This window comes from Streptomyces sp. NPDC057445, from assembly GCF_042802855.1.
Classification (GTDB): domain Bacteria; phylum Actinomycetota; class Actinomycetes; order Streptomycetales; family Streptomycetaceae; genus Streptomyces.
Genome location: NZ_JBHVDH010000025.1, coordinates 56354 through 105768, shown reverse-complemented (window position 1 = coordinate 105768; position 49415 = coordinate 56354). Strand labels below are relative to the sequence as shown.

Genomic DNA, 49415 nt, shown 5'->3' with positions numbered 1-49415 from the left:
CCAAGGGCCACCAGCGTCTCGATCAGCACCGCCGTCTGCACCGTCATGTGCAGCGAACCGGTGATCCGGGCACCGGCCAGCGGCTGCTGCTCCGCATACTCCTCACGGATCGACATCAGACCGGGCATCTCATGCTCGGCCAGAGTGATCTCCTTACGGCCGAAATCGGCAAGGGAAAGGTCGGCGACCCTGAAATCGGTGAGAGCGGCGCTGGGCTGGGTGGACATGAACTACTCCGGGGTGTCGGTGTTCAGGTTGAGGTTCTGGTGGATCTCGAGGGTCGCCGTGGACCGGTTGAGAGTGATGTAGTGCAGCCCGGGGGCTCCTTCGGCCAGCAGCCGCTCTGCCATGGCCGTGGCGTACTCGACACCTATGCGATGTCCCTCTGCCGGGTCGTCGCGGGCCGCTTCCAGGCGCAGGGCCAGCGCCTCGGGGAAGCGTGCGTCGCTGAGTTCGGCGAAGCGGCGGATCTGCCGTGCGTCGGTGGCGGGCATGATCTCGGGGATGACCGGCGTGAGGCAGCCCACAGAGACCAGCCGGTCACGCAGCCGCAGATAGTCCTCCACGTCGAAGAACATCTGGGTGATGGCGTAGTCCGCGCCCGCTCTGCATTTGGCGGCGAAGTGCCGGATGTCGTCGGTCCAGCCGGGCGAGCGCGGATGACGCTCCGGGAAGGCCGCCACACCGACGCTGAAGTCGCCGAGCTGCCGGATCAGGCTGACCAGCTCGTGGGCGTGGGTGAAGCCCTGCGGGTGCGGGGTCCACACACCCTTGGGGTCACCGGGAGGGTCGCCCCGCAGGGCGAGGACGTCACGGATCCCGGCGTCCGCGTACCGGCCGATGATGTGGCGCAGTTCGGCCACCGAGTGGCCCACCGCCGTCAGGTGCGCGACGGGCCGCAGGGTGGTCTCGGCCACGATGCGTTCGGTGACCTCGACGGTACGGTCCCGGGACGATCCTCCGGCGCCGTAGGTGACGGAGACGAAAGAGGGCGCGAAGGCCTCGATCCGCCGGATGGCGTTCCACAGGACGCGCTCACCGGCCTCGGTCCTGGGCGGGAAGAACTCGAACGAGAACGAGCGCTGCCCGCCTGCCAGCAGTTCGCCCACGCCCTGCGTCGCGGCAGGCCGGGAGCGCGGGAGGCCCGTAGGGTCCGGGCGGGCCGGACGTTCTGCGACAACTGCTGCCACGGCTCGTTCCTTTCAGCTCGGCGTGCGGGTGACGTACGTGGCCTGCGGGTGGTGGACGACGAGGGCGTCGGTGGACGACCCGGGACGGAGCCGGAGCTCCTCGGAGAGCCGCACGCCGGGCCGACCGGACGGACAGACCGTGCAGTTCGAGGTGGCCGCGGCAGGGGCCGGCGGCCAACAGCTTCGCCGCGGCCTCGCCGGGCCTCGGGCCGACGGCGTGGCCGGCGTCTGCCGGAGGGCGGCGATCCGCGCGGCGGCCGTCATCGCAGCTCCCGCAGGGCGGGGGCGAGCAGTTCCGCCGCTCCGCCGCCGTAGACGCGCTCCACGACGGCGAGCAGCAGGGCGGGACTGACCTCGTAGTCCTGCGGGCCGACCGCCTGGAGGACCAGGGCGGCCATCGCGCAGCCGAGCTGGGCGGCGCTCTCCAGCGGCAGGTCCCAGCTGATCGCGGCCAGGAACCCGGAACGGAAGGCGTCTCCGACGCCGGTGGGATCCTCGGGGCGGAGATCGGGGACGGCCGGGACGGTGAGCGTCGGCAGGCCCTTGCCGTCGATCCGGACACCGTCGGCCCCGAGGGTGGTGACCCAGGTGCCGACGCGGTCGAGGATCTCGTCGTCCGTCCACCGGGTGCGTTCGCGCAGCAAGGCCGCCTCGTACTCGTTCGTGAAGAGCCAGCGGGCACCGTCGATCAGCGAGCGGGTCTGGTCGCCGTCGAGCCGGGCGAGCTGCTGGGAGGGGTCGGCGGCGAAGGGCAGGCCGAGTTCGCGGCACTGTTCGGTGTGGCGGACCATCGCCGCGGGGTCGTTGGGCGAGACCAGAACGAGGTCCACGCCCCCGTCACGGCCGGCCAGCGGGCGCAGATCGATCCGCGCCGCCTCGGCCATGGCACCGGCGTAGAACGACGCGATCTGGTTGGCGTCCCGGTCGGTGATGCACATGAAGCGCGCCGTCTGACGGTCCGCGCAGACGTGCACACCGCCGGTGTCCACGCCGTGTTCCTTGAGCCACACCCGGTACTCGGCGAAGTCCATGCCGACCGATCCGACCAGGCGGGGTGCGAGTCCGAGGCCGCCGAGTCCGTAGGCGATGTTGGCCGCCACACCGCCGCGCCGGACCTCGAGGGTGTCGACGAGGAAGGAGAGCGAGACGTGTTCCAGCTGGTCGGGCAGCAGTTGGTCGCCGAACCGGCCGGGGAAGGCCATGAGGTGATCCGTGGCGATGGATCCTGTCACCGCGATGCGCACGAGGGCTCTCCTGTGAGGTCGTGAGGGGTGCGGGCGGGCCGGGCGCCCCGGGGGACGGTGCCTCGGGGCGCCGGACGGGTCCGTCAGGCCTTGGCCGCGGACTTCGCGGCGGCGGACAGCGCGTCCGCGCGGTCGGTGCGCTCCCAGGTGAAGTCGGGGAGCTCACGGCCGAAGTGGCCGTACGCCGCGGTCTGCGCGTAGATCGGGCGGAGCAGGTCGAGGTCGCGGATGATCGCCGCCGGGCGGAGGTCGAAGATCTCGGTGATGGCCCGCTGGATGCGGTCGACGTCCACGGTGTGGGTGCCGAAGGTCTCCACGAACAGGCCCACCGGCTCTGCCTTGCCGATCGCGTAGGCGACCTGGACCTCGCAGCGCGACGCGAGGCCCGCGGCCACGACGTTCTTGGCGACCCAGCGCATCGCGTACGCCGCCGAGCGGTCGACCTTGGACGGGTCCTTGCCGGAGAACGCGCCACCGCCGTGGCGGGCCATGCCGCCGTACGTGTCGATGATGATCTTGCGGCCGGTCAGGCCGGCGTCGCCCATCGGACCGCCGATCTCGAAGCGGCCGGTCGGGTTGACCAGCAGCCGGTAGCCGTCGGTGTCCAGCTTGATGCCGTCGTCGGCCAGGGCGGCCAGCACGTGCTCGACGACGTGCACGCGGATGTCGGGCGCGAGCAGCGAGTCCAGATCGATGTCGGACGCGTGCTGTGAGGACACCACGACCGTGTCCAGGCGGACCGCCTTGTCGCCGTCGTACTCGATGGTGACCTGGGTCTTCCCGTCAGGGCGCAGGTAGGGGACGGTCCCGTCCCTGCGGACCTCGGACAGACGGCGCGAGAGCCGGTGCGCGAGGTGGATCGGCAGCGGCATCAGCTCGGGCGTCTCGTCGCAGGCGTACCCGAACATCAGGCCCTGGTCACCGGCGCCCTGCCTGTCCAGCTCGTCGGTGTCCCTGCCCGCGGCGGCACCCTCGACCCGCGACTCGTACGCCGTGTCCACACCCTGGGCGATGTCCGGCGACTGGGCGCCGATCGACACCGACACGCCGCACGAGGCGCCGTCGAAGCCCTTGGTGGAGGAGTCGTAGCCGATCTCCAGGATCTTCTCGCGGACGAGCTGTGCGATCGGGGCGTACGCCCTGGTCGTCACCTCGCCCGCGACATGGACGAGACCGGTGGTGATGAGGGTCTCGACGGCCACGCGGGAGGCCGGGTCCTCGCGCAGCAGCGCGTCGAGGATCGTGTCGCTGATCTGGTCGGCGATCTTGTCGGGATGTCCCTCGGTCACGGACTCCGAGGTGAACAGGCGACGGGTCATGAGGACTCCAGGTGATGAGGTGTGGTTCGGCCGGCCGCACCCGATGCGCGTGGCCGGTGCGGAGGCCGTACGGGCCTGTCGGCCGCGGCGGCCGGCGCCGCGGTGTCGGCGGCCACGGGACCGCGGGTGCCGGGGCGGGGCCATGGGCGGCGGGCGCCGGCGGGCCGTGGAGCTCCGGGGAGCCGCGGGCCAGGAGTCATGACCGCCGTCACGGGCGCGGGGGCGGTGACGGTCATCTGTCCCTCCTGGGTCGTCGTGGGTCGTCGTAGGTCGTCGTAGGCCGTCGTAGGTCGTCGTGGAAACGGAAGGCGGGTACGGGAGTACGGGCGGCTCGCTCGCGCGCACCGGCACGGGCCGGCGTGACGGCCGGACGGGGTCAGCCGTCGGCGAGCACTTCTTCGACGGCCCCCATGAATCCGTCGTCGAGCATCGTGTGGACGGCCGTGTCCCGGTCCGGGGCGAGGCCGGTGTCGTGGCAGGCCACGCTGACCAGGTAGCGGCCGAGGACCTCGTAGGTGGCGAAGGACCATTCGCCACGGGCGGCGACGCTGCCGTCCGGAGCGAGCAGATCGCCGCTTTCCAGGCCGAAGCCGAACTCCGTGAATCCCAGCCGCAGTCCCTGTCCGAGGGCCTTGGTGTAGGCCTCCTTGAGGGTCCACAGCCGCAGCAGTTCGGCGGCCTTGCGCTCGTCCGGCATGCGGGCGAGCTCGGCCTGCTCCGCCGGGGTGCACATGTGGTCGTGGAGCAGTTCGAAGGACATCGGCCGCTTCGCCGGTTCGACGTCGACACCGATCCGGCCGGTGCGGCTGACGCCCACCGTGATGACGTCGTCCGTGTGGCTCAGGCTGACGTCGATCTGGTCGAGGCCGCGGATATAGGGTCGCCCGCCGATCTTGTAGGCGAGGTCGAGCGCCGCCGGAGCGGTCCGCAGGGCGGCGGCGGCGGTGTATTTGACGACCATGCGGGAGGTGACGAAGCGGTAGCGGACGGCGGCGTCGGCGGTACGCCGGTAGCGCTGCCAGTCACGGCCCAGCAGATGCCTCAGCGAGGAGTCGGCGAGGGCGGCGGTGAGCCACTCTCCCCAGGTCGCGTGGACAACGGCGTTGCCGTGTTCCTCCAGGCCCTCGTACACCGCGTCCCAGGGCCCTTCGGGTCCGGTGACGTGGACGGGCGCGGCGATGGTGCGGCCGCCCCGGGGACCGAGCTGGTCCGGCACGGTCCTTACCTCCTCTGCGGTGACTGGTTCATGGCTCGGGGGTGCGTGGCTCGGGGGTGCGTGGCTCGGATGTGCCCGTGGCTCAGGGACGGAGCGGGGTGGCGTCCAGGTCGTAACTGAGGCCGGCCCGGTAGCGGCGGACGAGCTCGTCGAGCACGTGCTCCAGGCAGCCCGGGGGCAGTTCGGGTACGGCGATGCCCAGACGACCGGCGAGCCGGGTGAGCGCGAGGACCGCCCACGCGGGGTCGGACAGGAAGGGGTCGGTGCCGTCCTGGTTCTCCCAGATGCCGAGGACCGCGGCAGCGGCCAGGATCATCGCGTAGCGGTCGCCGAGGACGACGACCGCGGGGTCGGAGAGGGCGGCCCGCCCGGTGGGCAGGTCCGCGCAGATCGCGCGCAGGGTGTGCAGTTCGTCGACGAAGCCCCCGGCGAGGACGCCGAGGGCGGCGATGTGGGTACCGGCCGCGCCGCCGCCGGCCAGCCGGGACGCGGATGCGACGAGAGAGGCGGGCAGGAAGTCCTCCGCGCCGGCGATGCCGAGCAGCCGGTAGTCGAGGTCGGGCAGCCGGCCTCCGGGCCGGAACAGGGCGGCGGGGGGTTCCCCGGTGGTGAACCAGGAGCGTTCTGCCAGGGTTCGCAGCTGGGGGACGATGACGGCCTGGCAGGCGGCGGTGCCCGCGTGCCCGAGCCCGGCGACGGGCAGGTCGCGTACGAGTTTCTCCAGGGTGCCGAACTGGGGGCTGCCGTGCTCGTAGCCGTGTGCGCCCAGTACGGAAGCCAGTTCCTCGAGGTCTTCCCTGAGCAGGTCCGGTACGACGTACTTGACCGCGGCGGCCGGCAGATGGGCACGCTCCGGCAGCAGGCTGAGGGAGCGCAGGGCGACGGTGGCCATGCTGTCGCAGGCGAGCAGGTCAGCGAACACACCGGCGAGCGGCTTGTGCCGACGGCGGGCGACCGGTGCGCTGCGGCCGGCGGAAGCGGCGCGGACGGCCGAGTGCAGCACGGTGCCTGCGGCGGCGACGGCGACACCGGGGATGAGGCACCGGTTGACCTGGAAGGTGCGCAGGGCGAGGGCGACGCCTTCGCCGGGGCGGCCGACGAGTGCGTCCCCGGGAACGGGGCAACCGGTGAACTCCAGCCCGGAGAACAGGCCTCCGCGCATCCCGGAAGTGTGGACCCGGGGCAGTCGGCGCAGCCCGTCGGCGGGCAGGTCGTCGGGGCGCAGCAGCAGAACGGAGTGGCTGCGCGGGCCGCGCTCGGGGGCGGTGCGGGCATAGACGACGTACGCGTCCGAGCGGGCCGCGTTCATGATGACGTCCTTGCGCCCGCTGAGCGCATAGCCGCCGCCGGGGCGGGACGTGGCGGTGAACTCGTCCCGCAGGATGGCGTTGGCGTGGGCCAGTTCATGGTGGACGATCGAGGCGCGACCGCCGCCGAGGAGCACCGCGGCGGTCTCCTCGCGCTGGCGTGTGCTACCCGCCGCCCAGACGGCGGCGGTGGCGAACAGCCCGGTGATGCCGAAGCCGAAGCCGAGCGCGACGTCGCGGCGGAACACCGGGCGCAGCACCTTGACGAGCAGATCCGCACGGGTGAGCCGCCCGCCGAACTCGGCGGGGACGAACTCGGCGGCCAGACCGGCCTCGGCGAGCAGCCGTTCGGTGGCGGCGGGCGGGCGGCGCAGGTCGTCGGCGGCGATGAGCGCGGCGGTGCCGTGCGGATTGCCGGGGTCGAGCGGGTCGCCGAGGAGGGCCTCCAGCCGCGCGGCCCGGTGGAGCGCCTGCTCCTCCGCGGTGCGCCGCCCGGGCGTGTCCTCCGCGGCGGCGGGCGCTCGCACGAGGTGGGGTGTCTCGGTCATGGGATGACTGGTCAACTCCCCGGCCGCAGGATGCGGACGGCGGACTCCGCGTGCCGCTTGGCGAGGTCGAGCGTCGCCGTGCTGGTGCGGCTCAGCGCCTCGTGTACGTGCCGGCGTGCCTGTGCGATGTCCGCGCCGGGGCCGAGGAGGGCCCCGACGGCCTCCTCGCGCAGCAGGACGTTGTGGGTGGCGACCGCGGTCACTCCGGTCTCGTCGGGGACGACCGACCACTCGCCGGTGTGCGCCGCCACCAGCGGGAGGGTGGCCGTCTGCTTGAAGACGATCCGGCCGGCGTGCGGGAAGCAGACCCGGACCGACCCGGTGGTGCGGACGGCGCCGTCGGCGGTGCGGGATTCCATGCTCATGACCTGGATCCCGGGCTGGTCCTCCCGGACGTCGAGACGGTCCACGTGCGGGAGGTGCCCGGGCCAGTCCTCCACGCCGTACAGGACGTCGTAGACGAGTTCGGCGGGCCCGTGGATCCGTACCGAGTCCTCGACGGTCAGCCGGAGGTCGTCCAGCTTCGTCCAGAGTTCGGCGGTCTCCTTCAGCTGCGCCAGCTCGGCACGGCTGTTGGAGTCGGTGGCGCGGGTCAGCCACTCGGTCGCGGCGGGGCAGTCGTCCGCCGCCGTGAAGTCGTGGACGAGGGTCAGCCGCGACCGCTCGCGTCCCAGCTCCTCGACGGCCCACCGGCCGCCCATGGAGGTGGCGGGCGCGGCCGGCACCTCCTGGCGGAAGTCGATGGTGCGGCGTCCCGGGTCCAGCGACCTGCGCGAGATCCAGGACTTCACACCGCCGTCGGCGGTCACCCACATGCGGAAGCGGTCGCTGGTCCCGTCGAACTCCAGCCGCTCGACGTGGACGCTCGGCGGGACGAACAGCGGCCACTGGGTCGTGTCCGCGATCAGTCCGTAGACCACACCGGCGGGCGCGGCCACATCCACCGCGTACGACGTGCGCTGCACTCGGTCACCTGACATCGGCTCAACACCTCTCTCGCCCTTGCTTCCGAGATTCGCCTGAGGCGCCGGAGATCCGCTCGAGGACCTCTCGACCGGGTGTACACGCGCACTCGGGCACGGCTGGGCCGCTGTCCGGCGGCTGCTCTTGACGCACACGAGCACCCCCGCGGACGCGCGCGAAGAAGTCGTCGTCGCCCTCGGCCGGTTCGTACGGGAGCGGGGAGCGGGCGGGCAGGCAGGTGGGATACGCCCTGGTCCCCGGCCCGTACGGAGGTGCCGCTCGCATCCGCCGGGCGCGGACCGGGCGCCGGCAGGGTGCGGGCACATGTCCTGCTCCAGGGGAGCGCGGAGGATGCTCGGCACGCTCTCGGCATCCGCTGGAGAATCCGTCGAAGTCCCGGCCCCGGGCGCTCGTTCCGGGACGGGCCGCGCACCCCCGACGACGGCCCCGCGGGTCTCAGCGGGCGGACGACTTCTGTGCCGCCTCCGCGTACCGCTTGGCGTACTCCATCGTCGCCGTGCTCTCGCGGCCCAGGGCCTCGCGCAGATGGCGGCGGGCCGTCGCCGGTGTGGCGTCAGGACCTAGCACGCCGGTGACGGCCCCGGGCCGCAGGACGACACCGTGGCGGGAGGTGACCGTGCTGCCGGAGGCGTCGCCGGTGACCGTCCAGACGCCGGTGTGGGCCGACGTGAGGGCAGCAGGGGTGCGGATCTGTTTGTGGGCGATGCGGTACCGGCCGGGGAAGCAGACGCGGACGGACTCCGTGGTGTATGCGGCGCCGTCCGGGGTGAGGGTCTGCGTCGTCATGACCTGGACCCCCTCGCCGGCCTCTGCGAGGTCGAGCCGGGCGACATGGGGCAGCCGGTCCGGCCACCGGCCGGCCTGCTCGAGGAAGTCGTACACCCGCTGGGGCGGTGCCTCGACGCGGACCGAGTCCTGGAAGGAGAGAACGAGTTCGTCGAGCCGGTCCCAGCTCTCGGCCAGCCGTGTCAGATGGGCGGACTCGGCCCGGCCGACGGCCTCGGCGGCCCGCCCGGTGTCCCCGGTCAGGGCGCCGCCGGCCGTGAACTCCTGCCGCAGGGTCAGCCGTGCCCGGTCGGTGCCGAGCGCGTCGACGGTCCAGCTGCCCGAGGTCGCGGTGAGGGGAGCCGCCGGGCTCTCCTGACGGAACTCGACCCGGCGGCGGGACGCGTCCAGCACACGGCCGAGGGTGACGGCCGTGACGGCGCCGCCGTCGGTGGTCCAGCGCCGCAGCCGCTCGCTGACGCCGTCGAACCGCAGACGCTCGACGTACACATCGGCCGGGAAGCAGAGCGGCCACCGCGCCGCGTCGGCGATGAGCCCGTAGACCACACCGGCCGGCGCGGCGACCTCGGTCTCGTGCACCGTGCGGCGGGTGCGGCAGGGTTCCGTCATCGGCGTACCCCCGCGGCACGGACCGCGGTCGCGGCCGTACCGGGAACGGCCGGCGACACGACGGATGCCGGGCCGGGGCGCGGCACCGTGTGGCCGAGCGGCGCCAGCGCCCGGTCCAGGGCGGTCCCGGTGAGTGACTCGCCGCCCGCCGCGACATAGCCGTCGGGGCGGATCAGCAGCCAGCCGCCCGGTGCCAGGCCGAGGGTCCGCAGCAGCCGGCCACCCTGGTCCACCAGCGGGCCGGGCGAGCTGCGCGGGCCGCCGACGGTCCGTACGGAGAGCCAGGCGGCGTGCGCGGTGGCGGCGCGGGCGACCTGCCGGGCCTCCGGTGAGCCGCCCGCCGCGACCAGCAGCGACCAGCGGACGTCGCGCAGTTCGGCGCGCAGCGCGTGGTGGCCGGGCTCCGCGCCCGTGGCGGCGGCGGCCCGGGTGCCGGGCGGCAGCGCGCCGGACGCGGCGGAGGTGACGGTGGTCAGGGAGCTCTCGGGGTAGCCGATGCGCAGTCCCGACATACCGCCGAGCACCTTGCGCTGGACGGCGCGGCGCAGCGGGGCGGCGTTGCGGACGGCGGCCAGGACGACCGGCAGCATGACAGCGGCCAGGGTGTTCTTGAACTGGACGAGGAAGGTGGCCTTGCGGGTGGAGCCGAGCAGGGCCCTGCCGATCGGCACCCGCTCCTCGCTGTAGGTGCTCAGCAGTTCCCGGCCGGCCTGCCCGCGGGCGACCATGGCGAGCTTCCAGGCGAGGTTGTACGCCTCCTGGACGCCGGTGTTCATGCCCTGGCCCGAGGCCGGGCTGTGCACATGGGCGGCGTCGCCGGCGACCAGGACGCGGCCGTCGTGCATGCGCGGCACCATGCGCTGCTGGAAGGTGAAGACGGACGTCCACCTGGGCTCGCCGACCCGGACCTCGCGGCCGAGTCCGGCGGTGAGCTTCTCGCCGAAGCGGACGGCGGCCGGGCGCGGGTCCGCGCCGGGTCGCGCGGGTGCGGTGTCCAGCAGCCGCCAGTGGCCCTCGCGGCTGTACGGGACCATCATCAGGGCCTGTTGTCCCGTGTGGGCCCAGTAGATGGTGTCCGGGGGCAGGTCGGTGGTGACGGGCGCGTCGGCCAGTTCCCACGTCTCGCTGGACTCGCCGATCAGCGGCAGCCGCAGTTGTCCGCGGACGGTGCTGTGCCCGCCGTCGCAGCCGACGAGCCAGGGAACCCGGTACTCCTCGACGGTGCCGTCGGCGTGTTCGAGCCGGGCCCCGACGCCGTCGCGGTCCTGCTCCAGGGCGGTGAGCCTGACGCCCCATTCGACGGTGACGCCCAGCCGGGCGACGGCCGCGCGCAGCGCGGACTCGGTGCGGGTCTGCTCGATGATGACGGTGTACGGGTAGCGGGTGGGCATGGAGGAGTAGTCGGCGTCGAGCCGGAGGAGTCTCCGGCCGCGTGCGAACATCGTGAACGCGCGGTTCCTGCGGCCCTGTTCGAGGACCGGTTCCACCACGCCCATCTGGTCGAAGGTCTCCAGTGTGCGAGGGTGGACGGCGACGGCGCGGCTGGTGCGGGCCGGGCCGGGGGCGGCGTCGACGATCCGCACGCGCAGTCCGCGGCGGGCGAGTTCGTGGGCGGCGGTCAGGCCGACCGGGCCGGCTCCGACGACCAGGACTTCTGAGGTCACGGGATCCTCTCCTCTCATACGGCGGCCTCGGCCGCGGCGCGGTTGCGGATGTCGCGGCGCAGCAGTCTGCGGTCCGGCTTGCCGACGGGAGTGCGGGGGACGGCGTCGAGGACCTCGACACGGCGGATCTGTTCATGGGGGGCGAGCCGTTCGTTGGCGTCCTCGACGATGGAGTCGAGTACGTCGAGCAGCCCTGCCGCGTCCGGGTCGCGCAGCACGACGCCGAGCCAGACGACGGACCCGTGGACGGGGTCGGGCCAGCCGACGACGACGCATTCGGCCACCCGGGGGTCTGCCGTCACGACGCCCTCGACGGCGGTCGGGGAGACGAGTTCGTTGTCGTACTTGAAGACGTCGCCGAGCCGGTCGACGAGGAACAGCTCCCCGTCCCGGTTGAGGTAGCCGACGTCCGCGGTGGAGAACCAGCCGTCGGCGCCGGCCGGGTGGCCGCTCTCGCCGAGGTAGCCGGCCATCAGCTGCGGGCCGCGCACCTGCACCTCACCGGTGGCGTACACATCGAGCGGCTCGCGGGTCTCCAGGTGCACGATGCGGCATTCGGTGCCGGGTACGGCGGTGCCGACGGAGCCGGTCCTGGCGTCGGCGGTCGGGCTCTGGGAGTGGGTGAGAGGGGACAGTTCGGCCATGCCGTAGCCCTGGACGACCGGGACGCGGAGGCGCTCGCGCAGCAGGCGGGCGTCGGCGGGGGCCAGGGCGGTACCACCGGAGAGCACGGCGGTCAGCCGGTCCGTCACCGGGAGCGGCGCCGGTCCCGGCTCGCGTCCCGGCTCGCGTCCTTCCTCCCGCCCCCGGTCCTGTCCCGGCTCGCGTCCCTCCTCCCGCCCCCGGTCCTGTCCCGGCTCGCGTCCCTCCTCCCGCCCCCGGTCCTGTCCCTGCTCGTGTCCCTGCTCGTGTCCCTGCTCGTGTCCCTGCTCGTGTCCCTGCTCGTGTCCGGCGAAGCGGAACTCCGCCGCGAGCCGGTGCAGCCTCGCGGGCAGCCCGTAGAAGTGGGTGGTCCCGGTAAGGGCGGCGAGACCCAGGGCCGCCGTCGGGTCGGGGTCGGGGCACAGCACCTGGCAGGCACCGGCGTACACCGCCGAGTTGAGGTGCATGGTGTGGTACAGCGGCAGGTGGTTGAGGGTGACCGAGTCGCTGCCCAGCCCGTGCGCGGCGGCGGTCTGCGCGGCGTTGGCGACCAGGTTGCGGTGGGTGAGCCGGACGCCCTTGGGGCGGCCCGTCGTCCCCGTCGTGAACTGGATGCACGCGTCGGCGTCCAGGTCGGCCGGGCCTGCGCCGAGTCCGGCGGCCCCCGCCGTGTCCGGCGGCAGCGAGTCCAGTGCGGCCTCCAGCGGCAGGGCGTCGGCGGGTACGACCATGTCGGGCGCGTCGGTGACGACGACGTGCCGCAGGGCGGGCAGCCCGTCGCCCCGCTTGGCCAGGACCTCGGCGGTGGCGGTGGGCACGAAGGCGAGCTCGACGGCCGCCTGTGAGCACACGTGCAGCAGCGCCGCTTCCCTGATGAGGGGGTTGAGCAGGACGACGGTGTTCCCGCTGCGCACGATCCCGTAGTAGGCGGCGGCGAACTCGGCGCCGAGGACGTTGGCCACCCCGATCCGCGCGCCGCGCCGTCCCACCGTCCGCTCCAGGTAGGCGGCGTACCGGTCGGCGCGCATGTCGAGTTCCGCGAAGGTGGTGGCGTCGTGCCCGCTGCGGACGGCGCAGCCCGCCGGGTCGCGCACGGCGGCCCGGCGCAGCAGTCCGTCGAGGGGCAGTTCCGGGTACGTGAAGATCGGCACGGCGCTGTCCTCCTGCTCGGGATGATCCGGCGTCCCACGGTCCACAGAAGCGCTTGAGGAGTCTTCGAAGAGCGCTCGATCTGCGCCACGGACGATGTGGGGACGTGAGCGACCCGGACGGACCCGGCGGGTCCGACGACTCTTCCGAGGAGCAGCATGACCTCGTACGCCGCCGCCCCCGCGGCTCCCCCGACCCCGCCGTACCTCGCACCGGCCGCCGAGCCCTACACCGAGGTGCAGCAGTTCTACGCCCAGCAGGTGGAGCTGCTCGACGATCTGCGCGCGGACGCCTTCGCGGCGACGTTCACCGAGAACGGGCTGTTCTCAGCGTCCCCCGTCCGGCCGGTGGTGGCGGGGCGGGCGGCCATCGCCGCGGCGCTGCGCGCCGCGCACAGCAAGCGGTTCGGCGACGGGCAGGTGCGGCGCCGGCACTGGTTCAACATGCTGCAGGTGCACGAGCAGCCGGACGGACTGCTGCGCACGCGCTACTACATGCTGGTGTGGGTGACACGGCCGTGGAACCCGGTGCCGGAGCCCGGCCCGAGCTGCGTGGTGGAGGACGTACTGGTGCGCGAGGACGGGCGGCTGCTCACGCGGGAGCGCCGCATCACCCCCGACCATCTGTCCTTCTGACCCGGCCCGCCCGGGGGAACCGGACGAGGGTGCCTGAGCGGTCAGCCGGTGGCCGCGCCGCGGCCCGTGTCGCGGCCCGTGTCGCGGCCCGTGTCGCGGACCGGTGCCAGGGCCGGCCCCCGGGTGAACAGGTCGGTGCGTACCCGCACGGGGTCGCTGCCGTACGCGACCCTGCGGGCGATCCTCCCGCCGATCGGGGTTCGGCCCACCAGCGCCGCGGCCCGTGCGCGCAGGAAGTCCGCGACGGGTCCGGCGGACGGTGCGAGCATCGCGCGTGCCTGCGCCCGTTGCATCCGGTGCACGGCAGCGGCGACCGGCGCCCTGCGCTCCTGGAAGGGGGCGAGCCGCTCCCGGGTCGGCCCGCCGGCGGCGAGTGCCCCGACGAGGACGGGGTGCAGCGCGGCGGCGTCCTGGAGGGCGAGGTTGATGCCCTGGGCGCCGATGGGCCCGTGGGTGTGGGCGCTGTCGCCGATCAGCACGAGCCCGTCGCGTACCCACTCCTGTGCCTGGGAGGCGAAGACGTCCAGCAGGGTGAGCCGGCGCAGGCTGGTGAGCTGTTCCTCCAGCAGGTCCGCGAACTGCGGGAGCACCCCGGCCAGTTCGCGCCGGACGGCGCCGATGCCCTGCGCGGCGGCGCGGTTCCATCCGCCGTGCGGCAGGGTCCAGCCGATCCGCAGCCGGCCGGGGTGGGTGTCGTGGACCAGGACGGCGCTGCCGTCCGCGCGGTGCACCCGTACCTGGCCGGTGGCCCGGCCCGGGGCCTCCAGCGCGAACCACGCCACGTCCTGCTTGAAGGACTCGGAGCGGCCCGCGGCGATGCCCGCGAGTGCGCGGGTCCTGGAGAACCGCCCGTCGGCGCCGACGACGCACTGTGCCCGCACGGTGGTGCGTGAGTGCTCCGGTCCGTGCGCGACGGCGCCGGTGACCGGCCCGCCGGGACGCCTCTCGACCAGTGACGCGACCCGGTGGCCTTCGAGGAGGGTGAACCCGGTCAGCTGCCGGCAGGCCGCGAGGAGTTCCTCCAGCAGATGGGGCTGCGGGAGGGCGAGCAGGGTCGCGTACGGGGCGCCCAGGCGCGCGTAGTCGATGTCGAGCAGCGTCCGCTCACGCTCCAGCACCTGGAACCCGCGCAGCCCGCACGCGCCGCGGGCACGGGCGGGGGCGAGCACGCCGAGTTCGTCGAGGATGCGCTGACCGCCGGGCTGGAGGATCTCGCCGTGGAACTCGCGCCGCAGTGCGGTGGAGCGTTCGACGACGGTGACGCGGATGCCGGAGCGCAGCAGCATCAGTGCCAGTGCGAGCCCGGCGGGGCCGGCGCCCACGACGCAGACGTCCGTCTCGCTCTCGCTCCGCACGCCGGCCGGGGACGGGACGCGTTCACGCGTGCGGCCGTTCACGTTGCCGGGTGGGCGGGGGCTGCCTGGGACGAGGCGGCCGGGGTGGATCGGTTCCGGCCGGTCCACGGCGGGCCTCTTCTCTCTTCTCATGCGTGGGCGCCGGCATCCGCGTGGACCCGGGCGCGCCGCACGATGCGGCCGGCGCGGCCGATCAGCCGGGGCAGCTCCCGGTCCCGTACGAAGAAATGCCCGCCGGGAAGGGTCCGTCGCACGAACCGTCCGGAGGTCCAGCGGGACCAGCCGGCGAGCGCCTCCGCGCCGGCCAGCGGGTCCTCGGCGCCGGCGACGGCGAGCAGCGGCACGGGCAGCGGGCCCGCGACGGACGGCTGCAGCGCGGCGGTGCGCAGCGCCGATGCGAGCCGCAGATCGTCCCGGAGCACGGGGAACACCTTCCGGTGCCACAGATCACCGGCCCTTGTGCCGGCCGGCGCGGCGCCGAACCCGTCGAGGAGCCGCAGCAGTTCCTCGTCGGGGGCGCCGGCCGCACCGGAGAGCCCGGGGGGCGCGTCCGGCGGCGGGCAGGCCCCGATGGCCAGCAGCTCGGGCAGGGGCAGTCCGGCCTCGTGCAGGGCACGCGCGACGGTGTACGCGACGATGCCGCCGAGGCTGTGCCCGTAGAGGATGTACGGCCCCGGGGGCGGATCGTCGAACAGTGCGCGCAGATCCCCGAGAAGCTCCGCGCGCCCGGTGACCCGGGCCTCGCGCCGGCGCCCGTCACGTCCGGGGAGCAGCATCGGCTGCGGATCGACGGCGCCGCCGCTCAGCTCCCGCCAGTGGCGGAACGCCGACACCCCGGCTCCGGCGTGCGCGAAGCACACCACTCGCACGCCCATGCCGTTCCTCCCGCGGCTCTCACGTCGTCGTCGGGACCCTCGCGCAGCTCGCTGGAGATCCGCTCGAACCGCCCTCTTCCTCCGCCTCCCTATGCCGCGTAGAGGTCGAAGGTGGAGGTGCGGCGCGGGCCCGCGGTGATGTCCAGGGCCGGATCCACCGTGAGCATCGCCTGATGCAGACGCTGGAGCTGCGGCGAGGGCTCGACGCCGAGGTCCTCGATGAGGCGGGTGCGCAGCCGCCGGTAGACGTCCAGAGCGGTGGCCTGGCGGCCGGACCGGTAGAGCGCCACCATGGCCTGCGAGTGCAGGCCCTCGTGCTGCGGGTGACGGGCGATCAGCTCGGTGAGCTCGGCCAGGAGTTCGGTGTGCCGTCCCAGTCGCAGGTCGACGTCGATGCGCCGCTCGACCAGCACCAGCCGGCTCTCCTCCAGCCGCATGACCTCGATCTCCAGGATCGGGCCCACGCGCACGTCGACCAGCGCCGGTCCCTGCCACAGGGCGAGCGCCTGGCGCAGCAGCCCCGCGGCGGACTCGTCGTCGCCGCGTTCGAAGGCGCTCTGGCCCTGGCTGACGAGGCCCTCGTACTCGTGGACGTCCACGGACTCCGGGGGGATCTGCAGCAGATAGCCCCCGTGGCGCGTTGCCAGGACCTCCTTGGCCCCGCCGGGTGCACCGGGCCCCATGGCCGTGCCCAGCCGCCTGCGCAGCTGGAGTATGTAGGTCTGGAGGGTGGTGAGGGCGCTCTGCGGGAGCTCGGTCCCCCAGATCTCCTCCATGAGTGTCGGTACGGGGATCACCCTTCCCGGATACAGCGCGAGAAGCGCCAGGATCTGGCGAGGCTTCCCGGCCGTCGGAACAATCGAACCCCCGTTGACCTCGGCACTCAACGGACCCAGAACCTGAATCTTCACGGTTTCCTCCGCACGTGGTCGAGTTCTCGTCGATTTTCAATCGTCGATGCACGAACGGTAGCGAAGTGCGGTACGGAGCCCCCGAATTCTCCAGCGCCTGTCTAGCGGCCCTCCGTTTCCGGCCCTTGCCGACCGGTAATCCCCTGGTAGATTCCGCACGGGGTTGAACACCGGAATATGCCGCATTGTCCACCGGACGCCCGTGGTGACTCGATCCGGGCACCCGGCACCCGGCACCCGGCGCGCGGGGCCGGTGCCGCCGAGCCAGCCCCCGGTCCCCGGTGCCCAGCTGCCCGTTCCCCTCACCCGACGGCCTTCGCTGCTCCGTTCATGAATTCCTCCAGCGGTTCTCCGGCGAATCCCCGATGCGACACCAGCGATTCACGAGCGACAGGCACACCTTTTCGCCCCGGGAAAAGGATAAGGGTGCGGTGCCGGAAATTAGGGGGGCCTCGGATCTGGAAACCCCCCTAATGTGTCCGGGGACGACCCGCTACTCGCAAGGGAATTCACGTGGACGAGATCGTCGGTGCCCTGCTCTCCGAGGACGCGTCGCCGGACGACGTGGCGGCGCTGCCGCTGCCCGAGTCGTACCGGGGCGTTGTGGTGCGCAGGGACGAGACGGACATGTTCGAGGGAATGGCCTCGGCCGACAAGGACCCGCGCAAGTCCCTGCATCTGCAGGACGTGCCCACGCCCGAGCCGGGCCCGGGTGAGGCGCTGATCGCGGTGATGGCGAGTGCCATCAACTACAACACCGTGTGGAGCTCGGTCTTCGAGCCGCTGCCGACGTTCGGTTTCCTGGAGCGCTACGGAAGGCTCTCCGAGCTCACGAAGCGCCATGACCTGCCGTACCACGTCATCGGCTCCGACCTCGCGGGCGTCGTGCTGCGCACCGGCCCGGGTGTGAACCGCTGGAAGGCCGGTGACCGGGTCGTCGCACACTGTCTGAGCGTCGAGCTGGAGTCGGCCGACGGACACGGTGACACGATGCTCGACCCCGAGCAGCGGATCTGGGGCTTCGAGACCAACTTCGGCGGCCTGGCTGAGCTCGCACTGGTCAAGTCGAACCAGCTGATGCCCAAGCCCGAGCACCTGAGCTGGGAGGAGGCAGCGGCACCGGGCCTGGTCAACTCCACCGCCTACCGCCAGCTGGTCTCCCGCAACGGCGCCGGGATGAAGCAGGGCGACAACGTGCTGATCTGGGGCGCGAGCGGCGGACTCGGCTCCTACGCCACCCAGTTCGCACTGGCCGGCGGCGCCAACCCGATCTGCGTCGTCTCCAGCGAGCAGAAGGCGGACATCTGCCGCGCCATGGGCGCAGAGGCGATCATCGACCGCAACGCAGAGGACTACAGGTTCTGGAAGGACGAGCACAACCAGGACCCCAGGGAGTGGAAGCGCTTCGGCAGGCGCATCCGCGAGCTCACCGGCGGCGAGGACGTCGACATCGTCTTCGAGCACCCCGGCCGTGAGACCTTCGGCGCCTCTGTGTACGTCACCCGCAAGGGCGGCACCATCGTCACCTGCGCCTCCACCTCCGGCTACAACCACGAGTACGACAACCGCTACCTGTGGATGTCGCTCAAGCGCATCATCGGCTCCCACTTCGCCAACTACCGCGAGGCGTGGGAGGCCAACCGCCTCATCGCCAAGGGCAGGATCCACCCCACCCTGTCGAAGGTCTACTCCCTCGAGGAGACCGGCCAGGCCGCCCACGACGTGCACCGCAACGTGCACCAGGGCAAGGTCGGCGTGCTGTGCCTGGCCCCCGCAGAGGGCCTGGGCGTGCGCGACGAGGAGATGCGCGCCAGGCACCTCGACGCCATCAACCGCTTCCGCGAACAGGAACACCGAGGAGAGCAGCCATGACGACCCACCCTGAGGGGCGATCGGCCCTCGCGATCGTCGGTCTCGGCAGCGTCGGTGAGAGCCTGCTGCGCCTGGCCCTCGCCGCGGGGCACGAGGTCGTGGCGGTCGACCACGATCCCGACGTCCTGGCCCGTGCGGCCCGCCGGGCCAAGGCGGCGACGGCCACGGGCAGCACCGACGGCATCTGCTTCACCGACGACTACGCCCGCCTCGGCCGTGCGTCCCTCGTCGTCGAGGCCGTACCGGAGGATCCGGACACCAAGACCGAGGTGCTGCGGCGGATCGCCGAAGCGGCCCCGCGGGCCGTCCTGGTGACGACGACCGCGCAACTGCCCCTCACCCGACTGGCGATCGCCTCGGGCCGGCCGGAAGCGGTGGCCGCACTGCGCTTCCTGGTCCCGCCCGGCCCCGGCGGCCCGGTCGAACCGGTGCGCACGGCCCTGACCGTCCCCGGGACGGCGGCCGCCCTGGATGCGCTGATCGCCTCCCTGGGACTGACCCCGGTCTCCATCGGTTCGCGCCCGGCGGCCGACGCCACCGCCCTGGTGCTGTCCTACCTCAACCGGGCCGTCGTCTTCCTCGACCAGGGCCACGCCTCACGCGACGACATCGACACCGCGATGCGCCTGGGCTGCGGACTGCCGCAAGGACCGCTCGAACTCCTGGACACCATGGGTCTGGACACCGCCCGTACCGCCCTCACCCGCCTGTGGCGGCGAACCGGCGACGTCTCCTTCGAGCCCGCCCCGCTGCTGACCCGCATGGTCACCGCCGGTGCGCTGGGCCGCAAGAGCGGCGAGGGCTTCCACGCGTACGACGACCAGGGCAGGCCGCTGCGCGCACCGGCTCCGCCGCCGGACGCCACCCCCGTACGCCCGCTGCGCACCGTCGGCGTCCTCGGCTCGGGCGCCATGGCCCGCGGGATCGCGGAGGTCACCGCGGCCGCCGGGCATCCCACGACCCTTGTCGCGCGCAGTCACGCCAAGGCGGCCGCGGCGCTGGAATCCGTCGAGGCGTCCCTGACCCGCTCCGTCCGGCGTGGCCGCACCACCCCCGAGGCCCGCGCCGCGGCACTGCGCCTGCTCGACTCCGCGGACGACCTCGCGGCCCTGGCCGACTGCGATCTGGTCATCGAGGCCGTCGCCGAGGACATGGAGGTCAAACGGGAACGGTTCGCGGCGCTGGGCAGGGCGGTGAAGCCCGGAGCACTGCTGGCGACCACCACCTCCAGCCTGTCGGTGGCCGACTGCGCGACCGCCTCCGGCAGGCCCGCGGACGTCATCGGGCTGCACTTCTTCAACCCGGCGCCCTTGATGAAACTGGTCGAGGTCGTCCGCACCGGCCGGACCTCCGGCGAGACGGCCGCAAGCGCGCAGGCGTTCGCCGCCGGGCTCGGCAGGACCACCGTCGACTGCCCCGACCGGGCCGGCTTCATCGTCAACGCCCTGCTGTTCCCCTACCTGGGGGCGGCCGTCGGCCTGCTCCGGCGCCCGCACACCGGCATCGAGGAGACCGACGCCGCCGTTGAGCACGGATTCGGCTTCCCCATGGGGCCGTTCGCGCTGCTCGACACCATCGGCCTCGATGTCTCGCTCGCCATCCAGAACCGGCTGTACGACCAGCTGGGCACCCCCGAGCACCTCCCGTCCCCCCTGCTGTCCGCCCTGGTGGCCACCGGTGCCCTCGGCCGCAAGAACGGCCGGGGTTTCCGCACGGCCGTCCCTCGGAGCCCGTCCCGGACGGCCGTCACCCCCTGAGCACCCGGGCGCGGCGGTCCGTTCCCCCGCGATTCGCCGCGCCCGGGCCGGTTTCCCGGCCCGGCGCCCCCCACAGGGCGGCGAGTTCCGCGCGGGACCTCACGCCGAGCTTGCGGTAGACGCGGGTGAGGTGCTGCTCGACCGTGCTGGTGGTGAGGAACAGCCGGTCCGCGATGCCGCGGTTGGTGCAGCCCTCTGCGGCGAGGACCGCGACCCGTCGCTCGGCGCGGCTGAGTGCCGCCACCGGGTCAGCGCCCGATCCCGGCACGCCCGGCGCCTCGGCCGCCGGGATCCGCAGGTCCAGGGATTCACCCGGCACGAGGCGCCAGTCGGCCATCAGATCGCGGCAGGCGTCGAAGTCGGCGAGCGCGGCGCGGCTGCGTCCCTCTGCGAGCTGGTGGTGCGCGCGGGCGAGCAGGTAGTGCAGTCCGAACACGGTACGGAACATCGCCTCCGGCACCGGAATGCGCAGCAGCTCCGCCGCTTCCCCGTGCGCCTCACGAAAGGTGGCGGCCTCCACGGCCACGGCCAGCGGCGCACCGGCCGCGACGCCCCATGACGCCGGCGGCATCAGGTGCAGGGCGTCGGCCGCGTAACGGGCGGCGGCCCGGTGGTCCCCTGTGCGGTGGTGCAGTACGGCCGTGGCGGCCGCGAGGACCGCCCGGCGGGCGGGTGTGCGCGTGCATCCACCCGGATCCGGGTCCTGCGCGCCTTCGGTGAGCAGGGCGCACCACGACTCGGGCCGCTGCAGCCGGGTGGTGTGCAGGAGGGCGGCGAGGAGTTCGGTGATCCCGGGCTGTGGCGCGTGGCCGAGGGCGAGCGCCCGCAGGGCGCGCTCGGGGGCGCCGGAGTCGGCGGTGGGCGCGCCGCCTGCTCCGGGGAAGACCTGTCGGATGAGCCCGCCGGCCGCCGCCGGTACGGCGCCGGGCGCCGGCAGTCGCCCGTGCCAGAGCAGCGGTCCGGCCGCCACGGCGGCCTCCTGCTGCCCGAACCACCCTTGTTCCAGGGCTTGTTCGACGACGGTGAGATGGCAGGCGACGGTTCCCGGGTCGAGTTCCCATTCGGCGCGCGCCAGCGCCGCCAGCAGCACGGCGGCGCTCCGCTCGTCCCTGCCGGAGCGGTGCGCGATGCGCAGGCAGCCCGCGGCCCGCCGCGGATCGCCTTCCCTCAGGGCCTGTTCGGCCGCCTCGGCGAGCACGGGTACCGCCCACGGAACGCGGGCGGCGGCCGCCGTGCCGCCGACGGCGGCGTGGGCGGCCATGAGGTGGCGGGCCACGGTGGCGGGGCCGGCGCCGTCCTCGTACAGCAGCCGGGCGGCACGTTCGTGCAGCCGGGCGCAGGGACCGGGTGAGAGTTCCTCCAGCACGGCCGCCCTGATGCCTTCGTGGCGCAGCCTGCCGGAGGCGACCAGTCCCATGGTGTCGAGTTCGTCGAGCAGGGGGGCGGCGGCCCGGTCATGGGTGCCGAGGAGCCGGCCGACGAGGGAGACGGTGGCGTCTTCCGCGACCACGGCGAGGGCGCGGGCGGCTTCCCGGGCGGCGGGATCGGCGGCCCGCAGACAGCGGCTGACGGCGCGTCTGACGGCGGTGCCGGTGAGGGGCCGGGTGGGGCGCGGTGTCGCGGCGGCGGCCTGGTCGGCGAGCAGGGCGTGCAGCAGCCGGGGATTGCCGCCGGTGGCCGCGTGCCAGGCCGGGGCCAGGCGACGGGCGGTGGCGGGGTCCGTGCCGCCGGGTCCGGTGAGGAAGGCGGCGGTGGCGTCGACGCCCAGGGTCGTGAGGGTGATCCGTCGGGCGCCGGGGTGGCGGAGCAGTTCGGTGAGGGCGGGCGGGGGTGCGACACGGGCGGGTCCGTGTCCGCCGACGAGGACGAGCAGCCGGGAGGTGCCGAGCCGGCCGGCGAGGTAGAGCAGGCAGCGTGCGGAGGCCTCGTCGGCGTACTGGACGTCGTCGACGGTGACGAGCACGGGCCCGCGGGCGGCGCGGTCGCGGATGCCGCGCCAGTTGTCGTCGAAGGCGGCCGTCCGTGCGTCCGGGGGGAGTCCGGGCGGCGCGGCACCGTCGAGCAACTGGCCGAGGATGCCGAGGGGGAGGCTCTGTTCGGCCGGGGAGGCGGTGGCCGCGAGCACGGTCGCACCGGCCCGGCGGGCATGCTCGGCTGCGGCCGCCAGCAGGGCGCTCTTGCCCGTGCCGGGGCTTCCGCCGATGACGCAGAGCGCTCCGGCGGCGGGCCGGCCGGCGTCGACGAGCGCCTCGACCATCTCGCGCGGCACCGCCGCGCCCGTCACCCCGTACGGCTCCGCCCGCTCCCCCGGTGTCCCCACATCCGTCTCCGTATGTCCGTCCAGGTTCCGCGGGGCCGTCGGTTCAGCCGACGCGGAGGAGCCGGTCGCCCGCGGACCCGTCCGTCCCGGCGGCGGCATCCGGGACCGCCGTGAGCATCGAGCGCTGGAGTCCGCGCAGGGCCGCGGACGGTTCCAGGCCGAGTTCGCGCACCAGGGTGGCGCGCAGCCGCTGGTAGACGTCGAGGGCCTCGCCCCGGCGGCCGGAGCGGTGCAGGGCGAGCATGAACTGGCCGTGAAGGTTCTCGTGGGTGCGGTAGCGGCTGACCAGGACGGTCAGTTCGGCGATCAGCTCCCGGTGCCGGCCGAGCCGCAGGTCGGCGTCGATGCGCTGGTCGAGCGCGCAGAGCCGGGTCTCTTCGAGCCGCCGGGTCTCCATGTCGAGCTGGACGCCGCCCTGTACATCGGCGAAGGCGGGCCCGGACCACAGGCTCAGCGCCTCGCGCAGCAGCCGGGCCGCGCCGGGGAAGTCTCCCGCGTCCATGGCCCGGTGGCCCGTTCCGGCGAGCCGGTCGAACTCCCGGACGTCGCTGGTGCCGCCGTGGCTGTCGAGCAGGTAGCCGCCGGGCAGCGTGACGAGCACGTCCTTGGCGGTGCGCGGGGCGCGGGCCGCCTCGCGGGCGCCGTCCTGTGCGACCTGTTCGAGGGCGGTGGCGATGAGGGCCCGCAGCTGAAGCACATAGGTCTGCAGCGTGGTGCGGGCGCTGCGCGGCGGTTCGCCCGCCCACAGCTCCTCGATCAGCGCCGATACCGGAACCACTTGGTCCGCGTGCAGCGCCAGAAGCGCCAGGACCCGTCGTGGCTTGGGGGCGGTCGGCGTGATGGAGACTCCACGCTCCCGCACCGCCAGCGCTCCCAGTACCTGGATGTCCACGCCGTACCCCCTGTCCGTAGCCAGCGCTCACACATTAAAAACAGCGGTGGCGGTTTGTCAATCTTAAACAGGTTGCCCGGTTTCCCCACCCGCCTCGACACTGCGCATGCCAAAGGACCACTCTGACCTGGCAGTTCACCATCAGCCCGGCTCATTGAAGCCCAGCCGCACCCCAGGTCCCCATCACAGAAGGCAGGAAGGAGCTCTGAAAGAGAGCCAGAAACAGACCTGTCGGTCCGTAATCGGGTGGCCATGAGGGCGGGGCGGCGGCCGGCCCCACGACCCGCGTACAACACACCGTCACGGACGGGCGTGTCCTACGGGACCCGGCTCGTGGCGGCGTGGAGCAGACGGGCGAGTTCGCCGGCTTCTGTGGTGGCGCCGGTGAGCACGAGGGAGGGTGGCCGGCCACCGTCGGCCGCGATCAGCCGGGCCGTCTCGTACGCGGTGACACCGTCTCCGGAGAATCCGCCGAGCGTGATGTGCCCGCCCGGCCCGGTCCGGGTCCGGAGCGCGGCGCACCAGGAGCGGGTCCCGCCGGGTACGGGGCGCAGCAGGACGAGTTCCTCCGGCCCCGGGTAGGCGCGCGCGAGCCGCTCGTAGAACGCCTCGCGGAGCATCCCCGGTCCCTGGACGAGAGCGACGGTGCCCGCACCGGAGTGCGCCGCAGGACGCAGTACGGCGAGCGCCGGCGCGGCGGCCACGCCGGCGCATGCCCGGCCGCCGTACCGCGGCCCGGTGCAGGCTTCGGCCCTCATGCCGGACAGCAGCTCCAGCACCTCGGCGATGGTTGTGAACTCACCGCCGTGGTTGGGAAGTTCACGCAGCAGCAGCGCGCTGTACGCGAGGACTTCGGTGGCGTCGGTCCGCCGGGCGTGGTCGTACGACGCGGTCAGGACGAGCCGTCCGGCCCCGTCGTGGTGGGCGACCAGCGTGACCGGGAAGGCCGTTGGGGCACCCAGGCTCTCGGGAAGCTCCACGTGGATCCCCGCGTCGGCGAGTTCGGACTCCAGGCCGTTCAGGATCCGCGGCCAGGTCTCGAAGGCGAGGAGGCTGTCGGCCGGGGCGAGGACGTCCTCGCTCCAGGAACGGACCTGGCCCGCCGAGACCCATTCGTACGCCGCCATGTCCACCGCGCGGTCGCGCAGCGCGGCCAGCAGGCCGGGCACGGTGGCGTGCGGATCGACCACCAGGGACAGGGGCAGCGGGTTGCGCAGCGCGCCGGGCATGCGCTCCACGCCGTCGAGCAGGACGCCCCGTCCGGAGACGGTGGTGCTGAAGCGTACGGGCGCCGCGCCCGCCGCGCTGCCGGACCGGTACAGCAGCAGCGCCCACACGGCCTGCAGCGCGATGCTCTCGGTGGCGCCCCAGGTGGCGGCCCAGGCGGCGAGGCGCGCGGTCTCGTCCGGGGTGAGCCGGAGCCGGTGGCGTCCGCTGCCCGTGGCAGCCGGGTCGTCACCGGTGAAGGCGGGGACGGCTCCGCCGTCGACGGCGGGCAGGGCGGAAGTGTCCGGGGGCCCGGTGGCGCCCGGCGGGGCGCCTCGGGACCAGAACTCCTTGGCGGGCGCGGTGTCCTGGCCTTCGAGCCAGTGCACGTAGTCCCCCATGTCCGGGCGCCGCTCCCCGCCGGGCAGCCGGCCGCCGGCCAGATAGGCGCGATAGAACTCGCGCAGCAGCAGGCGCACGCTCCAGCCGTCGAGCAGGGCGTGATGGTAGGTGAGCAGCACACGGGCGGGCGGGGCGGTGACGGAACGCAGGGGCCCGCCACCCAGCACGGTGATGCGCAGCGGCCCGGGACGGCGCGGGTCGAGACCGCGGCAGCGGTCGCCTTCGACGAGCGTGTCCCAGTCGGCGGCGCCGTGCGGCAGCCGCACCACCTCGGGTTCGACCCGCTCGTGCACCGTGATCCCCGGCTCGGGTCCGTCGTCGAAGGCGCTGCGCAGCACGCTTTCGCGGTCGAAGACGGAGCGCCATGCCGCCGTGAACCGCTCGGGGTCGAGCGGTCCCTTCCAGGCCCACGCGATCTGTTCCACCTGGCGGCCGGTGCCGGGGTGGGCATCGGCGTCGGCGAGCAGTTCGCGCTGGAGCGGCGTCGCCGCGACGCGCCGTGCGCACAAGGAGCCGCTCGTGGCGTCGTGCGTCAGCAGGTCGGCCAGCAGACCGACCGGGAACTCGCCGGGCGCGGCTCCCGCTTCGGCGGTGAACCGCAGCGTGTGGTGCCCGGTGCCGTGGGTCTCCACAGCGGGACGCCATACGGCGGCTCCGGGACGGCGGATCGCGATGCTGTCCAGAGCGGCCTCGATGCGTGCGACGTCCAGGCGGCCCCGGAGTTCGAGGGCGGGCAGCACGACGTGAGGGGCCCGGCCGAGGTCCACGACGACGGTCGTCGGCTCGTCCTGCGGTATGCGTGCGAAGTGATTGCTCGTCATCGCGTCTCCGGGGTGCGCCCGAGGCGTCCCCTGCCTCCCCCTCTCCGAAAGCGCGGACCAAGTGTGCGCGGGCCCGCCCACACGGAGCTGACACGGCGCTGACAAAGCGGTGGTAAGGCGTCGCCCGGCGGGCGGATTCCGCGCGCTCCCGAGCGCTTGAGGAGGATCCGAGGCGGGCACGATGTGCGCCGCAGAGACTGCCGGCGAGCGCACCCCCGCAGGGAGGGTCCGCCAACCGGCACCCCCTCCCCGCGAGCCCGCGGGACGGGCAGCCCGGCCCTGCCGGAGGGACGGAGGACGCGGGACACACGCGGGAACGCGGTCCGGCCCTCACCCGCGCCGTCCGCCTCGAGAACGCTTGCACGGACGGTCGAATCGGACTCGTACGACCATTCGCCCACCGTGCGCAGCGGCTATCCTCCGGAACTCCGACCGGAACCGCCCGCATGGAGCCGCCATGGAACTGCGCCTGTTTGTGTTCCACCACGCAGGTGGGTCGCATCTGATGTACCGCGACTGGCCGGAACGGTTCCCGGCCGACTGGGAGGTACGGACGCCGGACGCCCCGGGCCGCGGGCCGATGGACGGCCGCCCTCCCGCCGCGGACGCGGCCGCGCTCGTGGACCACTTCCTGGACGAGCTGGCCGCCGAACTCACGGGCCGCTTCGCGCTGTTCGGTCACAGCATGGGCGCCGTCGTCGCGTACGAGCTGACCCGGCGTCTGATCGCCGAAGGCCGCACGCCGCCCGTCTGGCTGGGGCTCTCGTCGCGCGGGGCACCCGGTGGCCAGACGACCCACCGCCATCTGCTGTCCGACGCAGACCTGCGCGGCGCGCTCGCCGCGATGGGCGGCACACCCGCCGCAGTCCTGGAACACCCGGAGCTGTGGGAACTGTTCGCCCCCGTCATCCGCGGCGATCTGCGGCTGGTGGAGACCTGGCGGCCCGGGCCCGTCGCCGAGCCGCTGCCCGTGCCGATGTCCGTCTTCGGCGGCACGCGGGACGAGTTGGTCCCGCCCGGGCGCCTCGCCGACTGGTCCGGCGTGGCCGGACACTTCCTCGGACGGCATCTCTTCGACGGGGACCACTTCTACTTCCGGGACCACCTCACCGCGCTGGCCGGGCAGATCACCGATGATGTGCGCAAGGCCCTCGCGCTCGCCGAGGACTTCCGCACGGTGCCGCGATGACCCTCCTCGGCCTCGCCTCCACAACGACCGCCACCGCCACGGCGACGGCCACGGCGCGCGTCGGCGCGGAGACCGAGTTCCGGCTGCTCGGACCGGTGGGGATACACGACGGGCGCAGCGGCGCGGGCGTCGTGCCGTCCGGCCCCAAGCAGCGGGCACTGCTGGCCGCCCTCGTCACCCACGCCGGTGAGCTGCTCTGCGCCGGCCGGCTCACCGAGGAGCTCTGGGGCGCCAGGCCCCCGTCGAACGCGCCGAACGCCCTGCAGGCCCACGTCGCCCGGCTGCGCCGGCTGCTGCCCGGGCCCGGCACCCACCGGGCGCCCGGCCACGAGTGGATCAGCACCCTGCCGACCGGCTACCGGCTGACGCTGGGCCGGGCCACCACCGACGTGCAGCGCTTCGAACAGCTCTCCGCGCAGGGCAGGGCAGCGGTCCCCTCCGACCCGGCGCACGCCGTGGAACTCCTGCGCCGCGCCCTGTCGTTGTGGCGCGGGCCCGCACTGCAGGACAGCCGGTACGGTCCCCTCTGCACGGCAGAGGCGGACCGCCTGGAGGAGAAGCGGCTCACCACGCTGGAGACGCTGTACGAGGCGAGTCTGAGCTGTGCCCAGCACGGTGAGATCACCGGCGATCTGGAGAGGCTGACCGCCGACCATCCCCTGCGCGAACGGTTCTACGACCTGCTGATGGTCGCCCTCTACCGCAGCGGCCGCCAGGCCGAGGCCCTCGGCGTGTACGAGCGGGCGCGCCGCCGCCTGGGGGACGCGCTCGGCATCGAGCCGGGTCCTGTCCTGCGAGGCAGGATGGAGGCGATCCTCAACCAGTCCCCCGGCCTGTCGGTCCCCCACCGCGCACCGGCTCCCGCACCGGCCGGCCCCCTGACGGAAGCGCTCGGCCTGGGCGACGAGATTGCCCGGCTGCAGCGGCGCATCGACGACCTGAAGCGCGAACAGGAGGCGCTGGTACGACGCTTCGACGCCATGACGGCCCGGCTCCCTCAGGCCTCGTAGCCGCCCGGTCCCGCGAGGCGCCTTGTCGTGGCGAACCGGTCTGGCTGATCTGGGTACGTCCGCTCAAGGCCGGGGAGGACCCCGACGCCGCGGACGACAGACTCCCCCGGCGCCGACGAGCACTCGTGACCGGGCTCGATCTCCGCGCCAGCGGCTTCACCTTGCGAGTCGCCGCACTCTTCCGCCGGCACGGGCCCAGCGCGCAACACCTCTGCCTCCAAGCTCAGATGTTCCTCAGGACTCCGTGATTCCGATGTACGCGATCGAACACACGCTGTAGTTTTCAGGCGTCAGCGCGATCGGCGAAATGCTCGACTGATCCGTCGCAACGGCAATGACCGCTCTTCCTCAGCACAGCCCTGAGGTACACCGTCCGACCACTAACTCGTGGGCACATCGGCCGATTCAGCTCCTCGACGACCGCACGTACCCATTCGCGTTGACCAAGATCAGGTAGACCTGTTCCACCCGACTCAGATGCATGCACAACGGGGTGACGGTATGCAGGACGCATGGATGATCGTCGCAGGATTCGCCCTGCTGGACGTGGTGGGCGTTCTCGCGGCAGTGCTCTTCGTCAAGCTGAACCGTATCTACCGCCGACGTCGCGGATAGAGAATGCCGTCGGTGGCCTCGCCGGTCAGCCGGGATTGCTCCACCTGCGATGCTCGATGACTCTTGGCCCGCGAGGGGGTTGATGCGTCCGCGAGCATCGCGTCACACCGTCGCCCCGTCCCGGCTGCGCACCCGCAGCCGGAACTCGAGGCGCGCCACGGCCTCCCGTGCGGCCGTCACCGCCTCGTCGGCGGTGTGTCCGAGCGCACGCGCGCAGGCCACCCGGGACTCGGACGTCTCGAGCGTGCCGACCTCCGTGCCCGGGCGGGCCAGTACGGCGACCTCGCTCACGCCAGGAAGCGCACGGGCCTCGTCGAGCCCAAGGACGTCGTCGAGTACTCCAAAGGCGTCCAGGGAACCGAACCAGATCGCCGAGCTGCGCGCGGGGCGGGTCTCGGCGAGCGTGGCGCGGATGTCCGGCAGGACCTTCTCGCCCAGCGTCTGGCGCACCGCACAGTCGTCCACGTCGACACCGGTCGCGTCGAGGGTCAGGTCCGGGATCCGGTCGCCCCCCATGCGTACATGGGTCTCGATCAGGCGCGGGCCCTTCCCGTCGAGAACGATCTCGGTGTGGGTGGGACCGGACTCCACCCCGAGGGCGTCGAGCACACGCCCCACGTACGCGTGGATCTCCTGGCACCGGTCGGCGGGAAGTTCGGCAGGCGACACATGGCCGAGTTCGACGAAGGTCTCCGGTTCCGAGTACTTGCGGGTGATCGCCACCACCTGGTGCTCCCCCAGCTCGGAGAAGCCCTCCACGCTGAACTGCGGGCCGTCGAGGAACTCCTCGACCAGGACGCCCGTGTCCGCCGGCCCCGTGCTGCCGCCGCCGGCCCTCTCGAACGCCTCGGCCAGCTCGCTCTCTCGTGTCACCTTGGTGACGCCGGCGCTTCCCGAGCCGGAGACCGGCTTGACCACGCAGGGCGTGCCGTGCTGCCGTACGAAGGCACGCAGCTCGTCGAGGCCCGCCACCCGGGCACAGGCGACGGAGTCGACCCCTGCCTCACGCAGCCGGGCCCGCATCGCTTCCTTGTCGTGGACAAGGGCCACCGTGGCCGGGCTGTGCGCGGACAGGCCCAGGGCCTCGGCGATCGCCGCGTAGTGGTCCTGGTCCCGTTCGCCGAAGGTGGCGATCCGGGTGAAGGGGTGGCGTGCGTGCACGGCCGCGGCCAGGTCCGTCCACTCCTGGCCGGAGGCGTCGCCGCGGACACCTATGACCCGTGCGTTCTCGCTAGGGTCGCGGACCCTGCCGATGCCGTCCAGCCGGCAGATCACCGAGGTCCGGGTGCCGGGCAGGGCGCGGCGGATACGGGCGGGGAAGTCGCGGCCGGTACCGACGATCAGGACGTGCTCGGACATGGCATCGTGTCCTCTCTTGTGCTCGAGCAGGGGTGAGGAGGCGGCGTACCGGCCCGGTGAATGCCCGTCGGCGCCCGCAGGCCCGCAGGCTCGCAGGCCTGCGACTACCGCCATGCGGTGTTCTCGTGCCACCACTCGGTCAGCTCCGTGAGGCGCCGCCGGACCGATTCGGCGGTCCCGGCCCGTACCAGGGCACTGGCGGCGGCGTCGGTGACGTGCTCCACGCCGTGCCGCTGCGTCCCGGGCTCCAGCAGCGTCGTCACCTCCGCCCCCGGAACCGGGCACGGCTCCGCCGGCGGCACGAAGGTGCCGTGCCCGGGAGGGAGGAGGATCCAGCCGACGGCGGTTGCGGGCGCCGCCGGCTGGGCGTCCAGAGCGAGGTCCGCGCCGCACTGTGCCCTGAGTCCCTCACGCGCCAGATGGATGCCGAAGGCGCTCTCGTACGTCTCGGCGACCAGGGCGCCACCGGCGCGGCTGCCGATCTCGCACAGCACCGGTACGCCGTCCTGGCCGATCCATGCCTCGAGATGGAAGGCGAGGGGCAACGCGGCCCCCGGCAGGGCCGCGACGACCTCCGCGGCCATCCGCATCAACATCGTGGTGCGCTCGTCCTCCGGGGCCAGCAGCACACTGCTCATGTGCAGTTCGTCGCGGATGCGCTCCGCCAGACCGCCGTTGTACTGCGACGGCCAGGCGTGGACGATCCGGCCGTCCCGCATGATGCCGTCGACATGGAAGAACTCCCCGGTCACAAAGCACTCGGCCATCCACTGGCCGGGCAGATAGGGCACGTCCGACGACCGCTGCCGGCCGAGGAAGGCGCTCACGTCCGCCGCGTCACGCAGGATCGAGACCCCCTCCGCACCCGCCCCGAGGCGCGGCTTCACCACGACGGGGAAGCCCTGGACGTCGATGAAGTCGAGCAGGTCCGCCGGGCTGTCGACCGCGGCGAACGCCGGTACCGGAATGCCGGCCGCGGCCGCCAGTTGCTTCATCACCACCTTGTCCCGGTAGGCCGAGGCGGATGCCCCGTCCTGCCCCGGCAGGCCGAGGCGGGCCCGCAGCCGGGCGGCCCGCAGCACATCGCTCTCGCTGGTGCTCGCGACGAGGTCGACGTCGTGCTCCCGGGCCGCCTCCTCCGCGGCCTGCTCGGCGCTCCAGGAGTGGTAGTCGGGGACGAGCCTGTGGTGCGGGAAGCAGTCGGCCAGGACCTGCTCGGAGCCGGCGACCGCCTTGGGCGTCGTGACCAGGACGATGTCGTCGGCGGTGCGGTCCAGCCACTTCTGGAGGGGACGCGTGGCGAGCGGCTGGCGCGACAGCAGCAGAACTTTGGGCATGACTCAGGTCCTCGCTGGAAGGGGGGAGGTGACCGGCTGCAGACTGCCGTGCAGATGCACCAGGCTGTCGCCCGGTGTCCCGTGCCGCACGTGCTCGACGGCGCCCACCACCAAGTGGTGGTCGCCGAGCGCGACCTGCTGGTACCGGGAACAGACCAGCCAGCACAGGCAGTCGTCGAGGAGCGGCACCCCGTGCGGGCCGTGGTGCCAGCCGGTGGGCGGGGCGAACCTGTCGGTGCCGGGGGCCGCGAACCGCTCGGCCACGTCCGCCTGGTGCGCTCCGAGGAGCTGCACGCCGAACCGGTCACAGTCCGCGATGCGGTGCCAGGTGTTCGAGGTGCCGGCGAGCAGGAAGGACACCAGCGCCGGCCGGGCGCTGACAGAGGTGAACGACGTGATGGTCACGCCCACGGGACCGGCGGCCCCGGAGGCGGTGAGCACCGCGACCCCCGAGGCATGCGCGCGCAGGACCGACCGCAGGGCCGCTGCGTCGACGGTCACCGCCCGCCTCCCGGTGCGGAGGTGAACGCGGGCCGGGGGAGTCCCAGGTTCTCCCGGAGCGTGGTGCCCTCGTACTCGGTGCGCACGAGTCCGCGCCGCTGCAGTTCGGGCACGAGCAGGTCCACGATGGCGTCGAGGCCGTCGGGAAGGTAGTCCGGCATGATGTTGAAGCCGTCCGCGGCCTCGTTGACGAACCACTCCTCGAGCTGGTCGGCGACGGACTCGGCAGTGCCGAGCAGGAAGCGATGGCCTCGCCCGGCCGCGACGGACAGGTAGAGCTCCCGGATGGTCAGGCCCTGCCGCCTCGCCTGCTCGTAGATCATCTGCTGTTTGCTGGTGCTGCCCTCCGTGGCCGGCAGTTCGGGCAACGGGCCGTCCAGCGGGAACGCGGAGAGGTCGACCATGCCGAGCTGGTAGGAGAGCATGCCGAGGCCGACGACCGGGTCCACCAGCGACTGGAGGGTGGCGTACTTGTCCTCGGCCTCCGCCTGGGTGCGGCCCACGACGATGAACGCACCGGGCATGATCTTCACATGGTCGGGGTCGCGCCCGTGGCCGGCGACCTGCTTCTTCAGGCCGAGGTAGTAGGCCTGCGCCTGGTCCAGGGTCTGCTGCACCGTAAAGACGACCTCCGCCCAGCGTGCGGCGAAGTCCTGGCCGTCCGGGGAGGACCCGGCCTGCACGATGACCGGGTGTCCCTGGGGCGGGCGCCCGACGTTGAGCGGGCCGCGCACCGAGAAGTGCTCGCCCTTGTGCCCGAGTATGTGGAGCTTGGCCGGGTCGAAGAAGCGGCCCGACTCCTTGTCGTAGAGGAAGGCGTCGTCCTCCCAGCTGTCCCACAGCCCGGTGACGACCTCCATGAACTCGCGGGCGCGGTGGTAGCGGGCTGCGTGCTCGGGCTGCTTGTCCAGATTGAAGTTGCGCGCTTCGGCGTCGGTCGCCGAGGTGACGACGTTCCAGCCGGAGCGGCCCGCGCTGAGGTGGTCGAGCGAGGCGAACTGGCGGGCGACGGTGAACGGTTCGTTGTAGGTCGTGGAAGCAGTCGCGGTGAGACCGATGTGCGTGGTGTGCACGGCGAGCGCGGAGAGGAGTGTCAGCGGCTCGAAGTGCACCATCCGGCCCTGGCGGCTCAGTTCGTCGGCGTCCTTGTACTTGGTACGCACTCCGGCACCGTCGGACAGGAAGATCATGTCGAACTTGCCGCGCTCGGCGGTCTGCACCAGCGATCGGTAGTACGCGAAGTCGAGTCCGCCGTCGGCACGGGCGCGGGGATGGCGCCAGGCGGCGACGTGGTGGCCCGGCGCGGGAAGGAAGGCGCCGAGCTTCATCATGCGGCGGTGCGGGCTCACCGGTGGTTCTCCAATGGGCGTGGGACAGGTCGATGGAAGGCCGGCACGGAGCCGGGGTCAGCCGAGTCGGCGTACGGGTGAACCGGCCAGGAACGCCTGGATGTCCTCGACGGCCTGGCCGTAGTAGGTGCGGTAGTTGTTCTGCGAGACATAGCCGAGGTGGGGAGTGGCCAGCAGCCGGGGCGCGGTGCGCAGTGGGTGGCCGGCGGGCAGCGGCTCGGTGTCGAACACATCGACCCCGGCCCCGGCGATCCGGCCCTCCCGCAGTACGGCGAGCAGGGCGTCCTGGTCGACGAGGGCCGACCGGGACGTGTTGACCAGGTACGCGGTCGGCTTGAGCAGGGCCAGCTCGGGCGCGCCGAGCAGCCCCCGGGTGCGGTCGCTCAGCGCCAGGTGGACCGAGACGAAGTCGCTGGTCCGAAGCAGCTCCTCCTTGGACGCGGCCCGCTGGACCCCGGCCCCCTCCGCGCGCTCCTCGGTGAGGTTCTGGCTCCAGGCCACCACCTCCATGCCGAAGGCCAGGCCCACCTGGGCCACCCGGCTGCCGATCTTCCCCAGGCCGAGCAGGCCGAGGCGCCGGCCGTGCAGGTCGGCGCCGACCGTGGACTGCCAGGGGCCGCCCTGCCGCAGTGCGTTGTTCTCGGGAACGATGCCCCGGGCAAGGCCGAGCAGCAGCGCCCAGGTCAGCTCCACCGGCGGGGTCGACGAGCTCGCCGTGCCGCACACGGTCACCCCGTTGCGCTCGGCGGCCGCGTAGTCGATCACCGAGTTGCGCATCCCGGAGGCGATGAGCAGCTTGAGCCGGGGGAGCCGGTCCAGCAGGCCGGCCCGGAACGGGATCCGTTCTCGCAGGGTGACGATGATGTCGAACTCGGCCACCGCTGCGGCCAGTTCGTCCTCCGTGGCGAAGTGCCCGGTGAAGCTGGTGACCTCCACCCGGTCCTGGAGGGGTGTCCAGTCGGCGATGGTGGTGGCGATGTTCTGGAAGTCGTCGAGCACGGCGCAGCGCAGTCGCATGTCAGTCTTCTCCGTAGTACGTGCGGTTGGCGGTGGCGCCGATGCCCGGCGACCCGGGCACGGTGAGGACACCGCGGTCGACCGTGGCGCCGCTGAACGGGTCGTCGACCAGCCCCAGATGGCCGTCGAGGTCGAGATGGTCGGCGAGGCCGGCCAGCTGCGCCATGGCGGTCACCCCGAGGGCGCTTTCCAGCTTGCAGCCGAGCATGACCCCGAGGCCGCAGCCCCTGGCCAGCGTGATCGCCTCGCGGGCCCGCAGCAGCCCACCGCACCTGATCAGCTTGATGTTGACGCCGCTCACCCGGCCCCGGAGCCGCAGGACGTCCTCGGGTCCGGCGCAGTCCTCGTCGGCGAAGACCGGAACGGGCGACCTCTCGTGCACGTACCGCAGGTCGTCCAGGGCGCCGGGAGCCACGGGCTGCTCCAGTAGTTCGACACCGTGCCGGTGCAGCTCCTCCGCCACCCGCAGGGCCTGGTCGGGGGACCACGAACCGTTGCCGTCCACCCGGATGCGCCCGGCGTAGACCGAGCGCAGCACCCCGGCGCGGCTGCCGTCGTCCTCGGGGGTGAGCTTGAGTTTGAGGACCGGCCAGTCGCCCAGCTCGCGGGCCCGGGCGGTCAGTTCGCCGTCCGGGCAGGCGCCGATGGACAGCGCGGTCGGCGCGGACGGCAGCCCGGCAAGCCCCAGGAGCCGGTGCAGGGGCTGTCCGGTTGCCTTGCCGAGCAGGTCGTGCAGGGCCATGTCCACGGCCGATGTCGCCGCGCGGCCGGCGCCGGCAGCCGCCAGCAGGCAGAGGACGCGCCGCAGTTCGTACGGCGAGGCGCCGGCGAGCAGAGGCGCACAGGCGTCGAGCTCCGCGGGGTCGCCGCCGCGCGCCGTGCCGTACCCGGTCAGGCCCTCCCAGGCCAGCTCGACGACGCTCTGGCGCACCTCGGTGGTGACATCCGTGTTGCTGACGAAGGGCTCTTCGAGTGCCACGGCGACCGTACGGTGGGTGAGCCTCATCCCAGCACCTCCTCGAAGGCCGCGACGGTGCCGCATGCCTGGCGGAAGGTCAGCTCGCGGAAGCCGTCGGGCTCCACCGGCACCGCGGGGTCGCGCGGGGTGCCGTCCGCGGGTACCCCGCTGCCCTGCCTGAAGCGGCCGCGCAGGTAGTCCGACAGCCGGTCGTGGTGGGTGGCGAGCCAGCTGAGCGTCGTCTCGTAGGAGGCGTCAGGACCGGCGGCCCGTACGGCCCGGAACAGCTCGGCGAGCGCGTCGGGGTCCCCGGGCGACGTACTGGGAGGGCACAGCATGAAGACCTGCGCCGGCAGCAGCACGAAGCAGAGCGGGCCGACCTCGTCGAAGTGCCCGACCAGCGGGTCGGTGATGGCGCGCAGCGAGCGCACCGTGGAGCGGCGCGACAGATATCCGCCGCGCCGTGGCGGACAGCCGGCCATGGCGCGCGCGCCCCAGTGGAGATGGGTGATGAACGGGCCCTCTGCAGCCCCCGCCGGGGCGTCCGGGTGGTGCGTGTCCAGCAGGCCGAAGAGCACGTTGGTCAGCTGCAGCGACATCACGGGAAGCACCGGCGGCATCTCGTTCAGCCGGTCGAGGAACCACCGTGGCTCCACCAGCGCGCGCACGGTCAGCAGCACCGCCTCCGCCAGCGCGCGGGCCGAGGGGTAGCGGTGGCCGTCGAGCAGATAGCCCGTGCCGTCCGGCCGCAGGTCGCAGCGGGACACTTCGCCGTCGGCCCGTACGGCCTGGCTGATCAGTTCGGCGAACGCCTGGTTGCGGCCCTGGGCCGCCGCCTGCTCGAGGAGCAGGGTGAGCATGTCGGTGACCAGCGGGGCGTTGTCGACGAGGGCCGCGGCCCACTGCTTGAAGCGGTAGCCGGGGAGGGCGAGCATCCGCTGCCAGTGCAGTTCGGCCAGGGGGACGAGTTCCCCGTCCACCTCCGCCTGCACCAGCGGGCAGAACAGCGGCCGGCTGCGGTCCCGGCGGGCGAATCCCCGGCCGTCCCAGGTGTACAGCGGGAGGGTGTGCCGCTTGCCCTGCTCGATGAGCGATCCGGGCTGGTACGCCTCGTCCCCGCCTTCGCTGTCGGCCTCTGTCCTCGTGAAGCCGTAGATCAGGGGATAGCCGTAGCCTCCGCCGCAGATCGCGGTGTTGAAGTCCATCGGCCCGGAGCGGCCTGCCGCGATGTCCTCCCAGTTCCCCAGGTGTCCGGTGCGCGGGGGCAGCAGCCCCTCGTCGGCGCGCACGGCGTCGAGGACGGTGCCGATCGGTACGTCGTGGGTGCCCACATGGACCGGGACGAAGGTCTTCGCCCCGGCGGCGAGCGCCTCTGTGCCGGCGGCCGCCCGCAGGCCGAGCCGGTCGAGGATGTGCGCGCTCACCGGGACTCCTCGTCGCGCAGCCGGCCGAGCAGATACGGAAGAGTGCCGCCCGCCAGCAGCACGTTCCACTCCCCGGCCGAGTGGACGTCGGCGCGTACGGTGAAGCCCTTCCCGTCCGCGACGACCTCCGCCGTGCCCGTCTCCTGCACCCGGTCCAGCGACACCTCGAACTCCTCGTGCCCCGTGAGGCCGAGGCCCTCCCAGCTGCGCCCCTCGGGCAGCAGCAGCGGCAGGATGCCCATGGCGCACAGGTTGGCGCGGTGGATGCGCTCGAAACTCCCGGCCAGGACCGCCCGGACCCCCAGCAGCCAGGGGCCCTTGGCCGCCCAGTCGCGCGAGGACCCCATGCCGTAGCTCCGCCCGGCCAGGACGATCAGCGGGATACCGGAGCGTCGGTAGCGCTCCGCGGCGTCGAAGACGGGCAGCCTGTCCCCGCCGGGCAGGTGGAGGGTGGTACCGGCGCCTTCCCCGTCGCCGACCAGCCGGTTGCGCAGCCGGGGATTGCTGAAGGTGCCGCGGGCCATCACCTCGTGGTTGCCGCGCCGCGAACCGTAGGAGTTGAAGTCGCTCACCCCGTGTCCGCGCAGATGGAGCCCGGCGGGCGAGTCGGCCGGGATCGCGCCGACCGGCGAGATGTGGTCGGTGCTGACGTCGTCGCCCAGCGCCACCAGGGCCCGGGCGCCGGTCAGCGATCCGAAGGGGCCCGCGGGATCGGCATAGGCCGGGGGCCGGATGTAGGTGGAGTGCTCGTCCCAGTCGAACACGTCGGAGTCCGGCGCGGTGATGGACTCCCAGGCCGGCTGCGGCACCTCGTCGTGGGCGAACACCTCCGGGGTGACGAACCGTTCCTCCAGCTCTCGCAGTTCGCCACTGTGCGGCCACAGGTCCCGCAGGTGCACGGGTTCGCCTTCGCCGTCCGTGCCGAGCGGCTCGCTCTCCAGGTCGGCCAGGACGGAGCCGGCCAGCGCCAGCGCCACCACCAGGGCCGGCGACGCCAGATATCCGGCGCGCACCTGGGCGTGCACCCGCGACTCGAAGTTGCGGTTGCCGCTGAGCACCGCGGCCACCGCCAGGCCCCCTTCCCCGACGGCCTCCCCGACACCGGGGTTCAGCGGGCCGCTGCCGCCGTTGCAGGTCATGCAGCCGTACCCGGCGACATGGAAGCCCAGCTGCTCCAGGTCCGCGAGCAGCCCGGCGTCCCGGAGATAGCGGGTCACCGCCCGGGAGCCGGGGGCGAGGCTGGTCTTGACGTGTTCCGGTACCTTCAGGCCCCGTTCGACGGCCCGCCGGGCGAGCAGCCCGGCCGCCAGCATCGCCTTGGGGTTGGAGGTGCTGGTGCAGGAGGTGATGGCGGCGATGACCAGGTCGCCGTCGGTGACCCCGGCCACGGTCCGGGGGGTGCCGGGATGCAGCTCGGCGAAGGAGCCGGGCAGTTCGCCGAGCGAGATCCGCTGGTCCGGCCGGCTCGGTCCGGCCAGGCTCGGTCCGACCGTACCGAGATCGAACTCGATCACCCGGCCGAAGCGGGGTTCTTCGCCCTCGTTCAGCAGCCTCTGCCGCCGGCAGTAGTCCTCCACCCTGGACACGTCCGCGGCCGTGCGGCCTGTGCGGCGCAGATAGTCCAGGGTCTCCCCGTCGACCGGGAAGTAGGCGCTCATGGCGCCGTACTCGGGCGCCATGTTGGCAACGGTGCAGCGGTCGGGCGCCGTCAGCGCGGCGACACCCGGGCCGGTGAACTCCAGCATCAGGCCGCGTACGTTCTCCTGGCGCAGCCGCTGCGTCAGGGCGAGGACCACATCGGTCGGCGAGGTGCCGGGGCTCACCGCCCCGGTGAGCCTGACGCCGGCCACCGGCGGGATGCGGATCGGCTGGGCGAGGCCCAGCATCAGGGCCTCCGCCTCCAGGCCGCCGACACCCCAGCCCAGCACCCCGAGTCCGTTCACCATGGTGGTGTGGCTGTCCGTACCGATCACGGTGTCCGGGAACAGCACGCCGTCGGGCCCCTCTGCGACCACGGTCGCCAGCCGCTCCAGGTTCACCTGGTGGACGATGCCGCGGCCCGGCGGGATCACCCGAAGTCCGTCGAAGGCGCCCTGGGCCCACTTCAGGAACGCGTACCGCTCCTGGTTGCGGTCCATCTCCAGCGCCTCGTTCAGCGCGAGCGCGTCCGGGCGACCCGCCCAGTCCGTCTGCACCGAGTGGTCGACGACCACGTCGACCGGCAGCGCGGGGTTGACCCGCGCCGGCTGCGCGACCCTGCTGCGCAGCGCCGCGAGGTCGACCAGCAGCGGAATGCCGGTGTAGTCCTGCACCAGGATGCGGGCCGGGCGGAACGGCATCTCCAGGTCCGGGTCCTCGCCCAGGGCGAGCCGCTTGCCGAGGGCCGCGGCCTTCTCCGGCTCGCCCGAGCGCAGCAGCGACTCCAGCAGCACCCGGCCGGTGTACGGCACGGCGCCGAGGTCCAGGCCGTGCTCCTGCGCGAACCGCGGCAGGCTGATCGCGGAAGGCGTCGCGACGGTCACCGGCCCGCCTCCGGGTACGTACGCCCGCGCGGCCCCACGTAGTCGAGCAGCGGCCGGATGAGCACGTTGTTCGACTGCTGCTCCAGCGCCTGCGCCACCCAGCCGGCCGTCCTGCCCACGACGAACAGCGGGACCGCCAGATCGTCCGGCAGGCCGAGCAGCCGGTAGGCCAGACCGGCGTAGAGGTCCACGTTGGGTGCCACGCCATGGCGGCTGTAGGGCCCCATGGCGGCGGCCACGGCGTCGAGGATGTCGAGGCCGCGGGTGTCACCGCGCTCCTCGCTGAGCTCGACGACGGTGGCGCGCAGCTGCCGCACCCGCGGGTCCTGCGTGCGGTACACCCGGTGGCCGAAGCCCATCACCGGCTCTCCCCTGCTCTGCAGCTCGGCCACATGGGCCTCTGCGCGCCCGGGGGAGCCGACCTCGTCGATGAGGCCCACGACCCGCTCCGCCGCGCCGCCGTGCAGCGAGCCTCCGAAGGCCGCGACGGCGGCGGTGACCGCGGCCGTCATGCCCGCACGGCAGCCGATGGCGACCCGGGCCGTGAACGCCGAGGCGTTGGAGCTGTGGTCGGCGTGGACGATGAACCCCTTGTTGATGAAGCGCACCGCGGCGGGAGTGGGCCGCTCGCCGAGCAGAGCGGTCAGGAAGGCCTCCGCGTGCGAGGTCTCCTCGGCCGGCAGCAGCGGCTCACGTCCGCTGCGGAACGCGTGGTGCGCCGCGACGATCATCGGTATCCGGGCGATCAGAGCGATGCCGGCCTCGCGGGCCTGCTCGTCGCTCTCGTCCCCACCGTGCGGCTGCCGCGGGCCGAAGGCGCCGAGCGCGGAGACACAGGTGCGCAGGGCCTCCATGGGGTGCGCGTGCGCCAGCGAGCGGGCGAGGTCGAGGACGGGGGCGGGCAGCGCCCGGGCGGCGCGCAGTTCCTTCTCGAAGATCTCCAGGGCGGCGGGATCCGGCAGCTCCCCGTGCACCAGCAGATACGCCACCTCTTCGAAGGAGGCGCGCTCGGCCAGGTCGTGGATGCTGTAGCCGCGGTACTCCAGGGTCCCCGCGGCACCGTCGATGCGGGTGATCGTGGTCCGGTCGAAGCTGACGCCCTCCAGGCCGCGGTGCACGGTGCGCCGCTCCCCTGCCCCGTGGCCAGGTCCGGTGGCAGGCTCGGGGGTGTGGCCGCCCGCGAACTCACGGACCGCCGCGACCGATCGCAGCGCCAGCGTGAGGTCGTCGTCGACGGCCACGCCGTACGCCTCCTCGAGCGCCAGCATCAGGGAGACATGGCCGAACGAGTCCCACTCCCTGATCGCCTGGTACTCGAGTTCGTCCGTCACGCGGTCCTCTGTGATGCCGAGGGTGCGGGCGATGAGCTGGTCGACGTTGCTCATGATTGCCTTCCTGCGGGTGATCGTTGTGGCATGCAGCTACGAGTCGTCCGCTCGTCGAGCCACCGGCGCAGCGCCGCGCGGTCCACCTTGCCGTTGCCGTTCACCGGCATCTCCTCGACGACCTGCACGGATCGCGGCACCATGTAGGCGGGCAGAGCGGCGGTGCAGGCGTCGGTCAGCGCGGCCGGATCGCTCGTCCCCGAGACCACGGCGGTGATCGTCCCCGGGTCGGGCCACAGCAGGCTCACCGCCTCGACCGCGCCGGCGCGGCGCAGTACGGCCTCGATCTCGCCCAACTCGACGCGGTGGCCGCCGACTTTGACCTGCTGGTCGTTGCGGCCGAGGCAGACGTACTGCCCGTGCCGCAGCCGAACCACGTCTCCGGTGCGGTAGTACGTCCTGCCCTCGTGTGCGAAGTAGCGCTCCGCGGTCAGGTCCGGTGCCTGCCAGTAGCCGGGGGTCGTCTGGGGACCGGCCATGCACAGTTCGCCCGCCGCCCCGTCGGGGACCGGGTTCAGGTCCTCGTCGACGACCAGCGCCCGCAGGCCGGGGTAGGGCAGGCCGATCGGCACGTTGTCGTGCACGCACTGCGCCGGGCTCGACGCCGGGTCCCAGCGGTAGGCCGTGCAGGCGATGGTGAGTTCGGTGGGCCCGTAGAGGTTCTCGACGGTCGACTGCGGCGCCGCTGCCTGCCACTCCTCTGCGGTGGCCCTGGGCAGTGCCTCGCCGCAGAACAGGCTCCAGCGGAGCGTGGGCATCGTCCCCGGCTCGAGCACGCCCCGCTTGCGCAGCATCGCGGCCACCGACGGCACCGAGAACCAGACCGTGATCCCATGGCGCTCGAGGTACTTGAACGGTGCCAGGATCTCGAGGGAGTCCATCGAGCACACCCGCGCCCCGTTCTCCCAGGCCATGAAGAGATCGAAGACCGAGAGGTCGAAGGTCTGGTCGAAGGTCTGGGTGAGCCGGTCGTCGGGGGTCAGCCGGTAGCGGTCCTGGCTGACGTCGAGGAACGCCCGTACGTTGGCGTGGGTGACCGGGACGCCCTTCGGGGCGCCGGTGCTGCCCGAAGTGAACAGAAGGTACGCAAGGTCGTCGGGCGACACCTCGGGCAGCTGCTCCAGCGGCGCGGCCGCCGCCAGGTCCGCCGCGTCCAGGACCCGCGCCCCGCCGAGGTCGCCGGCGTCGGTGCGCAGGACGTCGGGAAGCACCACGACCGGCCGGCGCGCCAGCCCCCGCAGGAGTTCACCGAGCTGAGGGAGCGACGCCGCGTCGGCTATCAGTACGTCGACATCGGCACGCTCCAGCATGCCGCGGGTCCGTGACGACGGGAACTTCCGGTTCAGGGGCACGAAGGCGGCGCCGGCGAACAGCGCGGCAGCGACGCCGAGGTAGGAGACCTCGTTGCGCTGGGCGAACACCCCCACCCGCCGGGGCCGGCCGCCGGCCGCCTCGACCAGCACGGCGGCCCAGCGCCGGGCGGTGCTCGCGGCCTCTGCGTAGGTGTAGTCGCGGCGCCCGACGGTCAGGGCGACGTGGTCGGGCCGGACGCGCGCATGATGGAGAAGGCCGGAGCCCAGGCGCAGGTTCAGTGCTGAGGTCATGTCGATCCGAACATCGGTAACTGGACGTGATCGACGCTAGTGGCGCCTCACCCGGGAGGCGCTATTACGTGCGCAGAGCCTCTAAACCGTATTGACCGGGAAAAATGCGTTCTGCTCATTTTCCTTGCAGGGCCGCATCGTTGGGCCGCCTCCGGGGCACAAAGGCGCGCCCCGGAGGAAACGCCGCTCCGGGGCGCGCCGCAGAAGAAGAGAGAAGCTCAGCCTTCGAAGCCCTTTTCGCTCAGGATCTTGTCGATACGGGCGCGATGGGATTCCTCCCAGTCGTCGAGGGATTCACCGGCCTCCTTGGCCAGTTTCGCCTGCGCGCCGCGGAGGACTTCCTCCCGGCGCGCGTGCGGAGTGACGACGATGCCCTCTTCGTCGGCCACCACGACGTCCCCGGAGTTCAGCCGCACGCCGCCGCACCGTATCGGGCCGCCCAGCGAGCCGATGGCTCCCTTCGTCCCGGGGATGGGGATGACCCCACGGGCGAAGACGGGGAAGCGCGCCTCACGCACCTCCGCCAGGTCCCGGATCACTCCGTCGACGACGAACGCCGCGATTCCCCGGCGCTGCGCGACGGCGCACACATTGCCACCGGCGAGTGCGTGGTCGACGTCGCCCGACTCCACGACGACGACCGAGCCCGGCTCCGCGCGGTAAATGGCCGCGTGGAGCATGAGGTTGTCACCGGGAGGGCACCGCACGGTGAACGCAGGGCCCGCGACGCGCGGCGCAGGGGACCACAGCGGGCGAATACCGATGTCCATGACCTGCTCGCGTCCGAGAACGTCGGCGAGTGCGGTCGGGGGAACGTCCTTGAATTCGCTGATGCGGTTCATCTCTTCCTTCCTGTTCCGGCGCACCGGCCGCCTGCCGGCGGACCTTCACGTCGTCTTTCCACGCTGGAGAGGTGCTGCTCCCAAGTGTCTCCGCCGTCGCCCCGCGGCACGCCGAAGGCACGTGACCGAAGGTCAGTTGCCGGCTGCGGCCACTTCCCGGACGCCGGATCGCATGCGCGCGCCGCGGGCGACGACGACCGGCATCGCCGCGCCCAGACCGGTGTACGCCAGTGCAAGGACGATCCACCCGAGCGCCCCGTGCCCGAGCACCAGCCACGCGAAGAGCGCGGGGGCGAACATCTTGCCGATGTCGCCTCCCATCTTGTACGTGCCCTGGTACTGACCCTGCGCATGATCAGGGGCGAGCTCGAAAGCGATGGTCCAGCTGCCCGCCGCCTGCCGCACCTCACCGAGGGCCTGGACGAGGGCGCCCGCGACGAGGAGCAGACAGGCAGGCACCAGCGAGGCCCCGTCGCTCAGGGCGAAGACGACGCACGCGACCGACACGCACCCGGCGCCCTGAAGGCTCGCCCAGGCCGCGGCCTTCGGCTCCCCCGTGCCGCGCGCCGCCCGGACCTGGAAGGCCACGACGAAAGCCGTGTTGACGAGGAGGATGGCCGCGCTCATCCACCGGGGCGCGTCCGTGTGCTGCAGGACCCAGAGCGGCAGAACGACGTCCAGCAGGAGAGCGTGCGTGACGAGCAGTCCGTCCAGGGCGGTGAACATGAGGAACGGTACGTCGCGCAGCACTGCGAAGGCAGCGCCCGCCGAGGCCGGAACAGGAGGTACCGGTGCCTCCATCGCCGTGAGCGCACCGGTGACGAGGAAGGTGAGGGCGGTGAAGAGCACGGCAGCCCGGTAGCCCGGCACCGAACCCGCTGCGAGGGCGAGTCCGGCCAGGCATGCTCCGATCGCGACGCTCACGTTCTGTGCTGCTCGCACATAGGCGAGGACACCCACCCGGTCGGCCTTCGGCACGAGGCCCGCGATCATGGCCTTGCGGGCGTTGTTGCCGGCCCGGTAGGCGATGGCCTGTACGGAGGAGACGATCAGGTACGACCAGAAGCCGTTCACGAACAGCAGCGCGGCGGTCAGCGGCCCCAGCGCCAGGAACGACCACATCTGCACCGTTCGCGGCCCGGCCCGGTCGGCGAGGTGACCCAGCGGGATGCTGGACAGGAGGACGATCGCGGCCGCGACGCCCAGGCTGATGCCGAGCTCGCCCGGGGTCAGCCGGACCACCGTCACCGCGTAGACCGCGTTGATGGCCATCCACAGCCCTTGCCCCAGACTCATCACCATGGTGATGACGGTGAGAAGCCGGGCGGGACCGGGCGGGGGGAGAATACGGGTCAGCACGGATCGGGTTCCTGTCGCGTCATACCGGGCTTCTCGCACACCCCACGTACGGCATCCGCCAGGAGCTGTGCGGCACGGCGCCGGGTGCCTTCGGCTCTGATCTTCGACGGAGGCTAGGGCATCGCGGCGATCGCTCAACCGTTGTGGGCACAAAGCGACTTGACCGCGCAAAGCCCGTTCTGCCTCTTGATCCCACGCCGCGGGTCCGCGCGCAGCGGATCTGTGTGCAGGGGATCTGTGTGCAGCGGAACGGCGGGGCGCGGGACCGGGCAGGCGAGCGGGCCCCCGAGGCGTGCCGTCGGCGTCACGTCCCGGAGTACAGGTGCTCGGGCCTGCCGCTGTCGCCGTACCGCAGCGTGAGATGCAACCTGCCCGCGTCCTCCAGGAACTTGAGATAGCGCTGCGCCGTGGACCGGCTGATCCTTGCCCGTTCGGCCACTTCCTGCGCCGATACCGGGCTGCTCTCCCCGGAAACGATCCGCCGGATCAGTTCGGCGGTTCGTTCCGAATAGCCCTTGGGCATCGAATGGCCGGCGTCGCGGGCCCGTAGCGCGCCGAGCATGCGGTCGATCCCCGCCTGGTCCATCTCCGCGCCCTCGAGGGCGCCGCGCAGTTGCGCGTAGGCCTCGAGCTTGGTGCGCAGCCCCTCGGAAGTGAAGGGCTTCACGATGTAGTGGAGCACCCCGGCACGCAGGGCTTCCCGGATCAGGGCGGGCCTCCGGTCCGCCGTCACCATGATCACATCGATGCTTCGGCCCTGCTGTCGCAGCCGGCGCGTGAAGGAGAGCCCGCTCTCGTTCGGCAGGTGCTGATCGAGAAGAACCAGATCGATGCCGCCGCGTTCGACGGCGGCGCATGCCGACGAGGCACTGTGCGCTATGCCCGCCACCTGGAAGCCGGGGATCTCGGACACATAATGCGCGTTGATCTTCGCCACATAGAAGTCGTCGTCCACGACCAGCACTTTGATCACGGCGTTCACTGCCTGGAGGTGCGCGGCCGCCCAGGTATCCGGACGGTGAACACCGCACCGCCGCCTTCCCGGTCCGTCACTGTCGTGGTTCCGGCCCGTCGCCCGACGATGTCCCGGACGAGTGCGAGGCCCAGGCCGCGGTGCCGCGCGTCCGTACGCCGCTTGGTGGACGAGCCGTCGCAGAGGACCCACCGCCGCAGGTGCGGCGCCACTCCCGGACCGTTGTCGGTGACGCGCAGCTCGGTGACCTCGGAGTCCTCGTGCAGCGCGACCTCGATCCATGGCTCTGCGCGGTCGTGTCCGAGGACGGCGTCCATCGCGTTGTCGATGAGATTGCCGAGGACCGTGACCAGCTCGCCCGCCCGGTCGACACGGCCGCGCAGCGACGACTGCGGACCGAGCCGCAGGCACACACCCCGCTCCTCGGCCGCCAGGATCTTTCCGACCAGCTGTGCCCGGATCAACGGCTCGTCGACCCGGGCCACGACCTCGGCGACCTCGGCGAGCGGGGTGCCGGGGGAGGCTTCGAGGGGCGCGGGCCGGGCCTCGGCCTGCCTGGCGAGTTCCCTCAGGCCGACGAGCGTGTGCAGGGCGTTGCGGCGCTCGTGTGCGCGGACACCGGCGTCGTCGCTGTACCGGCTGCCGGGCGCGCCGAGGAGCGCGTACTCCATGGATGTCAGCGCCGCGTCGTCGCCGTCGACGGCTGCCGCGTCGACGGGGCAGCTGTTCGTGGATGCGCGCGGCTTCGGGTGAGGCGAAAGTATGCGGATCACGTGCAACAGCTTTCCTGCGCCAACGTGTGCCTGGTGGGGCACAGTTGCACATTGATTCGGATCCGAACGGGAGCAGCGGGACCGGAAGGTGAGGAGAGGCTATGGCGAGCGATCCGAATACCGGTCGGAAACCCATGGAGGAATCGATTCACCTGACCGGCCCGGGGAACATCGCACTCCGGTCGGGGCGGGGTGTCCGGCCGGGCGTCGCTCATCGCTGACCGGGCCTTCGGGACTCGGGCCGAGGCGGATGCTCCGCCGTGTACGACGGGACATCCTCCGGCCGGTGACGGCCCATCAGCCCGCGCGGCTCAGCCGTTCGGCGGCGACGGCGGGGACGTCCCGTACTGGCTCGGGTCCGACCATGAGGATCGACCGCTGCAGCCGCCGCAGTGCCACGGAGGGTTCGAGCCCCAGATCACGCACCAGCGACTGACGCAGCCGCTGGTAGACGTCGAGGGCCTCGCCCCGGCGGCCGGAACGGTGCAGCGCCAGCATGAACTGGCCGTGGAGGTTCTCATGAGTGGGGTAGCGGCTGACCAGGACGGTCAGTTCGCCCAGCAGCTCGCGGTGCCGGCCCAGCCGCAGATCCGCTTCGATGCGCTGGTAGAGGGCGCACAGCCGGGTCTCCTCCAGCCGCCGGATCTCCATCTCCAGCTGCGGGCCGGCCTGTATGTCGGCCAGGGCGGAGCCGCTCCACAGCGCGAGTGCGTCGCGCAGCTGGCGGGCCGCGCCGGCGAAGTCCTCGGCGTCCATGGCCCGGTAGCCCGTACCGGCCAGCTTCTCGAACTCGCGGACGTCACTGGTGCCGCCCGCGGTGTGGAGGCGGTAGCCGCCGGGCGTGGTGACGAGCACGTCCTTGGCGGTGCGCGGCCCGGCGTCCTTCGTGTCGTGCTCCAGGGCGGTCGAGATCAGCTCGCGCAGCTGGAGGATGTACGTCTGGAGCGTCGTGCGCGCGCTGCGTGGCGGCCGCTGGCCCCAGAGCTCCTCGACCAGCGAACTCACGGGCACCACCTGGTCGGCCTGCAGTGCCAGCAGGGCCAGCACCTGCCGCGGCTTCGGCGCCGTCGGTGTCACCGGGATCCCGTTCTCCCTGACGGCCAACGCGCCCAGTACATCGATGTCCACGCCGTGTCCCCTGTCCGTGTGTTCGCGCATGAGTCGTGAGTCGCCGGTCGTCCGCGGCTGCGGCTGAGCCGGTAACTCGGCACCATGCGAGTAAAAAACAGGGCGGACGGTTTGTCAATACCAAACCATCCGCGCTGTTTTCACCTCTGCCGTGCCGTGCTCGAGTGGCTCTGCGGCCAGTTGACAGCCGGTCACGAACGCCGCGGCCTCGTCGGGCGCCGCCGAGGAAGGGGGCCGACGTGGCCCCCGCCCCCGATGGACAGGCGGTTCGGTCCGCCCACCGGTCCGGCCGAGCGGCTCACCGGACCGCCCTACCCGCGCGCGGGCGCATCGCTTTCCGGGGATCCCCCCGAGCCGGGGGAGATCCCGGTGTCAGGCTCGGCCAGCCGCGGCAGCAGCAGGTCCCAGAAGGACCGGATCCGCTGCTCGGACAGCCACTGCGGGTCCTTGCCGCCGAGCACCTCGAAGCCCACGGTCGCGGCCACGAGGGCGGGCGCGGCACTCTCGCACGAGACGCCCTGCGCCAACCGGCCCTCCTTCTCCGCCCGCCTGAGCATGTCCTCGACCCATTGCTGCCAGTAGCGCCTGAGTTCCGAGTCCGCGCCGCGGGAGGTCTCACCGCCCAGCCCGAACCCCGCCCGCACGACAATGTCGTCCGCGAGCCCGCTCATCAGCCCGTAAGTACCGTCCACGAGCGCCTGGAGGGCGCCACCCTCCGCATCCAGCACTCCCTTGGTGATCCGGCGGAGGGTCTGCGCCGCCTCGTCCTCGACGGCCCGGGCAAGCGCCCTCTTGTTCTCGAAGTGGAAGTGCAGGGCACCGTTGCTGACTCCCGCGCGCCTGCTGATCGTCGTGATCGACGCAGGCACGAACCCCTCCTCCGCGAAGACCTCGGCGGCTGCACGGATCAGCGACCGGCGCGTGCGGAGCGCGCGCTCCTGTTGGACCATCAGATGCCTCCTGGCTATGAGTCCTTACGGCTCAGCTGTGCGGCCGTGCTTGACCCCCAGCAAAACATACCGAGTTGCTGGTTTCTTGCCCCCCGCCGTTGGACGAAAACCGCCAGGGCATGCCTCTTGGCAGATTCCCTGGCCGGTGCCGGCGCCGACCGGAGAGGTCGGCCCCGACTCCCCGCTGCAGCCTCCCGTGCATGCCGCGCTACTTGTCCGGACATGGCACGACAGGCATGCAGAGCATCCTGACGCCTCGCCATAATAAACCGCATAGTTGGTTTTGTAGTAGAGGTAGCCGCCACTCAACCCCGCGACAAGGCACCCCCGGCCCGACAGAAGCCTGCGGCAGTATGCGCAGAGCTGCGCTCGACGCCGCCCTGCACGTCCGCCCTGCACGTCCGCCCTGCACGTCCGGACGGGACGGTTCCGGGATCGCCGCACGAGCAGCGCCACGGCCCGGGCGGTCGACGGCACCCTGCCCTTCCGCCCGCCAACGGAGCACCCTCGGAAGGCCGTCGGGGAACAGGCGGCAGCGCCTCGGTCGCCCCGGCTTTGTTGAAGGACCGACAAAAGGCGGCGCAGGGCCGGTCACCTGTCGCCGCAGCCTCCTCCTTCACAGGGGCGCGGTGGAGCAATCGCACCGGCGCCCGGTGGAGTCCCACTCGAGCCTGGGGACAGGGGCGGTAGCGCCCTTTGACGAGCGATGAGGGGATCCAATAGTTCCGGATATGCCTGTCCCGGCTTCTCTTTGGAACAGCTAGAAATTAAACCGGATGGTATGTATCTTCGACACGGATGAGCGTCGCCGCTCCCGTCATCGTCATCAATGGGGGAAACATGACTGCGAGTACGTTCCGAACAGAGAACGAGCCGGCAAGCGCGGTATCGGCCAGAGACCACGTGACGACCCGGGCGGCCATCGCACCCCCGCTGTTCCGCTTCCCGTCGCTGACCACCACGGTCCCCAAGGAGTTCGTCCACCGCTCCGCGGTCGCCGAGGTCATGCTCACGGACTGGAGACGCAAGAGCGACAGCGACTTCGAGGTGACCGCGCAGTGGCCGAGGGGGCACAGCTTCTTCAGCTCCATCGACGACCGGCACGACCCGCTTCTGGTCGCGGAGACGATACGGCAGGCCGGCACGCTTCTCGCCCACGCGGAGTTCGGTGTCCCGCTCGGGCACCAGTTCCTCATGTGGGACCTGGACTTCGCGGTGGAGCCGGACCAACTGCTCGTGGGCGGCGTGCCCGCCGCCCTCGACATCGACATCACCTGCACGGACATCAGACGCCGGGGCGGTCATCTGACGGGGATGCACTACCGGGCGGTGATACGCCGGGACGGCAGGACCGCCGCGACGGGCAGCGCCACCTACACCTGCACGACCCCGGCGGTGTACCGGCGGCTGCGGGCA

Annotated in this window: 38 protein-coding genes (1 of these 38 cut by a window edge); 6 read left to right on the top strand and 32 right to left on the bottom strand. The window is 72.5% G+C overall.

Features of this window, described 5'->3' with window-relative positions; genetic code table 11:
* From ACFU5O_RS32795 to ACFU5O_RS32750, 10 genes are all read right to left on the bottom strand, one after another.
* Positions 1-227 (bottom strand): adenosylhomocysteinase (locus ACFU5O_RS32795; protein ID WP_384245958.1); only part of this gene is annotated, 227 nt, incomplete at its 3' end.
* Positions 228-230: 3 nt separating this feature from the next.
* Positions 231-1109, bottom strand: a complete 879-nt coding sequence (metF, locus tag ACFU5O_RS32790) for a methylenetetrahydrofolate reductase [NAD(P)H] (RefSeq protein WP_384245966.1) — start codon at positions 1107-1109, stop codon at positions 231-233.
* 341 nt (positions 1110-1450) lie between these two features.
* Entirely contained in the window at positions 1451-2434 is a 984-nt protein-coding gene (locus ACFU5O_RS32785; protein ID WP_384245957.1) for a carbohydrate kinase family protein, read from the bottom strand.
* Between the two features lie 83 nt (positions 2435-2517).
* Entirely contained in the window at positions 2518-3753 is a 1236-nt protein-coding gene (gene metK / locus ACFU5O_RS32780) for a methionine adenosyltransferase (protein ID WP_384245956.1), read from the bottom strand.
* A 376-nt stretch (positions 3754-4129) separates the two neighbouring features.
* Complete coding sequence (locus tag ACFU5O_RS32775; protein ID WP_384245955.1) at positions 4130-4969, bottom strand: 4'-phosphopantetheinyl transferase family protein; 840 nt, start codon at positions 4967-4969, stop codon at positions 4130-4132.
* 82 nt (positions 4970-5051) lie between these two features.
* Entirely contained in the window at positions 5052-6824 is a 1773-nt protein-coding gene (locus ACFU5O_RS32770) for an acyl-CoA dehydrogenase (RefSeq protein WP_384245953.1), read from the bottom strand.
* Positions 6825-6835: 11 nt separating this feature from the next.
* Positions 6836-7804 carry an aromatase/cyclase gene (locus ACFU5O_RS32765; protein ID WP_384245951.1) on the bottom strand — a complete coding sequence of 323 codons (969 nt, stop codon included), beginning with the start codon at positions 7802-7804 and terminating at the stop codon, positions 6836-6838.
* Between the two features lie 439 nt (positions 7805-8243).
* A complete protein-coding gene (locus ACFU5O_RS32760; RefSeq protein WP_384245949.1) occupies positions 8244-9203 on the bottom strand; it encodes an aromatase/cyclase in 960 nt (319 codons plus the stop codon).
* Complete coding sequence (locus tag ACFU5O_RS32755) at positions 9200-10867, bottom strand: FAD-dependent oxidoreductase (RefSeq protein WP_384245947.1); 1668 nt, start codon at positions 10865-10867, stop codon at positions 9200-9202. The genes ACFU5O_RS32760 and ACFU5O_RS32755 overlap by 4 nt, the downstream gene beginning before the upstream one ends.
* A 14-nt stretch (positions 10868-10881) precedes the next feature.
* A complete protein-coding gene (locus ACFU5O_RS32750; protein ID WP_384245946.1) occupies positions 10882-12660 on the bottom strand; it encodes an AMP-binding protein in 1779 nt (592 codons plus the stop codon).
* Between the two features lie 156 nt (positions 12661-12816).
* On the opposite strand from ACFU5O_RS32750, the gene ACFU5O_RS32745 reads away from it, so the two are divergent.
* Positions 12817-13293: a nuclear transport factor 2 family protein gene (locus ACFU5O_RS32745; RefSeq protein WP_384245944.1), complete on the top strand. Its 477-nt coding sequence runs from the start codon at positions 12817-12819 to the stop codon at positions 13291-13293.
* Positions 13294-13334: 41 nt separating this feature from the next.
* Here the strand turns inward: ACFU5O_RS32745 and ACFU5O_RS32740 are convergent, their stop codons facing one another.
* The 3 genes from ACFU5O_RS32740 to ACFU5O_RS32730 form a co-directional block, all read right to left on the bottom strand.
* On the bottom strand, positions 13335-14756 hold the full coding sequence (locus ACFU5O_RS32740; protein WP_384245942.1) for an FAD-dependent oxidoreductase: 1422 nt from the start codon (positions 14754-14756) through the stop codon (positions 13335-13337).
* Between the two features lie 20 nt (positions 14757-14776).
* On the bottom strand, positions 14777-15523 hold the full coding sequence (locus ACFU5O_RS32735) for a thioesterase II family protein (protein ID WP_384245941.1): 747 nt from the start codon (positions 15521-15523) through the stop codon (positions 14777-14779).
* Between the two features lie 89 nt (positions 15524-15612).
* Entirely contained in the window at positions 15613-16434 is an 822-nt protein-coding gene (locus ACFU5O_RS32730; RefSeq protein WP_384245939.1) for a BTAD domain-containing putative transcriptional regulator, read from the bottom strand.
* Between the two features lie 513 nt (positions 16435-16947).
* Here ACFU5O_RS32730 and ccrA point away from each other — a divergent pair.
* Together ccrA and ACFU5O_RS32720 are read left to right on the top strand one after the other, a co-directional pair.
* Positions 16948-18306: a crotonyl-CoA carboxylase/reductase gene (gene ccrA, locus ACFU5O_RS32725; RefSeq protein WP_384245938.1), complete on the top strand. Its 1359-nt coding sequence runs from the start codon at positions 16948-16950 to the stop codon at positions 18304-18306.
* Positions 18303-20063, top strand: coding sequence for a 3-hydroxyacyl-CoA dehydrogenase family protein (locus ACFU5O_RS32720; protein ID WP_384245936.1), 1761 nt, complete (start codon positions 18303-18305; stop codon positions 20061-20063). The genes ccrA and ACFU5O_RS32720 overlap by 4 nt, the downstream gene beginning before the upstream one ends.
* Here the strand turns inward: ACFU5O_RS32720 and ACFU5O_RS32715 are convergent.
* The 3 genes from ACFU5O_RS32715 to ACFU5O_RS32705 all read right to left on the bottom strand — a co-directional run bounded on the left by ACFU5O_RS32715 (position 20053) and on the right by ACFU5O_RS32705 (position 25704).
* The gene (locus ACFU5O_RS32715; protein ID WP_384245935.1) at positions 20053-22383 is read right to left on the bottom strand and encodes a LuxR C-terminal-related transcriptional regulator; all 2331 of its coding nucleotides are present in this window, start codon (positions 22381-22383) and stop codon (positions 20053-20055) included. The two genes, ACFU5O_RS32720 and ACFU5O_RS32715, sit on opposite strands and share 11 nt — an antisense overlap.
* Before the next feature lie 43 nt (positions 22384-22426).
* Complete coding sequence (locus ACFU5O_RS32710) at positions 22427-23275, bottom strand: BTAD domain-containing putative transcriptional regulator (protein ID WP_384245933.1); 849 nt, start codon at positions 23273-23275, stop codon at positions 22427-22429.
* Between the two features lie 317 nt (positions 23276-23592).
* The gene (locus ACFU5O_RS32705; protein ID WP_384245932.1) at positions 23593-25704 is read right to left on the bottom strand and encodes a condensation domain-containing protein; all 2112 of its coding nucleotides are present in this window, start codon (positions 25702-25704) and stop codon (positions 23593-23595) included.
* A gap of 457 nt (positions 25705-26161) precedes the next feature.
* On the opposite strand from ACFU5O_RS32705, the gene ACFU5O_RS32700 reads away from it, so the two are divergent.
* Positions 26162-26893, top strand: coding sequence for a thioesterase II family protein (locus tag ACFU5O_RS32700; RefSeq protein WP_384245930.1), 732 nt, complete (start codon positions 26162-26164; stop codon positions 26891-26893).
* Complete coding sequence (locus ACFU5O_RS32695; RefSeq protein ID WP_384245929.1) at positions 26890-27903, top strand: BTAD domain-containing putative transcriptional regulator; 1014 nt, start codon at positions 26890-26892, stop codon at positions 27901-27903. The genes ACFU5O_RS32700 and ACFU5O_RS32695 overlap by 4 nt, the downstream gene beginning before the upstream one ends.
* A 717-nt stretch (positions 27904-28620) precedes the next feature.
* Here ACFU5O_RS32695 and ACFU5O_RS32690 read toward each other — a convergent pair.
* The 16 genes from ACFU5O_RS32690 to ACFU5O_RS32615 all read right to left on the bottom strand — a co-directional run bounded on the left by ACFU5O_RS32690 (position 28621) and on the right by ACFU5O_RS32615 (position 47999).
* On the bottom strand, positions 28621-29877 hold the full coding sequence (locus tag ACFU5O_RS32690; RefSeq protein ID WP_384245928.1) for an ATP-grasp domain-containing protein: 1257 nt from the start codon (positions 29875-29877) through the stop codon (positions 28621-28623).
* Between the two features lie 104 nt (positions 29878-29981).
* Complete coding sequence (locus tag ACFU5O_RS32685) at positions 29982-31214, bottom strand: acetyl-CoA carboxylase biotin carboxylase subunit family protein (protein ID WP_384245926.1); 1233 nt, start codon at positions 31212-31214, stop codon at positions 29982-29984.
* 3 nt (positions 31215-31217) lie between these two features.
* A complete protein-coding gene (locus ACFU5O_RS32680; RefSeq protein ID WP_384245925.1) occupies positions 31218-31715 on the bottom strand; it encodes a flavin reductase family protein in 498 nt (165 codons plus the stop codon).
* Positions 31712-33064: an LLM class flavin-dependent oxidoreductase gene (locus ACFU5O_RS32675; protein ID WP_384245924.1), complete on the bottom strand. Its 1353-nt coding sequence runs from the start codon at positions 33062-33064 to the stop codon at positions 31712-31714. The genes ACFU5O_RS32680 and ACFU5O_RS32675 overlap by 4 nt, the downstream gene beginning before the upstream one ends.
* Positions 33065-33121: 57 nt before the next feature.
* Positions 33122-34081 (bottom strand): D-2-hydroxyacid dehydrogenase family protein, encoded by a 960-nt coding sequence (locus ACFU5O_RS32670; RefSeq protein WP_384245922.1) that lies wholly within the window; start codon positions 34079-34081, stop codon positions 33122-33124.
* Between the two features lies 1 nt (position 34082).
* The gene (locus ACFU5O_RS32665; protein ID WP_384245921.1) at positions 34083-35087 is read right to left on the bottom strand and encodes a mandelate racemase/muconate lactonizing enzyme family protein; all 1005 of its coding nucleotides are present in this window, start codon (positions 35085-35087) and stop codon (positions 34083-34085) included.
* Positions 35084-36463 (bottom strand): DUF6025 family protein, encoded by a 1380-nt coding sequence (locus tag ACFU5O_RS32660; protein WP_384245920.1) that lies wholly within the window; start codon positions 36461-36463, stop codon positions 35084-35086. The genes ACFU5O_RS32665 and ACFU5O_RS32660 overlap by 4 nt, the downstream gene beginning before the upstream one ends.
* Positions 36460-38985, bottom strand: a complete 2526-nt coding sequence (gene acnA, locus ACFU5O_RS32655) for an aconitate hydratase AcnA (RefSeq protein ID WP_384245918.1) — start codon at positions 38983-38985, stop codon at positions 36460-36462. Before acnA ends, ACFU5O_RS32660 begins: the two co-directional genes overlap by 4 nt.
* Positions 38982-40370 carry a citrate/2-methylcitrate synthase gene (locus ACFU5O_RS32650; protein ID WP_384245916.1) on the bottom strand — a complete coding sequence of 463 codons (1389 nt, stop codon included), beginning with the start codon at positions 40368-40370 and terminating at the stop codon, positions 38982-38984. Before ACFU5O_RS32650 ends, acnA begins: the two co-directional genes overlap by 4 nt.
* Positions 40367-41974: an amino acid adenylation domain-containing protein gene (locus ACFU5O_RS32645; protein WP_384245915.1), complete on the bottom strand. Its 1608-nt coding sequence runs from the start codon at positions 41972-41974 to the stop codon at positions 40367-40369. The genes ACFU5O_RS32650 and ACFU5O_RS32645 overlap by 4 nt, the downstream gene beginning before the upstream one ends.
* A gap of 218 nt (positions 41975-42192) precedes the next feature.
* Positions 42193-42816: an RraA family protein gene (locus ACFU5O_RS32640; RefSeq protein ID WP_384245913.1), complete on the bottom strand. Its 624-nt coding sequence runs from the start codon at positions 42814-42816 to the stop codon at positions 42193-42195.
* A 132-nt stretch (positions 42817-42948) separates the two neighbouring features.
* A complete protein-coding gene (locus ACFU5O_RS32635) occupies positions 42949-44175 on the bottom strand; it encodes an MFS transporter (RefSeq protein ID WP_384245912.1) in 1227 nt (408 codons plus the stop codon).
* Between the two features lie 304 nt (positions 44176-44479).
* Positions 44480-45148: a response regulator gene (locus ACFU5O_RS32630; protein WP_384245964.1), complete on the bottom strand. Its 669-nt coding sequence runs from the start codon at positions 45146-45148 to the stop codon at positions 44480-44482.
* Positions 45149-45153: 5 nt separating this feature from the next.
* Positions 45154-45921 carry a sensor histidine kinase gene (locus tag ACFU5O_RS32625; protein WP_384245910.1) on the bottom strand — a complete coding sequence of 256 codons (768 nt, stop codon included), beginning with the start codon at positions 45919-45921 and terminating at the stop codon, positions 45154-45156.
* Between the two features lie 297 nt (positions 45922-46218).
* Positions 46219-47049 (bottom strand): BTAD domain-containing putative transcriptional regulator, encoded by an 831-nt coding sequence (locus ACFU5O_RS32620; protein WP_384245962.1) that lies wholly within the window; start codon positions 47047-47049, stop codon positions 46219-46221.
* A gap of 311 nt (positions 47050-47360) precedes the next feature.
* Positions 47361-47999, bottom strand: a complete 639-nt coding sequence (locus ACFU5O_RS32615) for a ScbR family autoregulator-binding transcription factor (RefSeq protein ID WP_384245908.1) — start codon at positions 47997-47999, stop codon at positions 47361-47363.
* 903 nt (positions 48000-48902) lie between these two features.
* Here ACFU5O_RS32615 and ACFU5O_RS32610 point away from each other — a divergent pair.
* Positions 48903-49415, top strand: the 5' portion of a protein-coding gene (locus tag ACFU5O_RS32610; protein ID WP_384245907.1) for a ScbA/BarX family gamma-butyrolactone biosynthesis protein. The gene runs 426 nt beyond the window's last position; only the first 513 of its 939 coding nucleotides appear in the window; the start codon lies at positions 48903-48905; its stop codon lies off the right edge, out of view.

Excerpts from the sequence above, each read along its gene's own strand:
- metK (WP_384245956.1), bottom strand. The coding sequence starts at position 3,753 with ATGACCCGTCGCCTGTTCACCTCGGAGTCCGTGACCGAGGGACATCCC.
- ACFU5O_RS32770 (WP_384245953.1), bottom strand. The coding sequence starts at position 6,824 with ATGACCGAGACACCCCACCTCGTGCGAGCGCCCGCCGCCGCGGAGGAC.
- ACFU5O_RS32765 (WP_384245951.1), bottom strand. The coding sequence starts at position 7,804 with ATGTCAGGTGACCGAGTGCAGCGCACGTCGTACGCGGTGGATGTGGCC.
- ACFU5O_RS32760 (WP_384245949.1), bottom strand. The coding sequence starts at position 9,203 with ATGACGGAACCCTGCCGCACCCGCCGCACGGTGCACGAGACCGAGGTC.
- ACFU5O_RS32745 (WP_384245944.1), top strand. The coding sequence starts at position 12,817 with ATGACCTCGTACGCCGCCGCCCCCGCGGCTCCCCCGACCCCGCCGTAC.
- ACFU5O_RS32735 (WP_384245941.1), bottom strand. The coding sequence starts at position 15,523 with ATGGGCGTGCGAGTGGTGTGCTTCGCGCACGCCGGAGCCGGGGTGTCG.
- ACFU5O_RS32720 (WP_384245936.1), top strand. The coding sequence starts at position 18,303 with ATGACGACCCACCCTGAGGGGCGATCGGCCCTCGCGATCGTCGGTCTC.
- ACFU5O_RS32705 (WP_384245932.1), bottom strand. The coding sequence starts at position 25,704 with ATGACGAGCAATCACTTCGCACGCATACCGCAGGACGAGCCGACGACC.
- ACFU5O_RS32700 (WP_384245930.1), top strand. The coding sequence starts at position 26,162 with ATGGAACTGCGCCTGTTTGTGTTCCACCACGCAGGTGGGTCGCATCTG.
- ACFU5O_RS32695 (WP_384245929.1), top strand. The coding sequence starts at position 26,890 with ATGACCCTCCTCGGCCTCGCCTCCACAACGACCGCCACCGCCACGGCG.
- ACFU5O_RS32690 (WP_384245928.1), bottom strand. The coding sequence starts at position 29,877 with ATGTCCGAGCACGTCCTGATCGTCGGTACCGGCCGCGACTTCCCCGCC.
- ACFU5O_RS32685 (WP_384245926.1), bottom strand. The coding sequence starts at position 31,214 with ATGCCCAAAGTTCTGCTGCTGTCGCGCCAGCCGCTCGCCACGCGTCCC.
- ACFU5O_RS32670 (WP_384245922.1), bottom strand. The coding sequence starts at position 34,081 with ATGCGACTGCGCTGCGCCGTGCTCGACGACTTCCAGAACATCGCCACC.
- ACFU5O_RS32665 (WP_384245921.1), bottom strand. The coding sequence starts at position 35,087 with ATGAGGCTCACCCACCGTACGGTCGCCGTGGCACTCGAAGAGCCCTTC.
- ACFU5O_RS32650 (WP_384245916.1), bottom strand. The coding sequence starts at position 40,370 with ATGAGCAACGTCGACCAGCTCATCGCCCGCACCCTCGGCATCACAGAG.
- ACFU5O_RS32645 (WP_384245915.1), bottom strand. The coding sequence starts at position 41,974 with ATGACCTCAGCACTGAACCTGCGCCTGGGCTCCGGCCTTCTCCATCAT.
- ACFU5O_RS32640 (WP_384245913.1), bottom strand. The coding sequence starts at position 42,816 with ATGAACCGCATCAGCGAATTCAAGGACGTTCCCCCGACCGCACTCGCC.
- ACFU5O_RS32615 (WP_384245908.1), bottom strand. The coding sequence starts at position 47,999 with ATGGTCCAACAGGAGCGCGCGCTCCGCACGCGCCGGTCGCTGATCCGT.